Origin of the sequence: Nitratireductor sp. L15S-10 (assembly GCF_045011005.1) — a bacterium.
Lineage (GTDB): Bacteria > Pseudomonadota > Alphaproteobacteria > Rhizobiales > Rhizobiaceae > Nitratireductor.
The window spans coordinates 1332177-1388456 of the sequence record NZ_CP120674.1 but is presented as its reverse complement, the minus strand read 5'-3'; the positions used below and the strand labels follow the sequence as shown (position 1 = coordinate 1388456).

General features: G+C 60.4%; 54 protein-coding genes and 1 tRNA gene (2 of these 55 running past the window's edge). 27 read left to right on the top strand and 28 right to left on the bottom strand.

The window, feature by feature from the left end; all coding sequences use genetic code 11:
- A protein-coding gene (gene leuA / locus P2W41_RS06660) for a 2-isopropylmalate synthase (RefSeq protein ID WP_404934933.1) crosses the window boundary here: on the bottom strand, positions 1–1245 show its 5' portion. It extends 420 nt beyond the left edge of the window; the window shows 1245 of its 1665 coding nt (coding positions 1–1245); the start codon lies at positions 1243–1245; the stop codon falls past the left edge of the window.
- 441 nt (positions 1246–1686) lie between these two features.
- Here leuA and P2W41_RS06655 point away from each other — a divergent pair, with 441 nt between their 5' ends.
- From P2W41_RS06655 to P2W41_RS06645, 3 genes are read left to right on the top strand one after another with little or no spacing between them, the layout of a single operon-like run.
- On the top strand, positions 1687–2022 hold the full coding sequence (locus P2W41_RS06655) for an ArsR/SmtB family transcription factor (RefSeq protein ID WP_404934643.1): 336 nt from the start codon (positions 1687–1689) through the stop codon (positions 2020–2022).
- Complete coding sequence (locus P2W41_RS06650) at positions 2019–2474, top strand: SRPBCC domain-containing protein (RefSeq protein ID WP_404934642.1); 456 nt, start codon at positions 2019–2021, stop codon at positions 2472–2474. Before P2W41_RS06655 ends, P2W41_RS06650 begins: the two co-directional genes overlap by 4 nt.
- A 41-nt stretch (positions 2475–2515) precedes the next feature.
- Positions 2516–3166 (top strand): DUF899 domain-containing protein, encoded by a 651-nt coding sequence (locus P2W41_RS06645; protein ID WP_404934641.1) that lies wholly within the window; start codon positions 2516–2518, stop codon positions 3164–3166.
- Positions 3167–3171: 5 nt separating this feature from the next.
- Here the strand turns inward: P2W41_RS06645 and P2W41_RS06640 are convergent, their stop codons facing one another.
- Positions 3172–3690 (bottom strand): winged helix-turn-helix transcriptional regulator, encoded by a 519-nt coding sequence (locus P2W41_RS06640; RefSeq protein WP_404934640.1) that lies wholly within the window; start codon positions 3688–3690, stop codon positions 3172–3174.
- On the opposite strand from P2W41_RS06640, the gene P2W41_RS06635 reads away from it, so the two are divergent.
- From P2W41_RS06635 to P2W41_RS06625, 3 genes are all read left to right on the top strand, one after another.
- Entirely contained in the window at positions 3676–4413 is a 738-nt protein-coding gene (locus P2W41_RS06635) for a dihydrofolate reductase family protein (RefSeq protein WP_404934639.1), read from the top strand. The genes P2W41_RS06640 and P2W41_RS06635 overlap by 15 nt on opposite strands.
- A gap of 122 nt (positions 4414–4535) precedes the next feature.
- Complete coding sequence (locus P2W41_RS06630; protein ID WP_404934932.1) at positions 4536–5372, top strand: alpha/beta fold hydrolase; 837 nt, start codon at positions 4536–4538, stop codon at positions 5370–5372.
- A gap of 39 nt (positions 5373–5411) precedes the next feature.
- Positions 5412–6725 (top strand): serine hydrolase domain-containing protein, encoded by a 1314-nt coding sequence (locus tag P2W41_RS06625; protein WP_404934638.1) that lies wholly within the window; start codon positions 5412–5414, stop codon positions 6723–6725.
- Between the two features lie 10 nt (positions 6726–6735).
- Here P2W41_RS06625 and P2W41_RS06620 read toward each other — a convergent pair whose 3' ends face one another.
- Entirely contained in the window at positions 6736–7827 is a 1092-nt protein-coding gene (locus P2W41_RS06620; RefSeq protein WP_404934637.1) for an AbrB family transcriptional regulator, read from the bottom strand.
- Between the two features lie 150 nt (positions 7828–7977).
- On the opposite strand from P2W41_RS06620, the gene P2W41_RS06615 reads away from it, so the two are divergent.
- The 4 genes from P2W41_RS06615 (at position 7978) to P2W41_RS06600 (ending at position 9867) form a co-directional block, all read left to right on the top strand.
- On the top strand, positions 7978–8328 hold the full coding sequence (locus P2W41_RS06615) for an ArsR/SmtB family transcription factor (protein WP_404934636.1): 351 nt from the start codon (positions 7978–7980) through the stop codon (positions 8326–8328).
- A 59-nt stretch (positions 8329–8387) separates the two neighbouring features.
- A complete protein-coding gene (locus P2W41_RS06610; RefSeq protein WP_292896871.1) occupies positions 8388–8882 on the top strand; it encodes an SRPBCC domain-containing protein in 495 nt (164 codons plus the stop codon).
- 34 nt (positions 8883–8916) lie between these two features.
- Positions 8917–9345, top strand: coding sequence for a hypothetical protein (locus P2W41_RS06605; protein WP_404934635.1), 429 nt, complete (start codon positions 8917–8919; stop codon positions 9343–9345).
- Between the two features lie 99 nt (positions 9346–9444).
- Positions 9445–9867 (top strand): YciI family protein, encoded by a 423-nt coding sequence (locus P2W41_RS06600; protein WP_404934634.1) that lies wholly within the window; start codon positions 9445–9447, stop codon positions 9865–9867.
- Here the strand turns inward: P2W41_RS06600 and P2W41_RS06595 are convergent, their stop codons facing one another.
- The 3 genes from P2W41_RS06595 to P2W41_RS06585 all read right to left on the bottom strand — a co-directional run bounded on the left by P2W41_RS06595 (position 9868) and on the right by P2W41_RS06585 (position 13914).
- Positions 9868–10749, bottom strand: coding sequence for a cation diffusion facilitator family transporter (locus P2W41_RS06595; protein WP_404934633.1), 882 nt, complete (start codon positions 10747–10749; stop codon positions 9868–9870). It lies immediately after the preceding gene.
- Positions 10750–10805: 56 nt separating this feature from the next.
- Entirely contained in the window at positions 10806–12995 is a 2190-nt protein-coding gene (locus P2W41_RS06590) for an anthranilate synthase (protein ID WP_404934632.1), read from the bottom strand.
- Positions 12996–13146: 151 nt separating this feature from the next.
- Positions 13147–13914 carry a phosphatase PAP2 family protein gene (locus P2W41_RS06585; protein ID WP_292896881.1) on the bottom strand — a complete coding sequence of 256 codons (768 nt, stop codon included), beginning with the start codon at positions 13912–13914 and terminating at the stop codon, positions 13147–13149.
- A gap of 454 nt (positions 13915–14368) precedes the next feature.
- On the opposite strand from P2W41_RS06585, the gene rnk reads away from it, so the two are divergent.
- The 3 genes from rnk (at position 14369) to P2W41_RS06570 (ending at position 16324) form a co-directional block, all read left to right on the top strand.
- On the top strand, positions 14369–14773 hold the full coding sequence (rnk, locus tag P2W41_RS06580; RefSeq protein ID WP_292896883.1) for a nucleoside diphosphate kinase regulator: 405 nt from the start codon (positions 14369–14371) through the stop codon (positions 14771–14773).
- A gap of 172 nt (positions 14774–14945) precedes the next feature.
- The gene (locus tag P2W41_RS06575) at positions 14946–15494 is read left to right on the top strand and encodes a nucleoside-diphosphate kinase (protein ID WP_404934631.1); all 549 of its coding nucleotides are present in this window, start codon (positions 14946–14948) and stop codon (positions 15492–15494) included.
- Positions 15495–15544: 50 nt separating this feature from the next.
- Positions 15545–16324, top strand: coding sequence for a MerR family transcriptional regulator (locus tag P2W41_RS06570; protein ID WP_404934630.1), 780 nt, complete (start codon positions 15545–15547; stop codon positions 16322–16324).
- A gap of 10 nt (positions 16325–16334) precedes the next feature.
- On the opposite strand, the gene soxR is transcribed toward P2W41_RS06570, so the two are convergent.
- Positions 16335–16769, bottom strand: a complete 435-nt coding sequence (gene soxR, locus P2W41_RS06565; protein WP_404934629.1) for a redox-sensitive transcriptional activator SoxR — start codon at positions 16767–16769, stop codon at positions 16335–16337.
- A 148-nt stretch (positions 16770–16917) separates the two neighbouring features.
- On the opposite strand from soxR, the gene P2W41_RS06560 reads away from it, so the two are divergent.
- The gene (locus tag P2W41_RS06560; protein WP_404934628.1) at positions 16918–18465 is read left to right on the top strand and encodes an MFS transporter; all 1548 of its coding nucleotides are present in this window, start codon (positions 16918–16920) and stop codon (positions 18463–18465) included.
- Between the two features lie 35 nt (positions 18466–18500).
- On the opposite strand, the gene P2W41_RS06555 is transcribed toward P2W41_RS06560, so the two are convergent.
- From P2W41_RS06555 to P2W41_RS06525, 7 genes are all read right to left on the bottom strand, one after another.
- A complete protein-coding gene (locus P2W41_RS06555; RefSeq protein WP_292896892.1) occupies positions 18501–20180 on the bottom strand; it encodes a formate--tetrahydrofolate ligase in 1680 nt (559 codons plus the stop codon).
- Positions 20181–20362: 182 nt separating this feature from the next.
- Positions 20363–21487, bottom strand: a complete 1125-nt coding sequence (locus tag P2W41_RS06550; protein WP_404934627.1) for a DUF2333 family protein — start codon at positions 21485–21487, stop codon at positions 20363–20365.
- A 33-nt stretch (positions 21488–21520) separates the two neighbouring features.
- Positions 21521–22807, bottom strand: coding sequence for a DUF6638 family protein (locus P2W41_RS06545; RefSeq protein WP_404934626.1), 1287 nt, complete (start codon positions 22805–22807; stop codon positions 21521–21523).
- A complete protein-coding gene (locus P2W41_RS06540) occupies positions 22804–24708 on the bottom strand; it encodes an AAA family ATPase (RefSeq protein WP_404934625.1) in 1905 nt (634 codons plus the stop codon). The genes P2W41_RS06545 and P2W41_RS06540 overlap by 4 nt, the downstream gene beginning before the upstream one ends.
- Before the next feature lie 8 nt (positions 24709–24716).
- Entirely contained in the window at positions 24717–25865 is a 1149-nt protein-coding gene (locus P2W41_RS06535; protein WP_404934624.1) for a hypothetical protein, read from the bottom strand.
- Between the two features lie 39 nt (positions 25866–25904).
- Complete coding sequence (locus P2W41_RS06530; protein WP_292896904.1) at positions 25905–26993, bottom strand: hypothetical protein; 1089 nt, start codon at positions 26991–26993, stop codon at positions 25905–25907.
- A 20-nt stretch (positions 26994–27013) separates the two neighbouring features.
- Positions 27014–27946: a LysR family transcriptional regulator gene (locus tag P2W41_RS06525; RefSeq protein ID WP_404934623.1), complete on the bottom strand. Its 933-nt coding sequence runs from the start codon at positions 27944–27946 to the stop codon at positions 27014–27016.
- A 102-nt stretch (positions 27947–28048) separates the two neighbouring features.
- On the opposite strand from P2W41_RS06525, the gene P2W41_RS06520 reads away from it, so the two are divergent.
- Positions 28049–29059: a YeiH family protein gene (locus tag P2W41_RS06520; RefSeq protein WP_404934622.1), complete on the top strand. Its 1011-nt coding sequence runs from the start codon at positions 28049–28051 to the stop codon at positions 29057–29059.
- Positions 29060–29068: 9 nt separating this feature from the next.
- Here the strand turns inward: P2W41_RS06520 and P2W41_RS06515 are convergent, their stop codons facing one another.
- The gene (locus tag P2W41_RS06515; protein ID WP_404934621.1) at positions 29069–29689 is read right to left on the bottom strand and encodes a thymidine kinase; all 621 of its coding nucleotides are present in this window, start codon (positions 29687–29689) and stop codon (positions 29069–29071) included.
- 227 nt (positions 29690–29916) lie between these two features.
- Between P2W41_RS06515 and P2W41_RS06510 the strand changes: the two genes are divergently transcribed.
- From P2W41_RS06510 to P2W41_RS06485, 6 genes are all read left to right on the top strand, one after another.
- Positions 29917–30864: a choline ABC transporter substrate-binding protein gene (locus tag P2W41_RS06510; protein WP_404934620.1), complete on the top strand. Its 948-nt coding sequence runs from the start codon at positions 29917–29919 to the stop codon at positions 30862–30864.
- Between the two features lie 133 nt (positions 30865–30997).
- Positions 30998–31852 (top strand): choline ABC transporter permease subunit, encoded by an 855-nt coding sequence (gene choW / locus P2W41_RS06505; RefSeq protein WP_292896913.1) that lies wholly within the window; start codon positions 30998–31000, stop codon positions 31850–31852.
- A complete protein-coding gene (choV, locus tag P2W41_RS06500; protein ID WP_292896915.1) occupies positions 31849–33036 on the top strand; it encodes a choline ABC transporter ATP-binding protein in 1188 nt (395 codons plus the stop codon). The genes choW and choV overlap by 4 nt, the downstream gene beginning before the upstream one ends.
- Before the next feature lie 94 nt (positions 33037–33130).
- Complete coding sequence (locus P2W41_RS06495; RefSeq protein ID WP_292896917.1) at positions 33131–33892, top strand: 3-hydroxyacyl-CoA dehydrogenase; 762 nt, start codon at positions 33131–33133, stop codon at positions 33890–33892.
- An 83-nt stretch (positions 33893–33975) separates the two neighbouring features.
- Positions 33976–34746, top strand: coding sequence for a HugZ family protein (locus tag P2W41_RS06490; protein WP_404934619.1), 771 nt, complete (start codon positions 33976–33978; stop codon positions 34744–34746).
- Positions 34743–35546: a TrmH family RNA methyltransferase gene (locus P2W41_RS06485; RefSeq protein WP_404934618.1), complete on the top strand. Its 804-nt coding sequence runs from the start codon at positions 34743–34745 to the stop codon at positions 35544–35546. The genes P2W41_RS06490 and P2W41_RS06485 overlap by 4 nt, the downstream gene beginning before the upstream one ends.
- 2 nt (positions 35547–35548) lie before the next feature.
- Here P2W41_RS06485 and P2W41_RS06480 read toward each other — a convergent pair whose 3' ends face one another.
- Together P2W41_RS06480 and P2W41_RS06475 are read right to left on the bottom strand one after the other, a co-directional pair.
- Complete coding sequence (locus P2W41_RS06480) at positions 35549–36787, bottom strand: hypothetical protein (RefSeq protein WP_404934617.1); 1239 nt, start codon at positions 36785–36787, stop codon at positions 35549–35551.
- Positions 36788–36946: 159 nt separating this feature from the next.
- The gene (locus tag P2W41_RS06475; protein ID WP_292896925.1) at positions 36947–37537 is read right to left on the bottom strand and encodes a DUF1134 domain-containing protein; all 591 of its coding nucleotides are present in this window, start codon (positions 37535–37537) and stop codon (positions 36947–36949) included.
- Between the two features lie 356 nt (positions 37538–37893).
- On the opposite strand from P2W41_RS06475, the gene chpT reads away from it, so the two are divergent.
- Together chpT and P2W41_RS06465 are read left to right on the top strand one after the other, a co-directional pair.
- Positions 37894–38526: a histidine phosphotransferase ChpT gene (gene chpT / locus P2W41_RS06470; RefSeq protein WP_292896927.1), complete on the top strand. Its 633-nt coding sequence runs from the start codon at positions 37894–37896 to the stop codon at positions 38524–38526.
- 102 nt (positions 38527–38628) lie between these two features.
- Positions 38629–38997 carry a PleD family two-component system response regulator gene (locus tag P2W41_RS06465; protein ID WP_292896929.1) on the top strand — a complete coding sequence of 123 codons (369 nt, stop codon included), beginning with the start codon at positions 38629–38631 and terminating at the stop codon, positions 38995–38997.
- A 94-nt stretch (positions 38998–39091) separates the two neighbouring features.
- On the opposite strand, the gene ctrA is transcribed toward P2W41_RS06465, so the two are convergent.
- Entirely contained in the window at positions 39092–39787 is a 696-nt protein-coding gene (gene ctrA / locus P2W41_RS06460) for a response regulator transcription factor CtrA (RefSeq protein WP_223021304.1), read from the bottom strand.
- Between the two features lie 443 nt (positions 39788–40230).
- Between ctrA and P2W41_RS06455 the strand changes: the two genes are divergently transcribed.
- Positions 40231–40605: a flagellar export protein FliJ gene (locus P2W41_RS06455; protein WP_229448609.1), complete on the top strand. Its 375-nt coding sequence runs from the start codon at positions 40231–40233 to the stop codon at positions 40603–40605.
- Between the two features lie 278 nt (positions 40606–40883).
- On the opposite strand, the gene P2W41_RS06450 is transcribed toward P2W41_RS06455, so the two are convergent.
- The gene (locus P2W41_RS06450; RefSeq protein ID WP_007009631.1) at positions 40884–41159 is read right to left on the bottom strand and encodes a DUF1153 domain-containing protein; all 276 of its coding nucleotides are present in this window, start codon (positions 41157–41159) and stop codon (positions 40884–40886) included.
- A 288-nt stretch (positions 41160–41447) separates the two neighbouring features.
- Between P2W41_RS06450 and mnmA the strand changes: the two genes are divergently transcribed.
- Entirely contained in the window at positions 41448–42629 is a 1182-nt protein-coding gene (mnmA, locus tag P2W41_RS06445; protein ID WP_292896934.1) for a tRNA 2-thiouridine(34) synthase MnmA, read from the top strand.
- Positions 42630–42736: 107 nt separating this feature from the next.
- Here the strand turns inward: mnmA and P2W41_RS06440 are convergent, their stop codons facing one another.
- Positions 42737–43690 carry a Gfo/Idh/MocA family protein gene (locus tag P2W41_RS06440; protein ID WP_292896936.1) on the bottom strand — a complete coding sequence of 318 codons (954 nt, stop codon included), beginning with the start codon at positions 43688–43690 and terminating at the stop codon, positions 42737–42739.
- A gap of 229 nt (positions 43691–43919) precedes the next feature.
- Between P2W41_RS06440 and P2W41_RS06435 the strand changes: the two genes are divergently transcribed.
- Positions 43920–43996: transfer RNA gene (locus tag P2W41_RS06435), tRNA-Met, on the top strand.
- A gap of 55 nt (positions 43997–44051) precedes the next feature.
- On the opposite strand, the gene P2W41_RS06430 is transcribed toward P2W41_RS06435, so the two are convergent.
- Complete coding sequence (locus tag P2W41_RS06430) at positions 44052–45224, bottom strand: IS481 family transposase (protein ID WP_404934616.1); 1173 nt, start codon at positions 45222–45224, stop codon at positions 44052–44054.
- A 97-nt stretch (positions 45225–45321) separates the two neighbouring features.
- Here P2W41_RS06430 and P2W41_RS06425 point away from each other — a divergent pair, with 97 nt between their 5' ends.
- The gene (locus P2W41_RS06425; RefSeq protein WP_404934615.1) at positions 45322–45735 is read left to right on the top strand and encodes an SEC-C domain-containing protein; all 414 of its coding nucleotides are present in this window, start codon (positions 45322–45324) and stop codon (positions 45733–45735) included.
- 156 nt (positions 45736–45891) lie between these two features.
- Here the strand turns inward: P2W41_RS06425 and P2W41_RS06420 are convergent, their stop codons facing one another.
- The 7 genes from P2W41_RS06420 to P2W41_RS06390 all read right to left on the bottom strand — a co-directional run.
- Positions 45892–48015, bottom strand: a complete 2124-nt coding sequence (locus P2W41_RS06420; protein WP_404934614.1) for a ParB/RepB/Spo0J family partition protein — start codon at positions 48013–48015, stop codon at positions 45892–45894.
- A 119-nt stretch (positions 48016–48134) separates the two neighbouring features.
- Positions 48135–48623 (bottom strand): DNA repair protein RadC, encoded by a 489-nt coding sequence (radC, locus tag P2W41_RS06415; protein WP_404934613.1) that lies wholly within the window; start codon positions 48621–48623, stop codon positions 48135–48137.
- A gap of 120 nt (positions 48624–48743) precedes the next feature.
- The gene (locus P2W41_RS06410) at positions 48744–49148 is read right to left on the bottom strand and encodes a DUF2958 domain-containing protein (RefSeq protein ID WP_404934612.1); all 405 of its coding nucleotides are present in this window, start codon (positions 49146–49148) and stop codon (positions 48744–48746) included.
- A complete protein-coding gene (locus P2W41_RS06405; protein WP_404934611.1) occupies positions 49145–50104 on the bottom strand; it encodes an ArdC family protein in 960 nt (319 codons plus the stop codon). Before P2W41_RS06405 ends, P2W41_RS06410 begins: the two co-directional genes overlap by 4 nt.
- 603 nt (positions 50105–50707) lie before the next feature.
- The gene (locus tag P2W41_RS06400; protein ID WP_404934610.1) at positions 50708–52762 is read right to left on the bottom strand and encodes an AIPR family protein; all 2055 of its coding nucleotides are present in this window, start codon (positions 52760–52762) and stop codon (positions 50708–50710) included.
- Positions 52762–53727: a PD-(D/E)XK motif protein gene (locus P2W41_RS06395; RefSeq protein ID WP_404934609.1), complete on the bottom strand. Its 966-nt coding sequence runs from the start codon at positions 53725–53727 to the stop codon at positions 52762–52764. Before P2W41_RS06395 ends, P2W41_RS06400 begins: the two co-directional genes overlap by 1 nt.
- On the bottom strand, positions 53720–56280 hold the 3' portion of the coding sequence (locus P2W41_RS06390) for a Z1 domain-containing protein (RefSeq protein WP_404934608.1). It continues 100 nt past the right edge of the window; 2561 of the gene's 2661 nt are visible here — the last part of the coding sequence; its start codon lies beyond the right edge, outside the window — the gene reads right to left on this strand; the stop codon is at positions 53720–53722. The genes P2W41_RS06395 and P2W41_RS06390 overlap by 8 nt, the downstream gene beginning before the upstream one ends.

Here is a 56280-nt window from a genome sequence, read left to right as displayed (position 1 = left end):
GTCGGTGATCTCCTGTATGTCCTCACGGAATTCCACCTGCAGATTGCGTGGCAGGTTGAGGCCGTAATCGGCCTGCATGACATAGGCGATACCGCCCTTGCCCGACTGGGAATTGATGCGAATGATCGCCTCGTAGGAGCGGCCCACATCCTGCGGGTCAATGGGCAGATAAGGCACTTCCCAGAGCGGCTTGTTGGCCGTCTTGATGGCCTTCATGCCCTTGTTGATCGCATCCTGGTGGGAGCCGGAGAAAGCGGTATAGACCAGTTCGCCCACATAGGGGTGCCGCTCCGGGATGACGAGCTGGTTGCAGTATTCGTAGACATCCTTCATGCGGTTGATGTCGGTGCAGTCCAGTTCCGGATCGAGCCCCTGCGTGTACATGTTGAGCGCCAGAGTGACCACATCGACATTGCCGGTGCGCTCGCCATTGCCGAACAGCGTGCCCTCGACACGGTCGGCGCCGGCCAGCAGGCCAAGCTCGGTAGCGGCGATGCCGGTTCCACGGTCATTATGCGGATGCAGTGAGATGATCAGGTTTTCGCGCTGATCGAGGTTGCGGCACATCCATTCGATCTGATCGGCATAGATGTTGGGCGTGGACATCTCGACAGTGGACGGCAGATTGATGATCAGCTTGTTGTCCGGCGTGGGCCTGATGATCTCGATGACCGCATTGCAGATATCGAGCGCAACATCGAGCTCGGTGCCGGTGAAGCTCTCGGGAGAATATTCGAACCGATAGCCGCCGCCGGCCTTCGCGGCCATGTCCATGACCATCTTGGCGGCATCGGTGGCAATCTGTTTGATGCCGGCGACATCCTTGCCGAACACAACGCGGCGCTGCAACTCGCTGGTGGAATTGTAGAAGTGGACGATCGGACGGTTCGCACCGTCCAGCGCCTCGAAGGTGCGGGTGATCAGTTCCGGACGGCACTGAACCAGAACCTGCAGCGACACATCGTCAGGCACCCCGCCCTCTTCGATGCACCAGCGGGCGAAATCGAAATCCGTCTGCGAAGCGGAGGGGAACCCGATCTCGATCTCCTTGAAACCCATATCCAGAAGGAGTTTGAACATGCGCGCCTTGCGCTCGTGTCCCATCGGGTCAATCAACGCCTGATTGCCGTCACGCAGGTCGACCGAGCACCAGATCGGCGCCTTCTCGATACGCTTTGAGGGCCATGTGCGATCCGCGATATCGATCTGTGGATAGGGCTGATACTTGATCGAGGCGTCCGGCATGCCTTTACGGCCCTGCGCGGTGTTTTCTCGCTGTACTCGGTTCTCTGCCATGTCAGTCATCGTGTTCTGCGCGTCCATTCCATTTTCTCCCGGCACCGGTTGCGTGCGCTTCGCACGGCGGGCCTGTCAACAGTAAATTCCAGTTTTGGAGAAAGAGCTTCTGCCAGTCGGCGACATCGATCGCCGGGCGCTCCTTCAACGGACCCGGCGATCGCCGATAAGGCCGAGAAGAAGAAGGCTGGATGCTAGCGCGCGCACAGTCGCGCCGGAAAAGGCGGCACGAGCGGAGCTGGAAACTGTCTGACGCGTCATCATGGAACTTTCCTTAAACGACGCCGGCGTGGCTGGCAAGTGGATCGTCATGCAGGTGGAACGGAGAGCTTGACAAGGCATGCCTCATCTATATTTTACCAATTAGATAATTAACCGATTGGTGAAGCAATGCAGACCGACGCACTAAGCGCCACCTTCTCCGCCCTCGCCGACCCCACCCGCCGGGCAATGCTCGCCCGGCTGGCCGAAGGTGAGGCCACCGTCAACGAACTCGCGGAGCCATTCGAAATGACACTTCCGGCGATCTCGAAGCACCTGAAGGTTCTGGAGAAAGCCGGCCTCGTCTCGCGCGGAAAGCATGCCCAGTTTCGCCCCTGCCGCCTCGAAGCCGGTCCGCTTAAGGACATCGCCGGCTGGGTGGAAACCTACCGCCGCTATTGGGAAGCAAGCTTTGACCGCCTCGACAACTATCTGGAAGAAATACAGAAGGAGCAACCACGATGAGCGTGCAAACAACGCAGAAAGCCGATGCCGAACTCGTCATCCAGCGCGTGTTCAATGCTCCCCGCGACCTCGTTTTCGAGATGTGGACCCGCAAGGAACATCTGGATCGCTGGGGCTGCCCGGAGGGCATGACCATACCGGTTTCGGAAGGGGACATCCGCACGGGCGGCTGGTTTCGCACCTGCATGCGCGGCAGTGATGGTTCGGAACACTGGGTCAGCGGGCAGTATCGCGAAATCTCACCAGCCGAGCGGATCGTTTTCACCCATGCCTGGGATGACGAAACGGGAGGCCGCGGGCACGAAACCGTGGTCACCATCGCGTTCAGCGACACCGGAGACGGCAGGACGCGCATGCATTTTCACCAGGCGTTCTTTGCCTCGCAGGCATCGCGCGATGGCCATGCGGAAGGCTGGAACTCCTGCTTCGACAAACTTGCAACACTCCTTTGACGACCAGCCTGATGTGAAATCCTATCGAGCCGGAGAACACTATGGGACAACAGACCGTATCCCGCGGGGAATGGCAAAAGGCCCGCGAAAAGCTACTCGCAAAGGAGAAAGCCCACACGCGGGCCAGTGACTCGCTGGCTGCCGAACGGCGCCGGCTTCCCCGTGTCCGGATCGAGAGGGACTACTTCTTCGAGAATGTCGACGGCCGTCACTCATTCGAGGAGGTTTTCGGGGGCCGCAGACAATTGATCGTCTATCACCACATGCTGAAACCGGCCGACCCTGCCCCCTGCTCCGGCTGCTCCATGTTTGTCGACAATCTGGGCCACCCGGTGCATCTCAACGCACGCGACACTACCATCGTGCTCGTCTCGCGCGCACCGGTGGAAGACATTGAAGCGTTCAAGACGCGGATGGGCTGGACCCTGCCCTGGTACTCGGTGATGCAGTCAACGTTCAACGAAGATCACAGCGTGGGTGGTGGCTTCGGTCTGAATGTCTTCCTGCGCGAGGGCGGCTCGATCTACCACACCTACCACACCAGCGGCCGCGGCGTGGAAGCGCTAGGAACGAGCTGGACCCTGCTTGACCTGACACCCTATGGACGACAGGAGACATGGGAAGCGTCACCCGAGGGCACTCCGCAGACCGAGCCCTATCAATGGTGGCGGCTCCATGACGAATACGCCTGAGGCGGTCAGTTTCGACCGCCTCCCGCCTGGCGGGCCACCACCGCCTCATAGGCCGCCTGAAGCCGCTCGCGCACATCGGGCCCGCTCCTGTCCGGGTCCGGCGGTGCTCCGAGATGCGTTACCCGCAGATCTTCCATGAACTCTTCCCAGAGCGGCGGCCCGCCCTCCGCAAGGATCTTGGCCCGGATCGACAGTTCCTCGGTGACCGGAAGCCATTTGCTGCCCCAGGCACCGATCATGGCAAAGACAGGCACCAGCTCGATGCCTTTTTCCGTCAGACTGTAGATCGCCTTCTGCTTGTGGCTGGGGTCGTCCGCCTTCGAGATCACACCTTCTGACGTAAGCCGTCGCAGACGATCGGCCAGAATGTTGGAGGCAATGCCCTCCATGGAACCGTTCAGCAGTTCGCGGAAATGGCGCCTGTTGCCGAACATCATGTCGCGCAAGACGACGAGGCTCCATTTGTCGCCGACCACCTCGACGGTGAGATTGATCGGGCAGCCCGAACGATGCTGATCCTGCAATATAGCCTCCAGAAAATTCTGATTGCATATTGCCATCAGTTTGCATATGGTGCAACCAGTTTGAAAATGAAACCAGTTTTAAAACCGAACCACAACTACACTGCTGAGGAGGACGGAATGAGCAGGGTCATTGTCTGGGTACTCGTAACGCTGGACGGCTATTTCGAGGGGGAGAAGAAATGGGACCTCGACCATCACGGCGAGGCCTGGGGCGAGGAATTGCAGGCGCTAAGCATGAGTTTTGGCCAGAGCGCCGCCGCGCTCGTATTCGGTCGTGTCACCTATGAAGGCATGAAGGCGCACTGGACCAGCGCCGATGCCGCCGACGAACCCGAAGTGACGGCCTTCATGAACGCTCTTCCCAAACTGGTCGCCTCACGAACCCTCACCAGTTCGGACTGGAACAACACCACTGTGACCGCCAACATCGCCGGCGCGATACGGGAACTGAAGGCGAATGCCGAGCCCGGCAAGAATATCTACATCTTCGGCAGCGCCGACCTCAGCGCCTCCCTGATGAAAGAAGGGCTGATCGACGAGCTCATGCTGGGGGTGGTGCCGATACAGCTTGAAAAGGGCACGCCATTCTTCAAGCCGGGCAGCGGGCGGCGCAAGTTCACCCTCATCGAGAGCAGGCCGCTGAGCAATGGCACGCTGATCCTGCGTTATACGCCCGACCAAAATCCCGCGGATACGCCAGAGCAAATAAACGCACACTCATGACCACCTTCCAACCGACCCGCCGCATCATTCTACAGTCGGCAGCCGCGCTGACGATCTGCAACATCGCAGTGCCCCTTCAAGCCGCCGAACTCACGGCAAGAGACGGAGACGAAAGAATGCGCATGATCAAGACCGACACCGGCGTGGAACTCGCCACCGAGAGCTTTGGCGATCCGGTCGATCCAGCCATTCTGCTCATCATGGGAGCGATGGCATCCATGCTCTGGTGGCCGGAGGAGTTTTGCCAGGACCTTGCGGCGCGCGGCCACTATGTGATCCGCTACGACAATCGCGACACCGGGCTTTCCACCAGCTACCAGCCCGGAAGCCCGCCCTATACCATGGACGATATGGCCGAGGACGCGATCCGTATCCTCGACGGCTACGGCATCGAAAAGGCTCATCTGGCGGGCATGTCGCTTGGCGGGATGATCGCCCAGATCGCAGCGCTCACACACCCGCAGCGCGTACGGGCCTTGACCCTGATCTCCACAACGCCCGTCGGGATCGACACATCCGGGCTGCCGCAGACCAGCGCCGCCTATATGGAACATGCTTCCACAGGCGAAAACGTAGACTGGACCGACGACCAACAGGTGATCGACTTCATCGTCAGGGACACCAAGATGATTGCCGGCACCGCACATCCCTATGACGAAGTGCGCGCCCGTAACCTTGTGGAAAGCGACGTAAAACGCGCGAGAAACTTTGTCAGCGCGACCAATCATTTCATGCTGAAGGGTGGCGAGGGGCTTGATGGCCGCCTCCCCGGGCTGGAAGCGCCCCTTCTTGTAATCCACGGCACAGCGGATCCGATCTTCTCCTTGGACCACGGCACCTTGCTGGCCGACACCGTTGCCGGCGCGCGGCTCCTGAAAATCGAGGGTGGCGGCCATGAACTCCACCCCGGCGACTGGCCGGAAATCATCGCGGCGATCGCAGAGCACTCAAACCGTTGAACCGGCTGACAGCGCAGGAACTGCCGGGAGCGCCAAACAATGCGACACAACAAAAGGGCAGCGCCTGATCGCACTCGCCGCGCGCTCGTCACCGGTACCTCGGTCATTCTTGCCTGTTCCGCTTTCCCCAGGGGGTCCAGCGCCATGCAGACTGCATTCAACCAAGCGGCACTCGACGCACTGCGCCGCTCCATCCGCGCCCGTGTGGATGCGGGTGAGCTCGCCGGGGCCACATGGCTCATCCACCATGCCGGAGAGACGCATGTGCACAGTACCGGCACCTTCGAGATGAACGGCGCTGGCGCGCCAATGGCGCGCGATACGATCTTTCGCGTGGCGTCCATCACCAAACCGGTGACAGCAGCCCTGGCGATGATACTGGTGGAAGAAGGCTTGCTGACGCTGGATGGTCCCGTGGAGGATCTTCTGCCGGAATTGGCAAACCGCAGGGTTCTGAAACGGATCGACGGACCGCTCGATGACACAGTGCCAGCCAACGGACCTGTCACACTCCGCCAACTCCTGACCATGACCTTCGGCCTCGGCGCCATCATGGTCTTTCCAGATGCCTACCCAATTCAAATGGCGATGCGCGAAGCCGACATTGCACCAAGCTGGATTCTGCCGAAAATGTCGTCGAATGCCTATATGAAGAAGCTCGGCGAATTGCCCCTAGCCGCGCATCCGGGAGAAAAGTTCCTCTACAATAATGGCCTCGACGTGGCCGGTATCCTGATCGAGCGGGCGACGGGGGAGCGGCTGGGCGCATTGATGAAGGCGCGGCTGTTTGAGCCGCTGGGAATGACGGACACGGATTTCTTCGTGCCCCCCGAAAAGCAGCATCGCCTCCCGCCTCTCCATGGTCCCGATTTCACAGGCGGCACCATGGAAGTCAAAGCCTACGGCCCGGAAGACGGTGTCGATTTCAGCGCTCCGCCGCCGCTCGATTCCGGAGCCGGTGGCCTGGTTACCACGGTGGATGATTATCTCGCATTCTGCCGGATGATGATGAATGGCGGCGAACTGAATGGCAGGCGCTATCTGAAGGCTGAATCCGTCGCGGAGATGACGCGCGATCAACTCACACTGCAACAGAAGACCGGTCCTCATGCCGATATGTTCATGGAGGATGGAGGAGCAGGCTGGGGCCTTGGAGTCTCGGTGAGTGTGAAAAGGACGCGACCCTGGCTTGCGCCCGGCAGCTTTGGCTGGAACGGCGGCTACGGCACAACTGCATATACCGACCCCGCCAATGGGATCATCGGCATTTTCCTTAGTCAGCAGATGATGACATCCCCCGAACCGCCAAAGACTTATGTGGACTTCTGGACTCAGGTGTATAGCGGCGCCTGACGCAGGGGACCTAGGGGCCCGCCCAGCGCGCCACCATGCGGCTTATGGGCGGGCCGGCCAGAAGCACAAAGAGAAACCGCGCCATCTGCACCGCCATGATGAAGGAGAGGTTCACGTCCTGCGACGCAGCGGCGGCGATGATCGCCACCGAATCCATGCCTCCGGGGCTCGTGGCCAGATAGGCCGTGAGCGGATCGACATCCCACTCCACATGCAGGAACCAGGCCAGCAAGCCACAGAGTGCCATCAGGGCGAGAATGGAAACGATGACCTGCGGGAGCGCCTTGAAAGCCGTCCGCAGGAGAGCCCGGTCGAATTTCAGACCGATGGTCCATCCCACCACCATATACGCCACACCCATCAGCCACGGCGGAAGTTCCAGCGCAAGACCGCCTCCCAAATGCACCAGCGCCCCTGCAAGCATGCCACCCAGAAAAAACGGGGCCGGAAGGCGCATCAGCCTGCCGAGAAATCCGCCCCCTAGCGCCGTGACCAGCGTGACTGTGAAGGCTGCATGGTCGAGTGGAGGAAACCAGACTGTGGCAGGCACCTCGACACCGGACGTATCTACCCACAGACGTGCAATGAGCGCGGCCGCGAGGGTAACGAATATCACGCGCAGATACTGCATGAAGGCCACGAGTCTCGCATCCGCGCCGAACGCTCCCGCCATGAGAACCATGGCCGTGGCCGCCCCTGGCGCCGAGCCCCAGACGGCTGTCGTGCCCGGCAGAATCCTCCAGCGGCTGACGAAGTAGCCGAGGAAACTGCTGGCTGCGACAGTGACCAGCACCGAAAGCAGGAGAATGGGCCAGATATCGGCGAAAGAGGCGATGATCGCCGGCTCCAGTGAAGCGCCGATCAACAGGCCGACCAGGGCCTGCGCCCCGGAAAAGCCAAGTCCCGGCACGCGAATGCCTGCCCCCGACGCTCCAGTAGCAACGGCCGCCAGCATGGGGCCAATAAGAAGCGCTGCCGGAACGGCTCCAAGAATCATGACACCGGCAAAAACCGCGGTGAGAGCAACAAGAACCAGCCATTGGGCAACCGGGGTGAGACGCGTGAGCGGGCCTTCGAAGGAGGTTTGCGGCGTGGTGTCCATCAACGAGCGTCCTGACTTTGTGCCGTCACGACATACAGGATGAGGCGATTCATGGGAATGTCCGCATCAGGTGTGGCAAAACGTTTCGCCGGAAGTTGACATAATATTCCTACCTAGTTATATAGCTAACAAGAAATGTATGTGAGCGCCATGCAGACAGAACAATTGGATGCAACATTTGCAGCCCTTGCCGACCCCACACGACGCGCCATCCTCGCCCGGTTGGCAGAAGGCGAAGCAACCGTGATGCAGCTCGCCGAACCCTTCGAGCTCAGTCAGCCAGCCATCTCCAAGCATATCAAAGTGCTGGAAAAGGCGGGGCTCGTGTCGCGCAGCCGCGATGCTCAGAAACGCCCGTGCAAGCTTGAAGCCGAACCCCTGGGCGAAGCCATCGACTGGCTGGAGCAATATCGACAGTTCCTGGAACAGCGCTACGCGAAGCTCGACGCGCTCCTGGACACCCTGAAATCCGTGAACGACCCGCCGGCCGGCACGAATTGACAGGCTTCCAAGCCTGTACTCCGGAAGTTTCCGTCCATCAGTTTGCGAAAGGCACCGGAATGTCACACATCAACACTCTCGCAGTCACCACCCGCGGCGATACCGAACTGGTCATCACCCGCCACTTCAAAGCTCCGCTGCAAATGGTCTTTGATGCCCATACGCGACCCGAGCTTATCAAGCGCTGGATGACCGGTCCGGAAAACTGGACCCTGCCTGTTTGCGAAATCGATCTGAAGGAAGGCGGAAAGGGCCGCTATGTCTGGCACAATACCGAAAATGGCGCAGACATGGGCATGACTGCCACCTATCGCGAGATCGACGCCCCTCACCGCATCGTTCATGAGGAGATGTTCGATGAGGACTGGACCGGTGGCGGAACCGAAATAACCACCACCTTCAAGGAGGATGGCGAGACCACGCGCATGGAAATGGTGATCCGCTGCAAATCGAAGGAAGCGCGCGACATGATCCTGAAGTCGCCCATGTCTGACGGGATGGAACAGGGTTATGCCCGTCTCGATCGCCAGCTTGCAGAGCGCAGGGCCGCTTAGGCACCTTTCAAGCTCCAGAAAGAGGCAATGCGCCATGGCGCACGAAACACCCAATCCCGCCGGCGGTCCGCGCCGCGTTTCTGGCAGCATCGGCGCCGTGTTCCTTGGGCTGGTGGTAATCTTCATCCTTTCTCTTGGGATAGATCAGCTCATGCACAACCTTGAAATCTATCCGCCATGGGGCGAGTCTATGGTGGACCCAGAGGATGGGCTTCTTGCGCTTGGCTATCGGATCCCCATCGCCATTCTGGGCTGCTACCTCACCGCCCGCTTCGCTCCTTACGCGCCCATGGCTCATGCGCTCGTGCTGGGCGGTATCGGCGTGGTTCTCTCCACGCTCGGTGCCATCGCCATGTGGGAAATGGGCATGCACTGGTATCCGATCAGTCTCATTCTCATCAGTCTTCCCTGCGCCTGGATCGGCGGCAGGCTTCATCTGGCAGCCGCCTCTAACCTGCGGTAGCGTGGGCTGGCCGGGCGGCCCACGAATTCAGGCGAGCCTGTCGGATCGCCCCTTCCTCATACGTCCTGGATGGGAACAGAGGCGAGAAAGGAACCCGCTATGCGCTACATGATGCTGATGATCCCCAAGGGATATGAGACCGCCGGACCTGAGCTTGATCTGCCGGCCGATGCGGTGGCCAAGATGATGGCCTACAACGAAGAATTGCGTGCCGCGGGAGTGCTTGAAGCTCTGGAAGGCCTGCACCCACCGTCAGCGGGCGCACGGGTCTCGTTCGCCAGCGGCGAACCGGTGGTGATCGACGGTCCCTTTATCGAGGCCAAGGAAGTGCTCGGCGGCTTCTGGATCATCAATGTTCCAACAATGGCTGATGCCATTGAGTGGGCAAAACGCTGCCCTGCCTCGCCCAACGAGACGATCGAGGTGCGTAAAATCCAGCAAATGGACGACTATAGCGAGGAGATTCAGGAGATCGTGAAGACTTATCCCGATGTGCTGGAAAAAGGCATCAAACGTTCCTGATCAGCAGAATTTCGCCTTGTGTTCCGGCTCCACATGAATTGTGACTTCCGCGCCGGGCTGGGCCTTGGCGAGCGCTCCCTCGATACGGTCACAGATGCGATGTGCACTCTCGACCGTCATTTGCGAGGGAACCACCAGATGAAACTCGATGAAGCGGGCCCTGCCCGCTTCACGCGTTTTGAGATCATGAAATTCTAAGGCGCCTTCATCATTGTCGGCGATCACACGCTCGATTCTGGCCAGTTCCTCCGGCTCCACGGACACGTCCATCAGCCCCTGAACGGAATCGCCCACCAGATGCCAGCCGTGCCACAGGATGTTCACTGCAACCACCAGAGCCATAACCGGATCGAGCCAGTACCAGCCGGTGGCAACCGCGAGAACGAGGCCCAGAATCACCCCGGCCGAGGTAACCACATCGGTCCATAGATGCTTGCCGTCCGCCACCATGGCCGGCGAGCGCGCCTTGCGCCCCGTCGAGATGAGCAGCCACGCCCACAGGCCGTTTCCGACCGCGGCCAGCCCGTTTACCAGCAATCCGAGAAGCGGAGCATCGAGCAGGCGCGGGTCGAAAAGAACCGTCCATGCCTCATGGATGATTAGCAGCGCAGCAACAACGATCAGGACGCCTTCCAGAACGGCGGAGAAATACTCTGCCTTATGATGACCGAAAGGGTGGTTGTCGTCCGCCGGTGTGTGGGCGATGCGCAGCGCATACCACGCCACGCATGAGGCGACGACGTTGACCACCGATTCCATCGCATCGGAAAACAACGCCACAGAATCGGTAAGCCACCACGCGGCAAGCTTGAGTGCAAAAATGCCCAGCGCAACAACAATGGACCACATCGCGATGCGTTGAAGCTTGCCGTTGGATGGCATGACGGTTCCTCTCACGGCTCCCGGCCAACCCCTCGGGAACACAAAAGCTCAATGTATCAGGCCGCTTTCACACGTGCCTTGCGCGGCAGATGCGCCACCACATTTTCGATCATGCGCATCCCTGCATTCTGCCCAAGCGTCATGATCGATTCGGGATGGAATTGCACGGCTGCAATCGGCTCTTCCTCATGTTCTATCCCCATCACGACACCATCCTCCGTTTCGGCGGTCACCACGAAGGCGGACGGCATGCGCACCGGATCGGCAAAAATAGAGTGATAGCGCCCGACCGTCACTTCCGAAGGCAGGCCCGAGAACACAAGGCTGTTTCCACTGGCACGAATGCGCGAGGGCTTGCCATGCATGGGCTCGGCGAGCTGGCGCAGTTCACCGCCATAGGCTTCGACAAGCGCCTGAAGACCAAGGCAAACACCGAACATCGGCAGATTGCGCGCGCGAGATTTGGCGATGGTGGCGTTGCAGTCGAAATCCTCCGGCCGGCCAGGTCCGGGTGAGAGAACGACCAGATCCGGGGCAACGCGGTCAAACACCTCATCGGCGACCGGCGAGCGCACCGTCACCACCTCCGCGCCCGTCTGGCGAAAATAGTTGGCAAGCGTATGCACGAAGGAATCCTCGTGATCCACGAGCAATATCTTCACCCCCTCGCCGACACGGGCACCGGCGCGCGTTTCGTTGTCCATGTTTACCTTCCCGGCATCGCGGATCGCCGACAGCATCGCCGACGCCTTGAGTTCCGTCTCGGCCTCTTCCTCCTGCGGATCGGAATCGAACAGAAGCGTCGCACCCGCCCGCACCTCCGCCACACCGTCCTTGATGCGGATGGTGCGCAGTGTCAGACCGGTGTTCATGTCACCGTTGAAATGCACCATCCCGATGGCGCCGCCATACCAGGCCCGCGGGCTCTTCTCGTTCTCTTCGATAAAACGCATGGCCCAAAGCTTCGGCGCACCGGTGACCGTCACCGCCCAGGCGTGGCTCAGAAACGCATCGAATGCATCCATGCCCTCCCGCAACCGCCCCTCGATGTGATCGACCGTGTGAATGAGACGCGAATACATCTCGATCTGGCGGCGGCCGATTACCCGCACAGACCCCGGCTCGCACACCCGGCTCTTGTCGTTGCGGTCGACATCCGAACACATTGTCAGTTCGGACTCGTCCTTCTTGGAGTTCAGAAGCTTGATGATCTGCTCGGCATCGGCAATGGCATCATCGCCTCGTCTGATCGTGCCCGAAATAGGACAGGTCTCGACGCGCCTTCCATTGACCCGCACGAACATCTCCGGCGAGGCGCCGACAAGATATTCCTGTTCGCCCAGATTGATGAAGAAGGAGTAGGGTGAGGGATTGATCTCCTTCAAGCGCCGCGAAATCTGCGAGGGCCGACGCTCGGCGCGTTCCATAAACATCTGCCCGGGCACCACTTCGAACAGGTCGCCGCGATGGAAACTCTCCTTCGCTTTTTCCACCAGACGGGCATATTCGCCGGGCTCGTGATCACCACGCGGCGGCACATGATCGGCTGCATTGAAGGCCTCCCGCGCGCCACCCCGCGGCAGATCTGCCGTCGAAAACCCGTCGCCCGAATAGTCATAGCGATCGTGCCAGGCCCTGGCCGCATGGTGGTCGACCACCAGGATCTCATCCGGAAGATAGAGGACCAGATCGCGCTGACTTTCGGGACGTTTGAGGCTCTGCGTGATCGGGTCGAACTGAAAGGCGAGATCGTAGCCGAACGCTCCATAGAGCCCCAGATTGGCATCGTGATCGGTGTGAAAAAGATCGGTGATGGCGCGCAGCACGGTAAAAACGGTGGGTACCCGGGAGCGTTCTTCCTCGGAAAAGACCCGTTCTGGTTCAGCCACCGAAAGCTTCAGATGCGTATCATCGCGTTGTTTCACCGTTACGGGATCAAGCACAGCAACCCGGTCCGCCAGGATGGGCAAAAGCGCCTTGCCACGGGTGTTCAACGCTTCGATCTTCATGTCACGGCCATGCGCCGAGATCACCAGCGGCGGATCGATGATCGCCGTGTCCCAGCGGGTGTAGCGGCCCGGATACTCGTAATTGGAGGAGAAAACTGCGCCGCGACGCTCATCCAGTGCATCGATATATGCGTCGATGGCACCTTCATAGGCTGTCTCCACGCGGCTTCGCGTGATGGTCACACCGCCAACAGTTGTGAAACGCTCAGCGCCGTTGTCCAGAACTTCCAGGCTCATTTCATGCTCCCTGTTTCAGGCATCGCCGGGAAGCGCAGACAAAAAAGGCCGCCCGGTTTTCACCTGCGGCCATGGTCTTTTCTGCGCGCACACTGCACGGCCGGCCGCTGTTAGCGAACCCACCACCAGAGTTTTGCGCAAGAAATCATCGTCATGGCTTCTCCATAGCCTCGACAGGGCTCTCGCGCAACCGCTTTCCCGAGCTATCCGCCAACCGCTTGCCGCGATAGAGAGCAATGAGGCTAAGGCAGAGCCATGTAAAGCTCGCCCAGGCAGCGCCCAACGCCCAGCCTGCAGCAACATCGCTCGGCCAGTGAACCCCGAGGTAAACGCGGCTTGCTCCAACGATAAAGGAAATGAACACCGCGACAGCAACGACATAAAGCCTGACCCTCCAGTCAGGAAAAAAGCGCACGACAAGTGCAGCCAGCGTCAGGTAGGCGACTGTGGTGACAGTGGCGTGACCGCTTGGAAAGCTGGCCGTGTGGATCACGTCGAGATGTTCGACAAGATCGGGTCGCGGACGCTCGTAGTGGTTCTTCAGAAGATAAGAGACTAGTGCGCCGGATCCGACGGACAAAAGCGCATAGAAGGCTGCACCGAAGCGGCGCGTCACGATAAGCAAGCCTGTCAACACAAGAAGCGAAAGAACGATGACCGGATAACCGCCGATGGCGGTGATCTCAAGCGCGGTTTCCTCCAGCCAGGGCGGGCCGAGCGGATCAGACGCATCCAGGGGATTGCGCAGGGAAAGGAGCAGATATTCATCCAGCGCCTTGATCTCCCCTTCCGCAACCTCGTCAGCAATGGCGAAGAAGGCGAAAGAGCCAAGTGTCAGAACAAGGAGAAGGAGCACCGGCGCAAGTGCCCCACGCTGGCGCGCAACCTGTCGAAAGAATCCGTCCTGCTCCGCCATCATCTTCTAATCGCCCCTCCTGATTGACCGGTTTTGCAACACGCTGAATGCGAACACCATGATTGTTGCGTAATTAAGATTGATTTCGAGAAGGTTCGAAAGCGTTCAGCCGTGTGAAGTGAACCTTCAATTCGCGGAATCAAATGGTGCTGCACCATGCTCCTGCATTTACTGCAACCGCCTTGACATCGCCTCATCCACACACCACGTTTAAACAATGAGCACGAACCGAAAACACATGTCCGTTCTTTTCCGGGTATGTCCCATTGCGGGATACTGACCCCCGGTTCGGTGCTGTGCGCCTCCGGACCGAGGGGCGCTCCTCCGCCTGTTGATCGACACGATCAGGTCAAGCGGCGGAAACGGTTCTAAGGCGCATCACCAGAAACTCGTACGACAACCGAAGCCTCGTGGCGTGCAATGGTTGCACGCCCGGATGACACGCATGGACAAGCCAATGCAGCAGAAGACAGGGCGCAAGCCGAGCATCACGATTTCCGAAACCGACTACGAACGCCTGACCGGTCTGGCCGAGGCTCTGGAAGATCGCAATCCAGACGTGTCGGAAACCATGATGGCCGAACTGGACCGGGCCCGCGTCGTCCGCGACGGTTCGCTTGCCGCTACCATTGTGCGTATGGGTTCGACCGTCGTCTACACCGCGGACGGCGGACCGGAGAAGACCGTTACCTTGGTTTATCCCGGTGAAGCGGATATTGAAAAAGGCCGCATCTCAATCACCACCCCCGTGGGCACGGCGCTTATCGGCCTTAAAGAGGGCCAGTCGATCGACTGGACCGCACGCACGGGTCAGACTCACAAACTGACCGTGGTCCGCGTGACCCAGGAAGAAAACGCCTGAGTTCGAAAGCATGACCAGTCCTCATCTCCGCTTTTTCACGGGACATCTCCTGACGGGAGTTTGACCCCTGCGCCATCCCTTGGGCGCAGGGGAAACGACCCAAATGCAGACTGCACGGCCGCGCAAGTGGCGTGCGGATTTGTTTGTTCACGGCCCTTTCGTCCAACCAAGCGTGGGCCGTACTGGAGATCAGCAGGAGATCGTCGTGTGGACCGGGCAGGGATGTATTCTCACCACCAAGGACTTCACCATTCTCGAGTTTTTGCAGGAGCGCAGGCACCGCTTCAGCGAACCCTATGCCGCGCTTCTGCGGGCCAAGCTTGATGGAGCACGTGTCGTGCTTCGTGAAGACGCGCCGGCGCATGTCGCCACGTTGAACAGCCGTGTGCGCTTCCGCACGGGCGACGAACAACCGCAGACACGCATTCTCAGTCACGACGAACTACAGGGTTTCGTGGGACTGACATTGCCCCTTACGACCTTGCGTGGGCTGGCGCTTCTCGGACTCTCGGCTGGCGAAACCATCATTCTCCCCAAAAACGCCGCTTCGGAGCCGGAGCGTCTCGTGCTCGAAGCGGTGCTCTACCAGCCGGAAGCCGCGCGCAGAAAAATGCGCAACATGCCGCGCCCGTCACTGCGGCTTGTGCACGACGCGGATGCGGCCAAGCTGCAAACCCCTGAATACTCCGGAGACGACGATCCAGGTCCAAGCGCTGCTTGACCCTCACGAAACGTGAGGGATTACTCCCATGGTCCTGCGGAGGCGCGCGTATGAAAGAATGGACGGTCACGGATCTGGCAAAGCTTTCCGGCGTTTCGGTCCGGACGCTCCACCATTATGACGATATCGGACTTCTCTCACCTGCGCGCGTCGGCGAAAACCGCTATCGCTACTACGGAGAGGCGGAATTGCTGCGTCTGCAGCAGATCCTCCTTTACCGCGAGCTTGGAATGCCGCTCAAGACGATCAGCTCCATTCTCGACGATCCGCGCTTCGACAGCCTGGCAGCGCTCATGGCGCAGCGCGGCCAGCTTGCAGCCGAAGCCAAGCGCTATCGCCAGCTCATCAGGACGATCGACCGCACGATCGCCCATCTGAAAGGAGAACGTGCGATGCAACATGAAGATTTGTACAAGGGCTTCGTGGCACCCGAAAAGCAGGCCGAATACGAGGCATGGCTGAAAGACCGCTTTGGTGATTCAATACGCGAGGAAATCACCTCAAGCGATTCTACAGAAAGGGGGATCAGCGATCAGGACATGAAAGAGCGCATGAAAGCGCTTGCACGAATCGAGGCCGATCTCGTAGAGGCAATGGAGAACGGCACCGTACCCGAAGCAAGGTCGCTCGACCCGTTGATCGAACGACACCATGCCTGGGTTGCTCAGATGTGGGGCAGAGACTGCTCACACGACGCCTATGCCGGACTTGCCGATATTTATGAGAGCCACGGCGACTTCAGGCAGCGATACGAAACGCTATCGCCCGGCTTTTCCAAATGGCTACCGATTGCGATGCGCGCCTGGGCAAGACGCCTGAAGAAAGATTGAGAATGGTGGCTCACGCCCTCACACCCACCCAATAACGTGGACCCGGCCCTGCCCGGCTCGCCCGGTCGGCCGGGTTCGTCAGAGCGCAGGTCTCCAAAGAGAGGCATCCACAGGAGATGCATTCGGTGAGGCCGCGCTTCAATCGCTCCATCTCGGCGATCCGCTCGTCGATGCGCTTCGTCCAGTTTTCAGAAAGCCGCGCCCAGTCATCACCCTTCGGCACATGGTCGGTCGGCAGCTTGTCCAGCTCCCCCTTGATCTCATCCAGCGAAAGCCCCACGCGTTGGGCAAAGACAATGAACGCCACCCGCCGGAGCACTGCGCGTTCATAGCGGCGATGGCCGGACCCCGCGCGTTCGGACGAGATCAACCCCCGTTCCTCATAGTAACGGAGCGCCGACGCGGCAACGCCGCTCCGTTTCGAAACCTGATTGATGGTGAGCATCTGTGCCTCCGTGAACCATGGAAGAATCTCATGCCACGGCCTTTACTTCAAGTGAACTTAAACTTTTAGAGCAGTGAGGCACATGCCGTATTTGCCCAGCATGGGCGAATGTCGGCCGGAACCCGATCAGCAATCTCAGGGAGCTCGCATGGCAGCCTCGACACAAAGCACCTCCGCCACGACACCGCATTCGCGCGCCTCCATCCGAGATTGGCTCGGACTTGCCATCCTTGCGCTGCCGACATTTCTCGTTGCCATCGACATGACGGTGCTGCACCTGGCCGTACCGCATCTCACGGCGGCGCTGCGTCCAAGCAGTGCTCAACTACTCTGGATCATCGATATCTACGGTTTCATGATCGCCGGCTGTCTGGTGATAATGGGCACACTGGGCGACCGGATCGGACGCCGCCGTCTGCTTCTGGCAGGCGCAGTGTTCTTCGGTGTAGCGTCCACCTTTGCGGCTTTCGCCGGCAGCGCCGCGACACTGCTCACCGCACGCGCGCTTCTTGGCGTGTCCGCCGCCGCACTCATGCCGTCCACGCTCGCTCTTCTGACCGATATGTTCCGCGACAGCCGGCAGCGCGGTATTGCAATCGCCATATGGTCCAGCTTGTTCATGGCGGGAACGACAATCGGGCCGATCATAGGCGGGGCACTGCTTGAGTACTTCTGGTGGGGCTCCGTGTTTCTTTTGAATGTGCCTCTCATGCTGATACTTCTGGCCGCGGGTCCTTTCGTTTTGCCTGAAAATGTGCGCTCCGGCGGCGGACGGCTCGACCTGGCAAGCGCGGCCCTGTTCCTGTCAGCGGTCCTGACCGCAGTTTATGGAATTAAACACATCGCAACCAACGCGCTGGACCTGAAAGCCCTGTTGGCGCTCGCTGTCGGACTGGGTATCGGAACCATGTTTCTAAATCGCCAAACAAAGCTCGCCGACCCGATGCTGGATCTTTCCCTTTTTCGCAACACGCGGTTCAGTGCCGGGCTCGCCACCCAGTTCCTGACCATCTTTGCCGTGGCGACACCCTATTTCCTCTCGACCCAGTATCTGCAACTCGTTGCCGGCCTGTCCCCGCTTGAGGCCGGTCTTGCAATGCTGCCGCCCATGCTGGCCGGAATGGCAGCCTCACTCCTTGCACCGGTAGCGACCCGCATTCTGCACCCTGGAAGCGTGACGGGGTTGATGATGCTGATTGCGGCAGTGGGGTTTGCGCTGCTTGCCCTTACGTCTGCCGATGGCACACTCAACGCGGTGCTTGGCGGGCTCGCCCTCATCACCATTGGCAGCAGCGCGACCATGGCGGTCATCGTCAACATCATCATCAGCGCGGCACCTGAAGAACGTGCCGGAGAAGCTTCCGGCCTTTCGGAAATGAGCGGCGAGTTCGGCATGGCTCTGGGTCTCGCCGTAATCGGCAGCGTCGCCAGCGCAGCCTATCGCCTCTCTCTCGCCAAAGCGCATGGGAGCGACGGCAACGCCGGTGCAACAGGTGCAATGGATGCGCTCGGAACCGCAATCGCCGAAGCCGAAAAGCTCGACACCGCTTCCGGCAACGCACTTTTGACCGCCAGCCGGGAGGCCTTCGTGACGAGCCTTGCTCTAAGCGCAGTCATCGGCCTCACGCTGGTTCTGGGACTGGCGGTTCTGGCATTCCGCGTTCTGCGCCGCGTGCCCCGGCAGAACAGTGGATAAAGGTAGAGAGCCGCTGCCGCGCCGGACTCAACTTATCAGGAAAGCCCTTCGATCAGACCGTTTTCATTGAGGAAAATGTGTTCGGAAGACGGGACTTTCGGCAGACCGGGCATGGTCATGATCTCCCCGCAGATCGCCACAACAAAACCGGCGCCGGCAGACAGGCGCACTTCGCGGATCGGCACCACATGACCGGTCGGCGCGCCGCGCAGATTGGGATCAGTGGAGAAGGAATACTGCGTCTTTGCCATACAAACCGGAAGGTGCCCATAGCCCTGCTCCTCCCACTGCTTTAACTGGCTGCGCACGGCCTTGTCGGCAATCGCCTCAGAACCGCGATAGATGCGTTTGACCACAGTGTCGATCTTGTCGAAGAGCGGCATATCATCGGGATAAAGCGGCGCGAATTGTGAAACGCCGCTCTCGGCCAGCGCTACCACCTTATGCGCCAGTTCCTCAATGCCGGCAGAACCTTCTGCCCAGTGACGGCACAGCACCGCCTCCTCGCCCTGCTCGGCCACATAGGCTTTCACCGCGTCGATCTCGGCATCCGTGTCCGTGTGGAAATGATTGATCGCAACGATTGCCGGAACACCGAACTGCTTCACGTTCTCGATGTGGCGACCGAGATTGACACAACCGGCCTTCACCGCCGCGACATCTTCACCACCCAGATCCTCCTTCTTCACACCCCCATTCATCTTGAGCGCGCGAACAGTCGCCACGATGACCGCGGCAGCCGGCCTGAGAGCGGCCTTGCGACACTTGATGTCAAAGAACTTTTCTGCCCCGAGGTCCGCGCCGAACCCGGCCTCCGTCACCACGTAATCGGCGATTTTCAGCGCAGTTGTCGTCGCCATCACCGAATTGCAGCCATGGGCAATGTTTGCAAAAGGGCCACCGTGTACGAAGGCAGGATTGTTCTCGAGCGTTTGCACCAGATTGGGCTGAAGCGCATCCTTCAGGAGAACGGTCATCGCGCCGTCGGCCTTGATGTCCCGGGCATAGACAGGGCTCTTGTCACGGCGGTATCCGATGATGATGTCGCCAAGCCGCTTTTCGAGATCCTTGAGGTCCGTCGCAAGGCACAGAATGGCCATGACCTCAGAGGCAACGGTGATGTCAAATCCTGACTCCCGTGGGAAACCGTTGGCCACACCGCCAAGCGAGCATACGATCTCGCGCAACGCCCGGTCGTTCATGTCCATCACACGCCGCCATGCCACTCGCCGCGTATCGATCTCCTGGGCGTTGCCCCAATAGATATGATTGTCGATCAACGCCGAAAGCAGGTTGTGAGCCGAGGTTATCGCATGAAAATCCCCCGTGAAATGGAGGTTCATATCCTCCATTGGCACCACCTGTGCGTAGCCGCCGCCCGCCGCCCCGCCCTTCACTCCGAAACAGGGCCCAAGTGAAGCCTCGCGAATGCAGATTGCCGCCCGTTTGCCGATGCGATTGAGCCCGTCACCCAGGCCTACGGTCGTCGTGGTCTTGCCTTCGCCCGCCGGCGTTGGATTAATCGCCGTGACGAGGATCAGCTTGCCGTTTTCCCTTTTGCGCGCTTCTGCGATGAACGCAGCGGAAACCTTCGCCTTGTCGTGACCGTAGGGAAGAAGATGTTCGCTCGGAATGTCGAGCCGCGCACCGATTTCCTGAATGGGTTTCTTTTTCGCCGCGCGGGCAATTTCGATGTCGGACTTCACTTCGGCCATGACAGTGTTTCCCTCTCCCGGTGGCGTGCAAAGTTCGCCGATAGGAATAAAGCCGCGAATTGAAAACATCCACCGTCGCAAAAGAGGCGCGGAATGCGTGAAATGCGACAGGGTATCTTCGAGGCTGGTGGTGAAGCGGCAGGCGAAGTCTGCAGACGCGCCCACCACATGAGTGGATTGGACTACCGATCCAGAACGAGGCGCAGTTCCACGAGATTGGAACGAACCCGCAAAATATAGAACCCCATCGTGGCGAGGTGGGTCGGCATGATCCAGCCATCCTCACGCCCATTGGAAATGATGAAGGGCTGCACGTTGAGCGCGGCGCGGAACTGTTCCTCAGTCGTATCCCAGAGCGAACCGAGAGACCGCTGCTTGATGACATCCTCAAAATCGGCACCCGCCGCCTTGAGCAGTCCGTAATAGGCGTAGAGCTGACCATAGGCGAACCAGAACCGGTCATCCGCGCGTGTGTCGAACCAGCCGGAATTGTAATTCTCCGAACGCTGGCGCAACAGATCGGACGTGGACCCCAGATCACTCGCGATACGGTCGAGATACTGGATCAGATTGTCGGCGCGCGCGTCGAACACCGTCTCACAGGTCTCAAGCCGGTCGTTGAAACTGCGCAGGTCGCGGATGGCGGAGCGATAGAAGCTCGGCGTCGGCGTTTTCGGGCCAAATGGGCTCAGGCCGAAATACCAGGTCTCCTCATCAAAGGTAAGCGCGCCGCGTGCATTTTGCAGGTCCCGGTCGATCTGCGAAGTGCCGCGCACACGGCCAAGCGCATCGACAAGCTCTATCGCGCTACGGCGGGTCGCCTGATTGATCCCGCGCTGGAAGGACGCCTTGTTGTCGAAAAATGGCGTATCGTCCCAGTCGAGCACGAAGAAGAAGCCGAGCTTGTAGAGAAGCATGGAGGATATCCACGCGTTCTCATTCACATTGAAGTCGGTCAGGTCCGCGGTCAGATCAACAATGGCTGAACGTCCGCAGGTGCGTGTCTCACCCCCCTGCGTGGCGGCCGTCTGCTCGCCGGCAGAGACGCCTCTGGCATCAAGCTTGTACTCTTCGACATAATCGGGATCGAAGCCGCTCCAGACCTGCGTCTGCCAGAAAAAATAACCGTAGAACCCGACGATGGCGAGCAAGATGAGACCGATGGAGCCGCGCAAAATCCAGCCGCGACGTGTGTACCATCGCCCCAGAGCCATGAACGGCCAGAGGATCCAGGCGATCACAAGCCCGATGCCCCGGCCGATCCAGTGAAACACGCGGGTGAAGAAATCAACGATCGGATCGAGCACGAAACGCCTCCCTCAGGCGATTGGGGTCCAGGATCAGGTTTCCAGACCATAGAGGCGCTTCCGCAGCGCCGGTTTGTCCATGAGATATGCGGTTTTGAGCCGCGCCACAACATATTCGCGCCAGGCTTGCGGCCAGGTTTCGTAATCGCGGTAAAAACCCTGCTTGTTGAAAACGTAACGGGCGATGAAATCGGACGGCACGAAATCGGAAATCAGCCGGTTGGTGAGCCAGGCATCCTTGTGCGCCGGATCTGCGCGGGTGACAAGAAAGCGTTCACGCGCCGGAATTTCTTCGATCTTGAGCGTGCCCGTCTGGGTGATTTCGCGCACGGCGGCGTTGAGAAGCGGAACACTCCCCTCACCGGCAACCAGTTTCGCGTTGCGGTGCGTCCAGGTCTGCAGCCACACCGGATCGATGCGAGCGAAATCCGTATCCGGCTCCTCGCGCCGGATCAGATCAAGCAGTACCATCTCGCCGCGATGGGCGAGATAGTTCGAGCGTTCGATCCATGAGGCGCGGGGGAGCTGGATGCGGCCCGTTTCTGCCAGGAATCGGAAGATGCGCGCCGGATCGTCCTTCGACAGATAGCTCACCTGCCAGGGCCGCGAGCGGCGGAAGCCCGGCGTCGCAGGATCTGCGATCACCGTTGTGGTGTTTGGATCGGTGAATATATAGACACCGCCGAAATGGCTCGTCCAATAGGCATCGTGCCGGAACACGACCTGTTCGGGCACAAGACTGTTTTCGCGGATGTCGCCGGTTTCACGCGCCAAAGCAACCATGCGGTTGAGCAGTTCGTCGTCACGCCAGGCGTCGGGCTCATGCTTCACACGGTCGGCAAGCCGGCCAAGCTCCGCGGCCTTGCCGAGCAGGTCTTCGGCGGAGAGAACCTTGAACTCCACCTGCGCGATGGAGAGCAGATCCTCTATATCGCGCACCTGATTTACCTGCTCCTCGATCTCACCATACACCACATCCTTGATTGTGATGGCATTGATGGCGCGCGCATTGGCCATCATGAATTCGTAGACAAGCTGCGAGGTGTTGGAGAAGGCCGTGTGCACCACGGGCAATTCGATCTGCGCCGGGGTGAGGATGATAAAGCGGCGATTGACACCATTGGGGTCGAGATACTGCGCGTCGTCCAGCTCCTCGGCAATCTGCGGCGAGAAGCCGGTGCGGTCGATCTCGAAGGAAGCGAGTTTCGTCTGCGGCACGCCGAAGGCATCGAGCGCCTTGTTGTAGCGTGCGATCAGATGCGGTTCTTCTATCTTCAGGAGGCGGCCGAAGATGAGATCGTTTTCGCGGAGGAGGTTCACCAAACGCCCCTCGCCTTCATGTCCTCGATCTCGCGCAGGGCGCGTTCGCGCAGGCGCTGGTCGCGGACGATGGTGGAAACGACCGCATCGTCGGAACGGTCCGAATAGCGGAACTCCGAATCCGCGTAGCGATTGATCTCCTGCATCACCATGTCCATCGTGAATGGCCGGCGCAGTTCGGCGATCATCGCTTTCTTCTCATCATAGCTTTTGCGCATGAAAGCGTCTGGCGTCTCGAACCATTCGTCCGGAAGCTCAATGTCCATGGCGCGCATCTTGATAGCGTCGGTGATGTTCTTGATGGCACGGCCGGTAAAGCGTGGCTCTGCCAGCTTGATCTCGTGCAGATAGGCGCCGATATCCGTCAGCGTCTTCGGCTCCCCGCGCTCGTTCAGGAAGCGCTCGTAGACCTTCGCAAGCCCTTCTTCCTGCGGCCTGGAATGCGCCTTATAGGCGGTTTCGACCGCGCGCTTGATTTCCTGCGTGGCGAAAGGCTCGTGCTCGCCAAGCGGGATCGAATGGTTCTTCCCGGCCAGAAGCACAAAAATGTCGACATAGTCCTCAAAAGTCTGCGGCCCGTCGACAAGCCAGCGCGCACCCGCCCGCTGCCGCAGCGCATCGTCCACATTCTCCGGATAGTTGGAGAACATGCCGAAGGAGCAGTTGCCGCGCACCACTGTGCCTGCGCCCGCAAAGCTCTCCATCAGAACGCCCGTCACCTCCTGCTGGCCGGCAGACGCCCGGTCGTCGGAGCGCTTGGCCGCCACCTGATCGATGTCGTCGATCGTGCCGAAACCGATGGCGCGCGGGCTCAGCACATTTTCCACGAACTGCTTGCAGTTTTGGCCCGACTTGCCCTGATAGGAGGAAATCTGGTCGACACCGAAATTCTCGTAGTGGAAGGGCACGCCCGCGACCTGGCAGTAATCGTTCAGAAGCCCGGCGGTCATCTGGATGAGGATGGTCTTGCCGGTGCCCGGCGCGCCATCGCCGATGAAGGTGAAAAGAAAGCCCCCCAGTTCCACGAAAGGGTTGAGCTGGCGGTCGAAATCATAGGCCATCAGCATCTTGGCGAGCTTCATGGCCTGATACTTGGCGATGTGATTGCCGATGATTTCGTTGGGCTTCTTGAACGTCATGACGAGCGGCTTGCGCCGGCTGCCCGGCGCAACGTCGAAGCCGTCCATCGTGAAATCGTCGGCCTCAAGCCGCATATGCGTGTCTTCAAACGCACCTAGACCGGTGAAACGGCTGCGCCGCTGCAAAAGCCCCTCGATTGCGACGCGGGCAAGCGCGCGGGCGCGCGCCGTCATCGCCGTATCATCGGCAGCGCCCGAGATCGCACCATCGAGCGCGGCAAGAACGCTTTTGAGCGCATCCTGCGGTGTATCGAACTGGAAATCCGCCTCATCCGTGTCGTTTACCGGCTCGCTGTCGGCGTCGAGCATCTGCAGGAGATAGGATGAGAGCGTGAAGGCTGCGACATAGGCTGACGCCTGCAGAAGCGCATGATAGGACTGCGCCGCCGCGCCTTCGAGCGGGCTGCGGGCGTTCCGCTCCTGAAGGCTTTCAAGTTCGGTTGATCGCGCAAAGACATCGGCAACGGCCAGCGCCACCGCCACCGCGCGCCGGGCGCGGAAAAGGAGCGTGTGCTGGGGGATGGAAAGCATCGGATCGCCCTGACGGATGGCGGCGATGGTTTTCGCCAGCTCCACCTCGCGCGTTCGGCGCAGCGCGCCGGTGGAGACGGTCGACACGAAACGCCGCCCGGTGCCGGCAAGCTCGGTGCCGGAGCGGCCGCCATCGGCCTGAAGCACCACAAAGCGCGTCACAAGGCTCTGCGCCGTCGCCCGGTGCTTCTCGATGTCCTTCTCGCCGATGGTCGTCAGGCCCGTGTCCATGGAATGTCCTATACGTCGGTGATGACCCGCCCGCCCGAAATGACGTGCACGTCGTAGCCTTCAAAAATCTTTTGCGCCTCGCCGGCTGCATAGAGCGCCTGATAGGCTTCGTGCGGCACGAGCGCGTGCTGCTCATAGGCGCTCACGCCCATGCGGGCAGCGTCCAGATCATCCGTGTCGATGAAGAACTCCTCGCGCGCCGGCTGGCTGGACCACAGCCCCTTGCGCGCCGGGCGCTCGGTCTTTGAATAGACCTCCTGCACCGTCCAGGTGAGAAGCCACGCATTCTCCTGCCGGCGCACCTTGCCCAGCACCTCCGCAACGGTCGAATTGTTCTCCGTGATGCCGGCCGTATAAAACGGTCCCAGCACCACCCGGCGCAGTTGCTTGGGGTGGAGGTGGTCGAAATCCTTGTCGAGATTTCCGGCAATCGTGGCGGGCGACAGGGAATAGGCGGAGTTTTTCTCCGCAAAATCATCGAAGCGATGGGCCAGCTCCGGATTGAGCAGACCGCCCACCGGCAGACCGATCTCGACATCCTCCTTTAGCTTGCCATCTTCGGAAACAAGCGCCTTGACCATGGAAGGCGAGGAATCCTCTACCGCTGCCATATAGACCACGGGAAGGCTCGAATTTCCGTCAAAAGCACCCCAATGCACCAGATAATAAGGCCGTTTTGTCTTGGGATTCACCGAAACACGCACCGTTTCCGGCAAAATGAAGGGCGAGAACACATTGCCCGCCTTCAACTGCTCCAGATAAAGCCGCTCGGCCATGGAGCGCTGGAGGTCAGCCGGAAATTCGCGATGGCGCAAAATGAAATCGACCATCTCGGCCCGCAGCTCGTCTGGCGCCGATACACCGGCAAGACGCTTCTCGGCCTGACGCCGGTCGTTCTCGAGTTCCAGCACGCTCTGGAAAACCGGATAACCGCTTTCAGCGCGCTGAATACGGAATTTTTCCATGAACCCGAGGCGGTTCTGCCAGCACTCGAACGAGCGTTCCAGCCTGCCGATATAAGGAGACACGACCTCCGCCACGAGACCGTGCGACTGGAAGGGTGAGGCCGACCGGTCGCCGAAGTAGACGCCAAGCCCTTCAAGCGCGGACGCAATGGCATCGAAATAGCGCGCGGCGGCGTCAGGAGCGGCGTTCATGCAGATCGCCCCGACTGTCTGTTTTCCCCCATACCGTCATCAGCTGCGAACGTAGTTGGCGGCGTCGTGCTTTTTCATCACGTCTTCGAAACGGCGGGCGAAGGCATCGTCGGCAAGCTTCTTGCGGCGCTGGATATCGGCGGTGGTGACCATGTTTTTCTCGTGTAGCTCAAGCAGGTCGCCAATGTGCCGCTGCGCGGCTGCGCCGATGCCGGCCATCGTCTCCTCGGCGGTGTTGTCGACCTTCGAGCCGAGAGTGTTGATGCGGTGGGCCACATCCTGCTGGGCTGCGGTCTTCAGAGAATCTTCGAGCGCCTTGTAGAGAACGATGCGCTGTTCGGTGTCGATGGTGAGCTTGTTGATCAGCGTCGACTGGGCGGCGATCTGGTTGTTGAGCGAATCCACGAAGGTCTGGAACATGGAGGTGTAGCGCTCAAGCGTCTGGCTTTCGGCGAGAAGCTCCTGCTCCTTCGCCTGTGCCTCATTGTATTCGGTGGCAAGCTTCGAGCGTTCCCCCTCGAGCGCCGCGCGATCCTTCTGGCTCGTGGAGGCGGCGATGCGGTTTTCGATGTCGAGCAGCATCGGGTTCAGTTCCTCGATGCGCTTCTGAGTAGCCTCCAGGGTCTCCATCGTGATTTTGCGCCGCTCGATAACCTTGGCAAGACTTGCCTCGGAGGTCTGATAGCGTTCTTCGAGAACCTGCTTCTGATCCTTCAGAATACCGGTGATGGTATCCGACTTTGAAAGCAGTTCCTGCAGATTGCCGGCCAGAGACATGTTGCGGACGCGCTCTGTGCGCATGCGCTGCTTCTTCTGCTTGGAGAAGATGCCGATGAAGTTTTCCCAACCGGTGTAACTCTTCATGCTCTCGAATTCGGAACCGAAGACATTGGTGGCATCCTCAAGGCCGATGATCAGGTCGGCGATGTTGGTCTCCATCACCTTTTGCTGCGTGAGAACGTCCTGAATGCGTGCATTCTCTATGTCGAAATCGGCCTGGCCGATCTTCTCGTCGGTGCGGGCGAGCTTATCGAGCACGGTGCCCGACTGCTCGATCTTCGAGCGCATCTCGTCGACCACCTCACGGGTCTTCGCGATCTCCGTGTCGAAATTCTGCAAGGTGGCCATAATAATACGCTCCGCAAAGGTCAGGGTTGCGAAAATATATGTGGGTCCATTGACGATTGAAAGACGTTACCGGCCTCGACGCACAATTCCTCAAGCGCGGTGGCCGCGCCACTCTGCCTGCGCTCCCTGTGGCGAAGCAGACTGAAATCGCGTGCACCAAGATCAATGCTCGCGACTTTCAGCAGTCCACGTTCCACCAGCGGGCCGGCAGCTGACATGGAAATGGCGGCGGCACAACCACTCTCCCGCACGGCGGAAAGCACCGCCTCATTGGAGGGAAACTCCATGACGAGATTGAGCCCGGCTGGGTCGACACCCATCTCGGTTAACGTGCTTTCGAAGGCGGCACGCGTGCCTGATCCCTCCTCCCGCATGATCCATGACGCTCCCGAGATGAGGTCTTGCGGCGTAAGAGGCGGGCCCTCGGCCCACGGATGCGTGGGTGCGACCACGACTGCCATGACGTCCCGATCCACCCGGCGCACGGTGAGCGCCGGTTCATCCACCCTGCCCTCGACCAGCCCCACCTCGGCCACGCCTTCCAGCATTGCGTCTGCCACCATACGTGTGTTTCCCACTTTGAGCTTTACGGAGATGCCGGGATAGAGCTTGTGAAACCGCATGAGCACCGGCGGCAACCAGTAGCTGGCTACTGTCTGGCTCGCATGGACATTGAGCGTGCCGCGCTGCAATCCACCGAGCTCGGATAGCATGGTTTCCGCAGAGCGCACCCGCGCGAGCGTCGCCTGCGCCTCGCCAAGAAATACCTTGCCGACACGTGTCAGCTCGATGCGGCGGCCAACGCGGTGAAAAAGCTCGACACCATAATAGCTCTCAAGCGCCTTGATCGATGCACTGACGGCAGAGGGCGTGCGCCCGACAGCGGCGGCAGCCTGAGTCAGGTGTTCCCGCTCGGCGACGGCCACAAAGATCAGCAATTGTTCAAAAGTCATGGGATCATTCGATTTTCACGAATGAAACATGACATACTATTCGATAGAAGTCGATAAACGCTCATGCGACCAAGGATGCATTCATCGCATCAGGTCGCATTCATGTCCGCACTTCGCCACCCGCTTCAGCTTCTTCCCGGCGTTTTTCTCTCCCTCCTTGTCGCGGGGGTGGCGCTGGTGGCTGCATGGGCGGAACAGGTGTATTTCGGCGAGGCATGGCTTGAAGGACTGGTTCTCGCCATTCTGTTCGGCGCCGCGGTAAGCTCCATCGCCCGGATCACCCCTGCCTTCCGCCCCGGCATCGATTTCTGTGCCAAGGCGGTGCTGGAGGTCGCAATCGTATTGCTCGGTGCCTCCATCAGTCTCGCAGCCCTTGGCGATGCGGGCCTCGGGCTGGTGGGCGGGATTGTGGGCGTGGTGGTTCTGTCGCTCGTTGCAGGCTACGCGATCAGCCGGGCGCTTGGACTTTCGCGCAGCCTTGCAACGCTGGTCGCATGCGGCAACTCCATCTGCGGAAATTCGGCGATTGCAGCCGCAGCGCCCGTGATCCGTGCCGAAGCATCAGAAGTGGCGGCCTCCCTCTCCTTCACCGCGTTCCTGAGCATTCTCGTCGTGCTGCTTCTGCCCGTCCTCTATACGGCCATCGGCATGAGCCCGGTCCAGTCGGGCGTCCTTGCCGGCCTCACGGTCTATGCGGTGCCGCAGGTGCTGGCCGCCGCCGCCCCTGCCGGCCCGATCGGCATTCAGGTGGGAACGCTGGTCAAACTGGTTCGTGTGCTCATGCTCGGCCCGGTGATCTTCCTTCTGGGCCTGACCCATGGGCGCATGGCAGGCGTCAGGCTTGGTTTCTTCGAGATGGTGCCATGGTTCATCATCGGCTTTCTCGCGATGATGGGACTGCGTTCGGCAAACCTCATCCCCGCCCCGGCGCTTCCCGTCATGCATGAGACATCCGGCTTTCTGACGATCATCGCCATGGCAGCGCTCGGCCTGACGGTGGACATCAGAAGCGTGATGAAGAGTGGGGGCCGTGTTATCGCAGCCGCCCTTCTGTCCCTGACCGTACTGGGTGTGGTCAGCTATGCGCTGATCCGCATTCTGGATGTTGCCTGAACGAGAGCGCTACTCAGCAGCACTTCCAGCAAAGCCCACAAGGTCCTCCGCCTTCCAGCGGCCCATTTCCTCTTCCCAGTGTCTGCGGCAGAGCGAGACATACACATCCTTGCCGATGGCGACCTGTGCGCCCTTCTTTGCCACTTTACCATCAGCCCCGAGCCGAACCACCATGGTGGCCTTGCGCCCGCAGCGGCAGATCGTGCGCACCTCACGCAGTTCGTCGGCCAACGCCAGAAGCGCTTGCGATCCGGTGAAGAGATTGCCCTGAAAATCGGTTCGCAACCCGTAGCACATGACGGGAATGCCAAGCCTGTCTGCCACGCGGGCAAGCTGCCAGACCTGCTCTTCCTCCAGAAACTGCGCCTCGTCGACAAACACGCAGTGAACTGTCGTGTGGTCGTGATGTTCGGCGATGCGTGCAAAAAGGTCATCCCCGTCGCGGAACATTTCCGCGTCGCTGTCGAGACCGATGCGCGATGAGATGTAGCCGCCATCGTCCTTGCGGTAATGGCCTGCGACGAACAGCATCGTGTTCATGCCGCGCTCGCGGTAATTGTAGGATGCCTGCAGGAGCATGGTCGACTTGCCCGCATTCATCGTCGCATAGTGGAAATAGAGCTTTGCCATCGCGCTACCTGCATCGTTCGCGCTCTTAAACACCACCAGAAGCCTTTAGAAAACGCCACATCGGCCTTCTTCCACCGGAATACCGTCGCAGACGGTGCCTTGTATGGCGCAAACAGACACCTGTTTGTGCTTGCAGCGCCCCTGAATTGGTGCTTGCCTTTGAAATAAAGCACAAAGCCGGTTAAGACCCGCGCTCTGCCAAACACAACCACAGAGGAGAGCCGTCAATGTTACCGAGCCGAAAATCGTCCCTGGTCCTTGCGCTCGCCGCAGGTCTCGCATCAGGCACCGCATGGGCCGCGGAGCCCGAAGCCTGCCAGTCCGTTACCTTCTCGGATGTCGGCTGGACCGACATCACCGCGACCACCGCCACCGCCTCGGTGGTGCTTGAGGGCCTTGGCTATGAGCCCGAAACACAGGTGCTTTCGGTGCCGGTGACCTATGCATCGCTCAAGAACAATGACGTGGATGTCTTCCTCGGCAACTGGATGCCGACCATGGAGGCCGACATCGCGCCTTACCGCGAGGATGGCACGGTTGAAACCGTGGTTACAAATCTGGAAGGCGCGAAATACACGCTGGCCGTTCCGCAATACACTTATGATGCGGGTCTCAAGAGCTTTGCGGATATCGCCAAATTTGCTGACGAGCTGGACGGCAAGATCTACGGCATCGAGCCTGGCAATGATGGCAACCGCCTGATCCTCGACATGATCGAGAACGACACGTTCGGCCTGAAAGACTTCGAAGTGGTGGAAAGCTCGGAAGCCGGCATGCTCTCGCAGGTGCGCCGCGCTGTGGGATCGAAGGAGCACGTAGTGTTCCTCGGTTGGGAACCGCACCCGATGAACGCCAATATCGACATGGCCTATCTTGAAGGCGGTGACGATGTATTCGGCCCCAACTATGGCGGCGCGACGGTGCACACCAACACCCGCGCAGGCCTTTCCGAAGAATGTCCGAACCTCGGAAAACTCCTGAAGAACATGGTTTTCTCACTTCAGATGGAGAACGAGATCATGGGCAAGATCCTTGACGACGGTGCCGAGCCGCAAAAGGCCGCAGCAGAATGGCTCAAGGCCAATCCGGACGCACTCGGCCCATGGCTGGAAGGCGTGACCACGTTTGGAGGCGAGCCTGGCCTCGACGCCGTGAAGGCGCATCTGGGCATGTAAACATCATGACGAAGCGGGGTGCCCGGGCTGGCACTCCGCGACGTCTTTTTTCGGCCCGCAGGCCGAAAGATCGCCGCATAGTCGGCGAGCACACGCATAAGAAGAAATCCGAGAAAAGGAACTCCCCGGGCTCATGGACCCTCTTTCAGAATGGATTGCTGACTGGAAAATTCCCATCGGTCGGTGGGGCCGAGACTTCTTCGACTTTCTGACCACCAATTTTGCCTGGTTGTTCGACACGCTGGCAGACGTTCTGGCCGACGTGCTCGACGGCATGGTGGACATTCTGCTGGCCGTTCCTGCCATTGTTCTGGTGCTTGCCATTGCAGCACTCGCCTATCTGCTGCAACGCTCCTGGAAGCTTTCTGTCGCGGTAGCGCTCGGCCTTCTCTTCATCATCAATCAGGGTTTATGGGAAGAAACGGTCGAGACGCTTGTGCTCGTCGTGGCCGCGGCAGCCGTGTCCATGGCGATTGGCGTCCCCGTTGGCATCTGGGCAGCACACAATCCACGCGTCTACAAGGTTTTGCGCCCCATACTCGACCTGATGCAGACGCTACCCACCTTCGTTTATCTGATCCCGGTTCTCATCCTGTTCGGTCTCGGCGCTGCTCCCGGCCTGATCGTGACGGTCATCTTCGCTTCGCCCGCGCCAATTCGGCTCACCTATCTCGGCATAACCTCCGTTCCCCGGCCCATGATCGAGGCCGGGCACGCCTTCGGCGCCACCAAGCGCCAGCTTTTGTGGAAGGTGGAACTGCCGGCCGCCCTGCCCTCCATCATGGCCGGGCTCACCCAGTGCATCATGCTCTCGCTCTCCATGGTGGTGATTGCGGCACTGATCGGCGCCGACGGCCTCGGAAAACCGGTCGTCCGGGCGTTGAACTCGGTCAACATCCCGCTCGGGCTTGAAGCAGGCCTCGCTATCGTCGTTCTGGCCATCATTCTCGACCGTATCGCGCGCATTGAGCGGGGGAGCGACAAATGAACGTGGCCATCGACTTCAACAAGGTTGACATCCTCTTTGGCACGGAGCGGCAGAAGGCAGAGGCGCTTCCACTGGTGGATGCGGGCAGGAACCGCGAGGAAATCCTCGCTGAAACCGGCGCGGTGCTCGGCTGTGCCAACTGCGACCTGACCGTGGAACGCGGTGAGATTTCCGTATTGATGGGGCTTTCGGGCTCTGGAAAGTCGACGCTGCTGCGTGCAGTGAACCGGCTGAACATCGTGGCCCGCGGCAATGTCGTGGTCCACGATGGCGACTGGCAGGCCGATGTGGTGAACTGCTCGCAAGCCGAATTGCGCAAAATCCGCCGCGAATGCGTGGCGATGGTCTTTCAGCAATTCGCCCTTCTGCCCTGGCGCACGGTGGCGGAGAATGTGGGTTTCGGGCTGGAGCTTGCAGGCATATCGGCAAAAGAGCGCAAGGAGCGCGTGATGGCGCAGCTCGAGCTGGTGCATCTGACCGACTGGGCCGACAAATATGCCCATGAGCTTTCAGGCGGAATGCAGCAGCGTGTGGGCCTTGCCCGCGCCTTTGCCACTGAGGCGCCGATCCTGCTCATGGACGAGCCATTCTCCGCGCTCGATCCGCTCATCCGCACCAAGCTGCAGGACGAACTGCTTGAACTCCAGGAGCGCCTGAAAAAGACCATCCTGTTTGTGAGCCACGATCTTGAGGAAGCCCTCAAGATCGGCAACCGCATATCGATCATGGAAGGCGGACGCATCGTGCAGACCGGCACGCCGGAAGACATCGTTCTTGCACCCGAGAACGACTATGTGCGGGACTTCATTTCCAATGTGAACCCGCTCTCTGTGCTGACCGCCTGGAACGTGATGCGCGATGTTCGCGACCTTGAGGCGGCCGGCGAAGGCTGGCTGTGGCTCGACCGGCGCAAGACCACGCGGTTCAAGTTCGATGAAAACATGCTGGTCATCGATGCCGAGCGGAACGGCAAGCCCGCCATCTGGGTCTCCTGCGACAATATCGAGGACCTCCCCGAGGACAGGCCAAAGGTCTTCTGGGCAACAGCGGGCACACCGCTGCGCACGGTGATGCGCGCCATGCAGCAATCCCAGACGGCGCCGGTGGCGCTCTTCGACGAGGCCTCGCGTTTTGTCGGGGCGATTGGTATCCGCGACGTGCTGGGCGCCATCATTCGGCGCTGAGCATCTCCACACACAGCGGCATTGCGCAGATGCCGCTTTTCCAGTTGCGCCTCCACCGCTACTGTCTCGATCACACATTGAGGGAGGCTGATACATGAATCCATCCGGTATGGTTGCGCTTGTTACGGGCGGCGGTTCGGGGCTTGGCGAAGCGACGGCGCGTGCACTGGCGGACAAAGGCGCAAAAATTGCCATTGCGGATGTCGGCATGGAGAGGGCCGAAGCGGTGGCCGCGGATATCGGCGGCATTGCCGTGCGCTGCGATGTCACCAGCGAAGCCGATGGTCTGGCGGCTCTGGAGGAAGCGACGGAAAAGCTCGGCACGCCGCGCATTCTCGTGAATTGTGCCGGCATTGTCACGGCTACCAAAACCGTCGGCCGGGATGGGCCCCACCCGCTCGATCTTTATCGCAAGGTCATCGAGATCAATCTTCTCGGAACGTTCAACATGATCCGGCTTTTTGCGGCCCAGGCACAGGATCTTGAACCGCTGGAGGGTGGAGAGCGCGGCGTGATCGTGAGCACCGCATCTGTTGCAGCCTTTGACGGGCAGATCGGTCAGGTGGCCTACTCCGCTTCCAAGGGCGGCGTGGTCGGCATGACGCTTCCCATCGCCCGCGATCTCTCACGGTCTGGCATCCGCGTATGCACGATTGCGCCCGGCATCTTCAAGACACCCATGATGGCGAGCCTGCCGGAAGAGGCGCAGGCTTCGCTTGGCCAGCAGGTGCCCTTCCCGCCGCGCCTCGGCGAGCCTTCCGAATATGCAGCGCTTGCCTGCCATATCGTCGAAAACCAGATGCTGAACGGCGAGACCATCCGCCTTGACGGCGCGATCCGCATGGCACCGAAATAGCCCGATGATGGAAAATCCCCATCCACAGCTTGCAGCCGAAAGCATGATCGGCGAAGGAGATGCTTCAACGGATTGAGGCATCGATGAGCGAAGGAAAATCAAAGGACGTCATTCTCGAAACGGATGCGGACGCCATTCGCCTTGCGAAGACACTGTTGCGCGCTGCACGCTTTGGTGCGTTGGCAACGATCGATCCAGATGACGGCGCACCCTTCGCCACCCGCGTCGCGACCGCGACCGACCTCGACGGCGCGCCACTCATACTGGTCTCGGGCCTGTCTGCCCATACCAGGGGGCTGGAAGCCGATCCGCGCTGCTCGCTGCTGATAGGTGAGCCCGGCAAGGGCGACCCGCTGGCGCATCCGCGCCTTTCCATCAAAACTTCCGCCTCCAGGGTGGAACGCGAAAGCAAAGCGCACGAACGCGTCAGACGTCGCTATCTGTCACGTCATCCCAAGGCAAAGCTGTATGTCGACTTTCCAGACTTCTCCATTTACCGGCTTGAACCGCAGCAGGCGCTTCTCAATGGTGGATTCGCCCGCGCCTACAGGCTTTTTCGGTCTGAACTCCTGACGAACAGCGCCGCTCTGGACAGTCTTGCAGGCTCCGAGGCCAGTGCCATCGCACACATGAACAAAGACCACGCGGACGCGTTGGAAAACTATGCCCGCCATTTTGCCAGGGCTCCCTCGGGAAAATGGCAACTGACCGGCATCGACCCGGACGGGATCGATCTGGCGCTTGGCGACGAAACGTGCCGCATTTTCTTCAAATCCCCGCTGAGCGACGCCTCCCAGATACGCCCCACTCTTGTGGCGATGGCAAAGGAAGCGCGCATGGGGATCGCCAGTTGAAACGGAAGCTCTTACCCATCGCAAGCGCCGAAGATCCTCGCATCGCTGCCTATCGCGATATTCGCGAACGCGATCTCGTGGGAAGGCAAGGCCGTTTCGTGGCCGAAGGACGCGTGGTGCTCAACGTGCTCTTCTCCACAGGCCGGTTCACAGCCGAGAGCGTGTTTCTGCGGGAAAACCGTGTGGCCGGGCTCGGCGACCTCATCGACCGCATTCCCGAAGACGTTCCGATCTACACAGCCAGCGCTGCGGTGATGGATGAGGTCGCCGGTTTCGAGATCCATCGGGGCATTCTGGCGATCGGTCGCAAGCGCGAAACGAGCGGCGAAGCGCTGCTCGATACGCTGCCCGACGCGGCGCTGGTGGTCGCACTATCGGGCATATCCAATCACGACAATATGGGCTCGATCTTCCGCAACGCCGCATCTTTCGGCGCTGCCGCCGTGCTGCTCACGAACGATTGCTGTGATCCGCTCTACCGCAAGGCTATCCGTGTCTCGGTAGGTGCCACGCTGAAAATCCCCTTCGCGCGTTTCAGCGATACAGCCACCCTTGCGGCGGCACTTGAGGATCAGGGCTACTCGATTCTAGCGCTGAGCCCACAAGGAAAGATCGACATCGCGGGGATAAAGCGCGACCCGCGCCACGCATTGCTTCTTGGCAGCGAAGGGCATGGACTTTCGGAAGAGGACATGAGGCAGTTTCCCACCGCACGCATTGCCATGGCCCCGGATTTCGACAGTCTCAACGTGGCTGCAGCCTCCGCCATTGCATTGCACCGGCTCTGGCGCCCGGCCTGAGACTAGGAAGCACGTTCGCGCAGAATGCGCACTCTTTCAGCAAGGCTCATTGGGCGACCGTCGCCTCCAGTCTCCGGAGACTGAAGCGCTTCGGCGATTGGTGAACTTTCCCCTTCGAGAGACGCTGTCAGACCGATCACTTCTGCCGCCAGGCTATGGATCTGCTCACGCAGGGCTTCATCTGCCGGTGCGTCATAAGCTGTCTTCGAAACCGAAGCCTTTCCGTTTTTCTTTTTCTCAGAAAGCTCGGCACGCAGTTTCTTGTTTTCCTGAAGCAACCTGGAAATCCGTGTCTTGAGTTTCTCCTGGTCACTTTCAGATATTTTTTGAGGGCCCGTCGTCTTTGCCCCACCCTCGGAAAGAAGTGTGCGAACTTGCAGGGACTTGTCTGCAAGTTCACGCGACAGGCGATCGCATTCGGCCTCCACCTCGTTCAACCGGCGAGCGGCCTGTTCAGACAGGCTGGCCTCGCTCACCGCGTTCATCTCCTTGCGGAGACGGGCAATCTCGGCTTCACGGCGTTCAAGCTTTTCTTCGTGCTCGTACAGCGCCCTCATCTGCGCCTCCAGCTTTTTCTGAAGGTCGGCATTGCGCTTCTCGGCTACTTTCAACCCGGCTTCAGCCTCTTTACGTCCGGTTTCGGCTTCACGCGCTGCGCGAATTGCATCCTTGCGATCACGACGAAGTTCGGCCAGATCATCCTCCACCTTACGCAATTCCGTCTCGCGGGCGACCATTTCGATCTGCCGGCTGCTCGCCAGCAAACGCTCTTCCTCGTAGCGGTCATTGAGCTCCGTCAACGCGGTACCGCGAACCTCAAGCTCGGAAAGTGCTTCCTCCAGCTTCGCTTCCAGCATGGAAATGACTTCGGCGTTCTCCGCCAGCGCCGTGCGCTGCTTCTCGGTTTCGTCTCGCAGTTCGGCAATTACCCTGTCCTGTGCGTCTCGAGCCTCGGCGAGCTGCCGGGCCTCGTCGCTCAGTCGGGAGATCTCGACAAGTTGTGAAGACGTCTTCCTGTTCAGGGACTCGATATTCATCTCGAGCCGGCGGGCGGCCATGGCGTGGCTGGCGCGCAGCCGATCTTTCTCCGCCTCAAGTTCATTGGCAGAAAGCGGCAGGCTGGCTTCTATACGCTTTGTCGTGAGCCGCACCGCCCTGCGCCATACAAGCGGGGCCAAAGCAAGCGCGAGAAACCCCGCAATAAAAAACCCCAGAAGAATAAGCAGTATCGTCGTGATCACCGCATGAAACCCATCTCGTCAAGGAAACCCTGCATGTGCAGTTGTCGCCTCATTGGGTCACGCAAAACGACCCGCACGTCAAGCTGATACACTCAGGAAGCCGTTGCAACCATCGGGGCAGCGCGCAATCAGTTGGCCCGCCACCGTGATGAACCTGCCTCAGAAGGGATTCCATGTCGGCTGCGGGGTCATCTTCAGGTAACCCAGATTGATGCCAAGGCGCGCGCCCACCCCCGTACGGATCGGGACCAGGATCATATTGTCGTTGGTCAGCGCGTTGAAGCCAAGACCCGCCACCAGGTAAGCAGAGCCCGCAACACCGCCGAAGCGCCGGTAAAGATCGTTCACGGAGTTGAGGTTGTAGACGAGGATCATGACGCGGGATCCCTGACCGCCATAGTCCCAGCCGATGGATGGTCCCTGCCAGAAGACCTTATGGTCACCGGCATTCTTGGTGTAAAGCATGCCTTCGCCGTAGGTCAGGCCTCCGATAAACGCCCCGGAGCCTTCCTCGCCAAGAACATATCCGTTCGGCAAGCCGTAATTGGAGAATATCTTCTCCACCACGGTTGCCAGACCACCTGTCGTGGCACCGAAAAATCCGTGTCCGGCGTCAACGATCTCCTGAGCCGTATAGCCATTATTGGCCCGTGCCGTATTGGTGGCCACGGAGATGGCGCCCAGGCCGACCGCGAAAACCACCAGACAGACCTGGATAAACCGCGTCCAATAAAAAAGCCGTGCAGGCATTGTTCATTCTCCATCCATGAGTGGCAGTCATAGACTGCCCACCGTTACCCCGCCTCGAGCCACGATTGCTTCAAAATAGGCCGTGAATCTTTTCCAACTGTTAACCTCAACCTGAAACATGGCCGGCGCATGGCCCTTCACCAGGACGTACGGCTGCGGCCTGCGCCATTTCAGGCCAAACTGTTGCCGGTTTTCGCGCGCCTGTGTAACCAGAAGCAGCGCGTTCCATGATCTGATTCGGTCGGAGACTGGGACCTGTTCGAAGTCGGAACCACAAGAGCAAAGACCGGCCGGCGCCGCGGCATCCACAGGCAGCGATGGTCCGATCGGCAACAACGTCTGGAGGACAGATGCCCATGTCCGAATTTTTCTCGCTGAGCGCAACCGATCTTGCCGCTCTTCTGTGCAGCCGCGTTTGCCACGACATCATTTCGCCGGTGGGTGCCATCAACAACGGCCTCGAACTGTTAGATGAGGGCGGCGCTGACGAAGATGCCATGGCCCTGATCCGCGCCAGCGCGGTCAATGCCTCGGCACGCCTGCAGTTTGCGCGCATCGCCTTTGGCGCCGCCGGTTCGGCGGGTATGCAGATCGACACAGGAGACGCACAGGCGGTAGCCACGGCCTTCATCGCCAACGAAAAGCCCGAACTCGAATGGAATGGTGCCCGCGCGCTCTTGCCCAAAAACCAGGTAAAGCTTTTGCTAAACCTGTTGCTCGTTGCCAATTCCGCTATTCCGCGCGGCGGCAAGCTGCGCGTTTATCTCGAAGAGCTCGAAACCTCCCCCGCTTTCAAGATCAAGGCCGAAGGCCCGATGCTGCGCGTACCACCGAAGTTTCTTGAGCTTCACTCAGGAAGCAAACCGGAAGAGCCCATCGATGCCCACAGCGTTCAGTTTTACTACACCCTGCTTCTGGCACGCGATACAGGCATGACGGTCAATATCCGCGCCACGGCCGATGAGATCATCCTGTCTGCAGGGAAATAGTCCGTTAACCATAAGTCTTTGCGGCAGCTTTACCAGCCTTGCTCCATACTCCTTCCTGCTTGCCTGACAGCGGCAACTGCATTGCACGAAAGGATGTGGAAAATGGCTCGCTGCCTGATCGTCGACGATTCCAGCGTCATCCGGAAGGTCGCCAAACGGATACTCGCCAGCGCGGAAATGATGGTCACCGAGGCCGCCAGTGGGCAGGAGGCCCTTGATCTGTCTGCCCATGACATGGCTGACATCATCATTATCGACAGCTCCCTGCCGGATATGGATTCAAGCGACCTCGTTCGCCGGTTGATGGTTCTGCCTGCAGAGTTCAAGCCGTATATTCTTCTGTGTCTTGCTGAGCTCGATCTCGGCGCGATCATGCGTGCGAAACGGGCTGGAGCGCAGGGCTATATGCTGAAACCCTTTACCCGCGCGCAATTGCTCGAGCAGTTCCGGGAGTTTCAGACAGCAGCGTAACGCCTGACTGGACAAAACAACACACCCAGACAACGCAAAAAACCCGGCCTCGCGGCCGGGTTTGCGCGTTCTTGAAGGGGAGGCGAAACGGGGGTCAGGCGCTTTCGCGAATTTCCTCGGGCTCGCGCAGCACGTAACCGCGACCCCAAACCGTCTCGATGAAATTCTGACCGCCGGACGCGGCATCCAGCTTCTTGCGAAGCTTGCAGATGAAGACGTCGATGATCTTCAATTCCGGTTCGTCCATTCCACCATAAAGATGGTTCAGGAACATTTCCTTGGTCAGCGTCGTACCCTTGCGGAGCGAAAGTAGCTCCAGCATCTGGTATTCCTTGCCCGTCAGGTGGACGCGCTGCCCAGCGACCTCGACCGTCTTGGCATCCAGGTTCACAATCAGATCACCGGTGGTGATAACCGACTGTGCGTGCCCCTTGGAGCGTCGCACGATGGCGTGAATACGCGCCACAAGCTCGTCCTTGTGGAACGGCTTCGTCATATAGTCGTCTGCGCCGAACCCGAGGCCACGCACCTTGTCCTCAATGCCGGCCATACCGGAGAGGATAAGGATGGGCGTCTTCACCTTCGAAAGGCGCAGTGTCCGCAGGACCTCGTAACCCGACATATCCGGCAGGTTGAGATCAAGCAGTATGATATCATAATCGTAGAGCTTACCGAGATCGACGCCCTCTTCTCCGAGGTCCGTCGTATAAACATTGAAGCTCTCGGATTTGAGCATCAATTCGATGCTCTGTGCCGTAGCACTGTCGTCTTCAATCAGCAAAACGCGCATCTTTATCCCCTTCTCGCCGCCGACCCGGCCTGGCAGGCATCCGGCACCGAAGCAATGATTGCCTGAATCGGAGGCTGCCAGTTAATGGTTAACAAAATCTAATTCGGTCTGGCAAGCACCAGATTCCCTTTTCAGCTTTTGAAGGCACTTCTTTGATTCCACTAGTGAAATATCCGCCTCTGAATAGAGCGAATCACATTAGCAATTCACGCTAACCGACTCTCTCAACAATCAAATTACGTCTTTCTCACGCACAATCTTTACCGTGCCTTAAGCCATCGTCCTTATGATTAACAATGCCCGTAAACGAATGGTTACCGAAGGGGCCGAATCTTAGGAATTTGTTTCCTAAGTGCGCTTACCCTGCGAGGACTGACCCGGCGTAAACGGGACGGACAGCCGCCGAGGGGCGCTGGTGTGTGCGTATTGTGGGAGTATCGAGTATGAAGCCGCGTGAAAACCTCGTTCGACTGAAGCAGTTTCAGGTTAATGAGAAGCGCCGCCGCATGGCACAGCTGGATTCGATGATTGCCGAGTTCGACCGCATGGCCGCGGAACTGGATGCGCAGATTATTTCTGAGGAAACGAAGGCCGGCATCACCGATCTCAATCACTTCGCCTACCCGACTTTTGCCAAGGCCGCGCGCCTGCGCCGCGACAACCTGCGCACCTCGCAGGCAGAACTCGTCGAACAGCGCAAATCCGCCGAGGCCGAACTTTCCGAGGCGGAAGCAGAACTGGCCAAGGCCGAAGCTCTGGAAAACCGCGACGGGCGCGGGCGACAGGACGCAGCAGCCTCCCGCGCGATGACCGGCTGACCTTCGTCCCCGCAGACACCATCTATCGCTGAATCACTTTCAACGGCAGGGTTCTCCCTGCCGTTTTGCGTTTCTACCTGCTGCGCTGGATAAACCCCGGACTGCCAGAGTCTGTTTAAATAGATCGCGGCGTCATGCAGCCTGGCAGAACGGAAATGCAGAACTGAATTCGACCTCGCGCCGGAAAAGAAAAGGGCCGACGCAGAACGCCGGCCCTTTTCGGGTTTGAACGGCAGTCGACGCATTTTTCCGTTTCGCGAAAATGCGTCGAAACCTGGTCAATGTCGATATTGCTGGATACGTGTTGTCCGCAGCCCCGCCAGGCCATGATCATCGATAGAAGCCTGCCACGAGAGGAATTCCTCCACCGTCAGACGATAGCGCTGACAGGCTTCCTCAAGACTCAAAAGCCCACCGCGCACTGCGGCCACCACTTCCGCCTTGCGACGGATTACCCACCTGCGCGTATTGCTCGGTGGCAGATCCGCAATTGTCAGCGGGCTGCCATCCGGGCCGATGACATATTTTACGCGCGGTCGAACCATTTCGGTCATAGTACTCTCTACCTGAACTCAAGACCCGTCACACAAGCTACTGCGCCGGCTTTAAAATTTGCCTAAACACATGGTAAGCATACGGTAACGGACATGAATCCCGCGTTAGGAATTTGTCGCCGATTTGTTTCAAATTGCGTCGTCCCCAGTGGCAAAACTCTGGAAAACCGCGGCCTGGCTTCCATCGGCGACCGTTAACCTTCGGGCTGGCAGCATGCCGATCCTTGACCTATATTCGCCGCATTGGCATGTAATCGGCCACGCTCAGAGACAAAGAAGATCAAGCAAATGAACAGCCTCGACCTGCCCGGACGCCCGCAGGACTGCCGAATCGTGGTGGCGATGTCAGGCGGTGTGGACTCCTCCGTCGTTGCCGGCATCCTCGCCAAACAGGGCTATGACGTCGTTGGCGTCACGCTACAGCTCTATGATCATGGCGAGGCCGCGCACCGCCCAGGCTCCTGTTGCGCCGGTCAGGACATTGACGACGCACGTCGTGTGGCCGAGACGCTGGGCATTCCTCACTATGTGCTGAATTACGAGCAGCGCTTTCGCGAGGCCGTGATCGACCCCTTCGCTCAAAGCTATGTCGCCGGTGAAACGCCAATCCCCTGCGTTTCGTGCAATCAGACCGTGAAATTCGCCGACCTTCTGGAAACGGCACGGGACCTTGGCGCCGACGCGCTCGCTACCGGGCACTATATCCGCAGCCGCGCGAATGGTGCCCACCGCGCGCTCACGCGGCCGGTGGATGCTGATCGCGACCAGAGCTATTTCCTTTTCGCCACCACTCAGGAGCAGATCGACTATCTGCGTTTCCCGCTGGGCGGACTCTCCAAGCCTGATGTGCGTGCCATCGCCGAAGAAATGGGCCTGAGCGTCGCCGCCAAGCAGGACAGCCAGGACATCTGCTTCGTACCACGCGGCAAATATTCGGACATTATCAGCAAGCTGAAGCCCGAGGCCGCGACGCCGGGTGAGATCGTGCATCTGGACGGGCGCAAACTCGGCCGCCACGACGGCGTGATGCATTACACCATCGGCCAGAGGCGCGGTATCGGCGTCGCCACGGGAGAACCGCTCTACGTCGTGCACCTGGATGCCGAGAATGCGCGTGTCATTGTTGGCCCGCGAGAGGCGCTGGAAACGCACAAGGTGTTCTTGCGCCAGGTGAACTGGCTCGGCGATGGTCCGCTCGACGAATTGCCCGCAGATGGGATGGAGGTCTTTGCCAAGGTTCGTTCGACGCGCCCGCCGCGCCCTGCCGTGCTGCATCACGCAGACGGCAAGACCTGGGTTGAACTCACCGAGGGCGAAGCCGGCGTCGCTCCCGGACAGGCCTGCGTGCTTTACTCCGATGACGGCAATGAGGCCCGCGTCTTTGGTGGTGGCTTCATTGAGCGTTCGGAGAGAGGGCAGGAAGCGGAAGCACAGCTCACGCGTCTGGCAGCAGCCGCACCCAGCGCGTAAAGGTCGCCCTGCTCACCCGCGGCAGTCTCAGCCTTCAAAGAGCGGGCGCTTTTGCTGGAAAATCGATGGTCAAGCGGCAGGAAACTCAGGCTGGCTGACCAGACGCGTCAGCCATGCATTACAGAACCGGCCGTCAGAATGCGCAGAACCTCAATGGCCTCTTCGCCCGTTGTGCGCGGCTCGCTTCTTGTTTCGATACAGTCGAGAAAATGCTGCAGCTCACGCGTCAGCGGCATCCCCTCTTCCACATCCACATAGGTTGGCTCATTGGTGGTGAACGCCCAATGGCCGCTGTCCTGCCAGACTGCATGGCGATAGACGGCGAGCTTGCGCCCCCATGGCTCCACATCATCGAACACCGCCATCGCCTTGTCGCCGACAACCGTCAGGCGGCGCTCACGATAGGGGTTGAGCCGCGAGGTGAAGAGGTGGCTGCGCAGACCGCCAGGAAAGCGCATGTGGAGATGCGCGAAATCGCTCAGGTGATCGAGAAGCGCCGCGCCCTCGCCGCGCACTTCTTCGGGAGCCGCTCCCGTCAGCGCCAGGATCATCGACAGATCGTGTGGGGCAAGATCCCACAGGGCGTCGTTCTCGGTGTGAAACTTGCCAAGCCCCAGCCGGTGGGAATGGATATAGCGGATCTCACCAAGGTCGCCCTGGTCGATCAGCGACTTCAGTTTCTCGAAAGCCGGATGAAAGCGCAGCACATGGCCAACCATGATGATGCGCCCTGTTTCACGCGCCACGGAAACCGAGCGCTCGGCATCCTCGACAGTCAGTGCTATGGGTTTTTCAACCAGAACATCCTTGCCCGAACGCATGGCACGGATGGCGTATTCGGCGTGAAACTGCGGCGGCAGAGCCAGCACGATCGCATCGATCTCGGCATGCTCGAAGAGTGCGTCGGGTGAGATCGCCACGCATTCATGTTCACTGGCAAAGCCTTCAGCCCGCGCCTCATTGGCATCAGACACGGCAGCCAGCACTCCCAGAGACTTAAGCGTGCGAATGTGGTTCGAGCCCCAATAGCCACATCCGAGTACGGCAATACGCGGTTTCATAAAATCCTTCGCCCAAGATTTTGGCGCAGAAAACACATACAGACGCGGCCCTCGCGACTCAACCCTGCCCGTGAAATCCCGCCAATTTCTTCAGGGAAATCGTAAGCCTGGACAAATTCCCCCAAGAAACGGTGAAGCCCGCTTGACACGACAGACACCGCCCCCTTATATCCGCGCGTCTTCGTGAGGCACCGAACCGGTTTTGAAACGGTTTCCCCAGCCTCCAGGCGGCGGAGTAGCTCAGTCGGTTAGAGCAGAGGAATCATAATCCTTGTGTCGGGGGTTCGAATCCCTCCTCCGCTACCATCGCTCCACGGTCCATTCTTGTCACATGGTTTACATTTGATACCGGAGAGATGGTTTACACTTTCTCCGGAGCGAATGGGTTTGATGCCGGTTCGACACGATCCTCCTTATTGTCGAAGAAACCCAGATCATAGTCGAGGAATGAGACGAGCCAAATACCGTCCTCGACTTCGCGCAGTCCCAGGATTTGGCCTGCGAAGACCTGGCTGAGATTGATTTTTCGTTTTCCGATGCAGATTCTACCGCATCGTGTGACACGCACGGTGCGGTCATGAAGCGGGTAGTCCGGTTCGTCGGGCGGCCGATAGGCGCGGGGTGACGGTGTATAGAGTTCGCCCGGATAGGCACCGCCCAGCCCCTGATGGGGCCTTTCATTGTTGTAAACCTCGATGAAGCGATCGAAGCGCTCCTGCTGCTCCAGGAAGTTGAAGGCGGCCGGCTTTGCGGCTTCCTTCTTGAGGGTGAGATGCATGCGCTCGTGGCGCCCGTTCTCTTGCGGATGACCGGGTTTGATGCGTTCGATTGTGATACCCAGACGCAACCACCACACAGACAGCCTGCTCAATCCGAACAGCGCATGCGGGCTGGCGAAGGGCGCGCCGTTATCGGTACGGATTGCGCCTGGCACTCCGAAATCCCTGAAAACCCGCTCGAAAACGGAGAAGGCGAAGTCCGACTTCGTCGAGGTCAAGCCTTCGCAGGCCAGCAGATAGCGCGAATGATAATCGGTGATGGTCAGGGGGTAACAATATTGCCGGTTGCCGAGCCTGAACTCTCCCTTGTAGTCGGCGCACCAAAGGCCGTTCGCCTGAACTGCGCTGCGGAGAGCAGTCCCCCGGGCCTTGTAACGGCGCCGTCTGCGGCGCGTGACCAGGCCGTGCCGGTCGAGCACCGCATGCACCGTGCTGATGGCGGGGGGCTTGATCATCGGATATTGCCGGATCAGCTTGTCGCGGATCTTTGGCGCCCCCCAGGATGAATGTTCGCGCTTCAGACCCAGGATGCAGCGCTCGATCTGGACGGGAAGCCTGTTGGCCTGGCGATAGGGTCGCCGTGAGCGGTCGTTCAACCCGTCAAGGCCACACTCCTTGTAGCGCTCGAAAATCTTGTAGCCGGTGACCCGTGATATGCCGAACTCCCGGCAAAGAGGCGCCATCTGCTCTCCTTCAAGCAGACGAGCGATGAATCTGAGACGTTCGTCCATTGGCTTACACTCTTTCCAGGGCATTCGGGTTCCCCCAAACGCGAGATGTGTAAACCATGTGTCCGGTATGAAGTGTCACCTATCTCTCGATAAGCTCATCTGGGTGTGGCCGCGTGTCTTCGTGGAAGCCGAACACCACGCGATTTGGGAGAAAGACGGCACGCTGGTCGACATAACGCCACCCATAAACGGAAAGCAGCGGATTCTCTTTCTTCCGGATCCGACGCAGACTTATGACTTCGCCTCGCAGAAGCGCCGGATCAACATCAAGCGAAATTCTGGAGTGTTTTCCAGTGTCGACGGTTGGATAGCTGCCGCAGACAGGTTGCAGCAGGCAATCGAGGACAACTCGACAGGCAACCAAGTTACGCTTCAGCGATCTTATCTTTCCGCCTTGGGGCGCGACATACAGAACAGCTTGGCCGCCGTGTTCGTGGACCTTGCCCGGGCGACGCGGCCGAATGACCCCTGTTTTTGTACAAGCGGCAAGAAATTCAAAAAGTGCTGCGGTCCCCTGGTTCAGCTCTATCCATGATGCCCCGCTTTCGCCGGGCATGATTGCGCTGTCGAAGCATGCCTTTGGCCCGTCTGCTGGAGCGACAGCCCTGCCTGTCTGGCGTGAAGAGTAGACGCGCGGCCGTAGACGGACGAGAGATAGTGCGGGGCGGTCGGAACCGCCCCGCCAAAACGGTCACTCGGCAGCGACGAGGTGTTCTTCTTCGTCACCGTCGGCGGCACTTTCCGCGTCATCGCCGGCGAGGAATTCCGGCAAGTCCTCATTGCCAGCCTCGGCATCGGCTTCGGCCGGCTCGTCGTCGAGATCGGCCACGCGCAACGGTTCGGGCAGCCAGCCTGTATCGGCTAGGAGGCGCTCGGCCTCGGTCGCCATGTCGCCCTTCTTCATGTGGTCGATAAGCTGGGCGGCCCGCTCGCCCGCGCCTTCGCGGACGGCTTCGAGAATGCGCGCCTTAGTGACGCGGCCGAGATAGTTGCCGACGGTGGGCTTCCAGCCTGCCGCCACCATGTCGAGGCCCGTGGCGCGCTGGAGGCGGTCGGCCTGCGCCAGACGCACATCCAGCCCGTGCTGGCTGACACCGGTTCCGCCATAGGGGTTCGGCCGCTCGAACAGCGCGTTGACCCCGAAGCTGACGCAATGGGCGAGCAGATCGAGCCGCGAGGCGTCGTCGAGATCGGTCAGCCAGTCCCAGAGCGCCTGATCGTCGGCCGGGACGTGATCGCCCCAGCGTTCATGCCGCTCGGCAACCTCGCGGGCAGATGCGCTGTCCTTCAACTCCTCCGGCTGCGCAGCGAAGAAGACATGGCGCACGCTGGCCTCCAGGCACCCGGTCGGCGCGGTGCGCAGGAAAGTGTCGCTGACCAGCTTGTGCAGCAACATGGTCATGGCGACTTCCGGGTGCTCGGCGACGGCGTTGCGCAGCGCCAGGGTACGATGCGCGGTCAGCTCGATGACGAGACGTTCGGGCAGCGGCTTGCCCCCGTCGTCCTCATCCTCCGGCTCGGCCGGCTGGCCGCCGATCGTGATGACGGCGCGCTGGCCTGCGGGTCCGCCCACCTGTCCGGCATCGTCACCAGGCTCCGATGCGTCAGCGCCATCGGGTTCGACCGCGCGTTCATCGTCGGGGCGCACATAGCCGCGATCCACCGACAGGGATCCATCGGCATCGATGCTGACGAAGACCCCGGCGAGGGCGATATCGGCCGGATCGTATATCGCCGGGCGCTGCTCGAAGGCGTCGAGCGCCTGTTCGATCTCCCCCAGCCGCTCGTCGATTTCATCGGGAAGCTCATCGGCCTCACCATATCCGGATTCGAGCCGGTCGAACTCGTCGCGCAACGCCTCGCTGGTCGCGCGCTCCTCCTCGGTCAGATCGACCGTGGTGCCGACTAGCTGCCGCAGCCCATGCTGGTGGCCATAGGGAAAGCTCACAGCGACCTCGACCCACTTCCAGCCCTCGGCGGCAATGGCCTCCGCTTCGGCCTTCAGCTTTTCGGCCACCAGCTGATCGAGCAGCACCGGGTCCTGCAACCAGCCGCCATCGTCGGACTGGAAGAGATCGCGCAGCACGATGCCGCCCGCCGCTTCATAGGCCTCCACGCCCACGAAAACGGCCCGCTTGTCGGAGGCCCGCACGGCGGTTTCGGTCAGCATCCGGCGGATGGTGTAGGGCTCTTTCTGCCAGCCATCCTTGATCGCCGCCCAGACCTGTTCCTGACGATCATGGTCCTCCGAGACGGTGAAGGCCATGAGCTGTTCGAGCGTCATGCCGTCCTCGGCGTAGGTTTCGAGCAGCGTCGGCGAGACGGATGCGAGACGCATGCGCTGCTTGACGACCTTGACGTCGACGAAGAAAGCGGCCGCGATTTCCTCTTCGGTCATGCCCTTCTCACGGAGGCCCAAGAAGGCGCGGAACTGGTCGAGCGGATGGAGCGGGGCGCGCTCGATATTCTCGGCGAGCGACACCTCGTCGATCAGGATATCGCCACCGGCCTCCGAGACGACACAGGGCACCGGCGCGGTCTTGTTGAGGCGCTTCTGCTTCACCAGCAGTTCGAGCGCGCAATAGCGGCGCCCGCCGGCCGGCACCTCGAACATACCGGTCTCCTGACCGTCGGCATCGACCACCGGCCGGACGTGCAGGCTCTGGATGAGGCCGCGCCGGACGATGGATTCGGCGAGTTCCTCGATCGAGACGCCGGCCTTGACGCGCCGGACATTGGACTGGGACAGCACCAGCTTGTTGAAGGGAATGTCGCGCGAGGACGACAGGGTGATCTTCTGGGTGGCAGTTGCCATGTTCTCAACTCCATGACGGACGCCGGGGAGCCTCTCTCTCCGGCAACCAGCCCGTCACGAAATTCCTCTCCCTCCTTTCACTCTCCCGGCCGCGCGCCGGCCGCGATTCTCCATGACCATCAGATATCGCCTCTGGCGCGCAGGCTGGTCTCCCGGCCGGCGCCGGTGATGATGTGGTCATGCAGCGTCACGCCCAGAGCCGCGCAGGCCTTCTGGATCTCCTTTGTCATCGCGAGGTCGGCGGCTGACGGCTCGGGATCGCCGGCCGGGTGATTGTGGACGATGATCAGGGCGGGGGCGTTGAGCGCCAGACTGCGTCGCAGCACTTCCCGGGGATAGACCGGGACATGATCGACCGTGCCGATGGCGAGGCATTCGTCAGAGATGAGCCGGTTCTTCCGGTCGAGATAGAGGACATGGAAGCGCTCCACCTCGCCGCGGATGGTAAGGGCGCAATAGTCCAGAACGGCCTGCCAGGAGGACAGGACCGGGTTCTGGTTGAGGTGGCGCAGCAGGATCTGGCGGGCCTCATAGACGACGGCCTGCTCCTGGGCCGAGAACCGGCGAGGCTGCGGGTCGATGGCAGGTTTCCTCAGATGTCGCGTCATGTTCGTATTCCCCGACGGGCAGCCGGCCGGGTGCCGGGACTTTCACCGCGTCACGGCGGGAAGCGCCGCCCTCTGCCTCGGAGAGAGCGGCGCGGGATCGCAAAACCTGAGAGCCGGACCTCAGGCTTGCCGGGTTTCCGTATCGGCGGGTTTCAGGGTCGATCCGGCATCATCGCGAGCGCGGCTGTAGAGACTGCGCTCGGCCTCGCGAATGCTGCCGGCGGCCCCGGCCGCCTCGGCCCAGACCGAGATCGGGAAATCGCCGGTGAAGAGCAGATCGCGTTCGATCCCCATGCCGAAGGGCAGCCGGATCGATTCCAGATCGCTGAAGCTCCAGCTTCCGAGTTCGGGGCAGCCGATATCGGCCAGGCCGAACATGACGTCGCCGTCCTCATCGAGTTCGGTTGCGAGCCAAACGTCCTCGCCGAAGGGATTGAAGAATTTGACGACGGGGATGTGATCGATACCGCGCTGCCGACCATTGGCGAGAAGCTGCGCGCGCTGTGTACGGGTCAGGAGGATCATGCCGCCACCCTCCGCTCGGTCGAGGCCGCAACCGTTTCATCGCCTTCCTCGTCGGGCAGATGCGCGAGCAGCCAGTCGGCGGCCTTGCTCGCCTGCGAGGCGGCGCGGACGATGGCGCGGTTGTCCTCGGGCAGCACCTCCAGCCAGGAGCCGATGTAGTCGGCGTGGCGCACGGTCGGCACGATGCCAAGCGATGCGCAGCAGAAGGCCGCGTTCATCTCGGCGACCAGTTCCTCGAAGGCGTATTTCTTCGTGCCGAAGCTGCCCGAGAAATCCCGCCCTAGGCGCGAGGCATGGCCCGTGGCGTGCCCCATCTCGTGGAGCGCCGTCCTGTGCCAGTTGATCGGCTCGAAATAGGTGGCCGGCGGCGGCACCTGGATGTAGTCGAGCGCCGGAACATAGAAGGCGCGATCCCCACCGATGCGGAAATCGATCCCGGTGGCGCGGATCAGCGCCTCGACCCGCGGCTCGATCATGCCGGGCGGCGGTGGCGGGGCCTCGACGGCGATGTCCTCGGGCAGGCCCTCGCATTGCGCGGCATTGAAGACGGTGAATCGCTTCAGGAACGGAATGCTGCTGGCTTCGTCACCCGCCTCCCGGGCGCGGCGCTTCTCGTCCTCCGGCGTGAAGCGGTCGGCATAGACGACGGTGGTCCCACGCTCGCCCTTGCGGACATTGCCGCCGAGCGAGAGCGCCTGCCGGAAGGTGAGCCAATGCTGGGTCGGATAGCCGTGCTGGACCACGGCGCCCCAGAGGATCAGGACATTGATGCCGGAATATTGCCGCGCGGTTGCGGCGTTTCTCGGCATGGCGAGCGGCGCTTTCGCCGCCGCCGTCCCCCAGGGCTGGACCCAGGGCAGCCGGCCTTCCTCCAGCTCGGCGATGATCTTGTCGGTGATGTCGTCATAGAGATTGCTGCGGGCGCCGCCTTGGCGGGCTCGGTCCTGTCTGGCCATCGGGATGATCTCCGCGACGGGCGCCGGAGGCCTCTCCTCCAGCCCTCAACCCGTCACGGACAACCCGTCCGCACTCTCACTCGTGTAGGCCGGAGGTCCGCAAAAAGGCGCAGAACCGCAAAGACGCAAAGCCACCTTCCGGACATCCGCCGACGGCAGCATCACCTCCACCATGCGTCAGGGATCGACGCCCGCAGGGTGAAGACCCGCGCAAGCGAGGGCTTCAGCGTCAGCCAAGAGCCCGGCCCGAAGGGCGACGCCACGCCTGATCCGGTCAGCAACGCATGCATTCGCAGGTCCCCATCTCGGGAAAGGGGAGAGTTCTATAACATCCGGGACCAGATCATCTCATGAGGCAAATCATGTCGAAATGTCCGCGGATTGCGCGGATTTCTGAAGTCGAATCGCGCACCACTGCGACGGTGGAAGCGTTTCGGCCCGTGTTCACGACCCTTGTCGGTCAACCGTCCGGTGAGCCTCGGGCGAAGACACCCGCCGTGAAGGAAATGCTCGGGATCTTGTGGTGAGAATTCAGGGTCTGAGCAGAGGGCTTTCCTCGTCCAAGTTCAGATTGAAGACTGTCGGCACCATGCCAGGTCGACCTCAGATGATCCCTTCCTGCTGGGCCTTGTCAAAGATTTCCATGAGGACGGCACTCTGCTTTTCCGTAGGGATCTTTGCAGGTATCTGCTCTGCGATTTTGAGTATTCCCATCTCCTTCGGTGTCAGAAGTCGACGGCTTGTGCCTTCCTTGAGAATGAGGGACCAATGCGCCGCTGGCACTTCGAACACCTGCTTCTGCACCTCGATCCCGTTGTCGATTTTCTGGGTCTGCCGTGCCGTCTTCGCTTCGTGCCGGTTATCCTCGGCGGACGCAAGCGCGGCCCAGAACTCCTCAGGTAGGAGTCCGGCGATGTTGTCGGCCTGTTCAAGCAATCGTGCCCAGCATCCTTCTTTTTTACACCATTCGGAGATATTGGAGATGCCCTGCGGCGGGTGGATGATGTCCTCATTGATCGCTGCGGCGATGGTGGCGAGAGCCTGTGAAAGCACATCGTCAATCGCCTGTGTCGCCCAGATGCGCTGGTAATCCACGCTTGCCTTTCGGCGTTTTGTGACTTCTCCGAGCATGGACAGGGTGTAGGCGACAATATTGGCCCGATAGCCGCCGTTGTACCAGGGCTGCGACGACACCAGCTTCTCGGTTGCGCGGAACAGGATGCCGCGGGCAATGGCGCGCTTGAAATAGAACTCGTTGAAGCCGTCGGACGACTTCTCCCATTCTTTCCCTATCCGCAGTGCGTAGCGGGCGAAATTCTTCTGGCTGCCGAGGTTCACCCACCGGGGATGGTCGTCGAGAACATTCTCGAACTTGGCGAGGTCCGTTTTGGTGAACATCTGGGTCTTCGGGTACTCCGCGCGGAACCGCTTCTGCTCACCGGGGGTGAGCTTCGACTGCGCGTCCGCATACTGGCCGCGCGCCCGCTCGTAGAACCATTTGGTCTCGCGCTGCGCGCCCTGCTGCGCCGGCGCCCAGATCCGGCGCGAGAATTCCGCCATACGGACATGAAAGGGGTGGTTGGAGAAAAAGTCTGCCGCGTTCACCCGGTTCTGGGTGTTCGCATATTCCGAGATGCGGGGGACAACCGTCTCGCTCTGCTCGCTATCGATGACCGACAGCTTCATCTGGACGAAAATATCCGACAGGTCGGCCTTGTCGCGGCGCTGGGTATGGAAAAGCGAGGCGGTCGTCTGACCGCCGTTCACGATCTGAAGGTCGGTCATGCGGACGATCTGGAGACCGCTGTCTGTCATCCGCGTCTCGATCTCCTGCGCGGTCGCGGTGATGCCGTTGTTGTAGGCGAAAAACATCTGCGGTTCATTGATAATGGTCGCGCGGATGCCCTTGTTCACCTGTGCACGGGCCTGGAGGAAGGTCCGCACGTTCTGTTCCAGGAGCCGCGCGCTGTACCGGTCGTAGAGCGCCGCGAGGATCGGCGCCGGCATGACGATCAGGTAGGACTGATAGGAGCCCGAGCCGAGGTTGGCCGGCAGGCAGGCGATGCCATTTCCGAACAGCTCGACGAAATCGATGTTGAGCGGTTCCTTGTGCCCCCGCGAGCTGCGCTGACGCTGGAAGCGCGCCATGTCCCAGATGTGATAGGTTGCACGGATGCCGCCCACCTCTCCCTCGGGAAAGGCCTGGAAGCGGTCGCTCAGCACCCGTTCCGAGGTCAGATAGAAATTGACCTGGCGCAGCATCGCCCGGCGGTCGGCTATCTGCCGGACAAGCCCGTATTCGGGTGTTGTCACGTCGGGTTCGAGCATTCCCTGCAGGCTCGCCTCGAAGAAGTTGACGACGCGCTTGAAGGCAGCGTCCACATCGGTGCGCGTAAGCGTCTCCAACTCGCGGCGGCAGTCGAAGTCGGCCACGAAGATGTCGAGAGCGCCCTCATCGTTGAACCAGTAGCCATCGACGCGCATACCGCGCGGAGCACGATAGTGGCAGTGCTCGAACCCTTCGATGAAGCCGGTTTCGATCAGCTCGGTGGAGACCGCCTCCATGAAGGCTTCAAGCTGGTAGGTGCTGTTGGCCTCGGCGTCGGCCAGCGTTTCCTGGCGGAAGTCGTGGAAGAATTCCTCTACGGTCTGTTCCATCAGTCCCCCCCGAAGACTTCCCCGTCGTCGCATTCGTAGGACGCAATGGTTTCCAGCCTGATTTCATATGCGACTTTGTCGATGCCGGTCGGCAGTTGCGACCGTATGAGCCGCGGAAACCCGTCACTGACACGATAGCTGTATACATCGCTGACGACGAAGCGCGGCGCGTCGTAGTCGGGCAAAGGCGCATAGCCGTGCGCCACGAGCTTGCGATCGAACGCCTCGATGGCGTCCGCCTCGGCGAGCCGCGCCTGGACGGCGGCGACGATCTCGTTGAGCGTCCGCGCACCCGCAGCGTCAGGCAGGCTGCTCAGCCGGTAGATGCGCAGGAACAGCGCGTCGTTTAGCGACTCCAGCTGGTCCTCGGAGGAAATGCGGACCATGCTGCGTTCGGTGCCGGAGAGCGATTTGATCTCCACCGCCGTATTGCCGAAGATGAAATCCTGATGGGACTTTTCCGGGCCGAGCCAGGCCTCGACGGCAACGGCGGACGATGGCGCCATGTCGATCAGCTCCAACAGGAAGGTGACTTCGGCGAAAAGGCCCCGGATCTCCTCGGCCGACAGGTGCTGGCTGCGACCGGACAGAAAGGTCTTCCACCGCCGGATATGCGCCAGCGCGACGGCGAGCGAGCTGGCGGAGTCGGTGGCGTGCTCCAGCGCGGATGCAAGCGTGCGGCAGAGGCCCTCGAAAAGGTCGCGGTCGACCTGTTTTTCAAGCGTGAGGACAAGGCGCTGCCACCCCGGCTCGCCCCCGCGAAGATCGACATCAATGCCATGCACCGTGACCACATTCTTCCGGAACTGATCGGTGTGGTCGCCCTGAAGCTCAGCAATGAACAGGCAGGCGCCCGTCGTGTCCCGTCCCCAGAAGCAGGGCACGGCGGTTTCGCCGGGAACCTGACGGACGTTGAAATCCGCACCGGGGACCGCGATGTTATCCCACGGGGAGGACTCAGGCATCGTAGTCCTCCTCCTCGTCCGGATCGTCGCCGTAGCCCTGCATCTGCTGGAGCCAGACCTTGTTTACGACCACATTGATGGTGGTTGAGTAGTCCCCGTAGGGAAAGCTGACGCCGAAGGCGGCGATCGGCCCCGGCACAGCGCCGTCCCGAGGTTCAAGGCTATGGATCATGAGGAGCGGTCGGTCGCGAACCATCCTGTAGTGTGTGTCCGACACCGATCCTATTCCGTCCTCACCGGAGGCCAGCGCCTCTGCCTCCTTCCGCTGCGTGTCGTCGAGCCCGAGCTTCTCATCGCCACGTGAGGCGACACGGTCCTTGTTCAGGCGCCACGCAGTCCCGTTCGGCTGATCCTTACCAACGACGCGCACCTGGTTCCTCAGCGTGAACGGCCCTCCAACGCCCGGAGCGCCTCCAGGAGAGATCAGCAGGACATCGGCGAGCGGACGCTTTTCCGCGATACGTTCGAGATAGTTCACCACGTCCGATTTGATGCCGGCGAAGGTGGAGTGACACTCAAATCGAGTCAGGAAATCTTCGACGACCGCGATCGGGATGTCGCGGAAGATGACGCCCTTTTCAGTAACCTCCTCCGGCCGACCGCCGAAGCCGCCGCGCCAGTGTTCGGCGATCAGGTCGAAATTGCGGGCATTCACGTCCGGATCGGTGGAGACGATGTAGGTCTCCCGCAACCGACCACTGAAGGTCTGTTCGACCGTGACTTCCTGACCCGACCGCATCTTGTTGGCGGCGGTGATCAGCAGGCTGTCCGGATGCGATCGGACATAGAGACCGAAATCAATGGGGCTCAGACCGTCGCGCCGCATCCGCTTGACCTGCTGGGTGAGTTCCTCGGCTGCTTCGGCGATATGGGAATACCAATTGATGGAGTCGCGCGAGAGATGGACGCGGCAGAGATCCTCGAACCCCGGCCTGTAGCCGAACCAGCGGCCCATCTGCATCAGCGTGTCGTACATCTTGGTGTTGCGATACATGTAGCTGACGGTCAGGCCCTCAATCGTCAGACCGCGCGACAGGCTGAGACCGCCGACGGCGATGGCGGTGAGCCCAACGCCCTCCTTCTCGTACCGGGTGTAGTCGAGCGCCTCATCGCTCTTGCTGTTGATGACGTAGAGATGGAGGTGATCGAACACGCCGTTGAGCGCTGCCTTGACCTCGGGCCAGGTGAAGCCCCTGTCGGCATATTCGGCGTCGAATGCGCGTTTCAGACCCTGCATGTAGACGTTCGCCGAGGAGACGGATTCCGGCATCAGATAGCTCGCTCGGACCGCCTCGCGGATCTTCTTCTCGCGCAGGCTGAGAAAATCGCGCACGGCCTGCTGCACCGGCACAAAACGCGACACGTTGATCATCATCGAGCAGTGCTTGCCGGTCTGCCCGCGCAGGTTGCGGATGGCACGCGCGACAATGAACTCATCGAGCGCGCGGTAGAGGCTGGGCGGCAGCTCCGGAACGGGATCGTCGCGCTTGTGCCTGTAGGGGAGGAAGTCCTCGCAGTCGTCGATCGGCTTCACGATCGACTGGCTGGTCTCGTCGTCGAGGAAGACCTTCTCCGCACCGAAATAGGTGGTCGGCGCATCCAGGCAGTAGATGAAGTCGCGCGGGAACAGCTCCTCGCGCACGTCATCATCATAGGCGTCGGGGTTGATGAAGATGTTGGCGAACGGCGTCGCCGTGTAGCCAACATAGCAGGACTTCGCGAACAACCCCAGGATGCGCCGGATCATGGCGTTCGTGCGGGTCGGATCCAGATCCTCCTTGTTGGTGTTGATCGAGGCGTTGTCGGCCTCATCGTCGATCAGCAGCATCGGCACGTCTGAGATCCGGTCGCCACCCTCCGCGTTCAGCGCCTTCAGCCATTTGTGCAGGGCCGTCAGCGTCGTGACATTCTTCTTGATGATGAGGATGATCGGCTTGCTGAAGTCGTTTATCTTCCAGCCGCTCTTGGCCGCCGTGTTCTTGTTGAAATCCTCGTTGATGTTGGTGAGCGTCGCCGGGTGCGGATAGCCGGGATCAAGACCGACGCCGATGGAGCGGCGGTCTTCGGGATCGCTTGACCGCCCGATGAAAGCTTCGTCAATGCGCTCCTGGGTCTGCTTGCGCAGATTGTTGTGAATGCCGGCGATGACAATGATGAACTTGTAACCGGCGTCGGCAGCGCGGGCGATCAGGCCGGTATAATTGGCGGTCTTGCCGGACTGAACATGACCGATGACCAGGCCGCGACGGTTCCAGGTCGTACCCTCGCTGAGCGGGTCCTGGAGATGTCCCAGGATACGGCTGGTCACATCGCTCAGCGACTGTACCATCCGGGGCGGCCAGCCGTCCTTCAGAAGGAAATTCTCGTAGGCGCCGGAATAGGTCCAGGTTATGTCCTCGCGCTTGCGGACCCATTGATCGTCATGCTTCGCGGTAACATCTACGAGCGAGACACCGGCGCCCATGCGCGTGTCGATCGAGATCATCGCCTCGGTGATGATGTTACGGAGGTCACCGGTATAGCCGAAGATGGCGCCAATCTGCTTGGCCTTCT

Coding starts and splice junctions, on each gene's coding strand:
- P2W41_RS06570 (WP_404934630.1), top strand. CDS start 15,545: ATGAAAGAATGGACGGTCACGGATCTGGCAAAGCTTTCCGGCGTTTCG.
- P2W41_RS06410 (WP_404934612.1), bottom strand. CDS start 49,148: ATGATCCTCCTGACCCGTACACAGCGCGCGCAGCTTCTCGCCAATGGT.
- P2W41_RS06510 (WP_404934620.1), top strand. CDS start 29,917: ATGTTACCGAGCCGAAAATCGTCCCTGGTCCTTGCGCTCGCCGCAGGT.
- P2W41_RS06615 (WP_404934636.1), top strand. CDS start 7,978: ATGCAGACAGAACAATTGGATGCAACATTTGCAGCCCTTGCCGACCCC.
- P2W41_RS06595 (WP_404934633.1), bottom strand. CDS start 10,749: ATGCCATCCAACGGCAAGCTTCAACGCATCGCGATGTGGTCCATTGTT.
- P2W41_RS06430 (WP_404934616.1), bottom strand. CDS start 45,224: ATGCCCTGGAAAGAGTGTAAGCCAATGGACGAACGTCTCAGATTCATC.
- P2W41_RS06560 (WP_404934628.1), top strand. CDS start 16,918: ATGGCAGCCTCGACACAAAGCACCTCCGCCACGACACCGCATTCGCGC.
- P2W41_RS06645 (WP_404934641.1), top strand. CDS start 2,516: ATGGGACAACAGACCGTATCCCGCGGGGAATGGCAAAAGGCCCGCGAA.
- P2W41_RS06635 (WP_404934639.1), top strand. CDS start 3,676: ATGCTGATCCTGCAATATAGCCTCCAGAAAATTCTGATTGCATATTGC.
- P2W41_RS06655 (WP_404934643.1), top strand. CDS start 1,687: ATGCAGACCGACGCACTAAGCGCCACCTTCTCCGCCCTCGCCGACCCC.
- P2W41_RS06420 (WP_404934614.1), bottom strand. CDS start 48,015: ATGGCAACTGCCACCCAGAAGATCACCCTGTCGTCCTCGCGCGACATT.
- rnk (WP_292896883.1), top strand. CDS start 14,369: ATGCAGCAGAAGACAGGGCGCAAGCCGAGCATCACGATTTCCGAAACC.
- P2W41_RS06620 (WP_404934637.1), bottom strand. CDS start 7,827: ATGGACACCACGCCGCAAACCTCCTTCGAAGGCCCGCTCACGCGTCTC.
- P2W41_RS06540 (WP_404934625.1), bottom strand. CDS start 24,708: ATGGACACGGGCCTGACGACCATCGGCGAGAAGGACATCGAGAAGCAC.
- choV (WP_292896915.1), top strand. CDS start 31,849: ATGAACGTGGCCATCGACTTCAACAAGGTTGACATCCTCTTTGGCACG.
- ctrA (WP_223021304.1), bottom strand. CDS start 39,787: ATGCGCGTTTTGCTGATTGAAGACGACAGTGCTACGGCACAGAGCATC.
- P2W41_RS06600 (WP_404934634.1), top strand. CDS start 9,445: ATGCGCTACATGATGCTGATGATCCCCAAGGGATATGAGACCGCCGGA.
- P2W41_RS06625 (WP_404934638.1), top strand. CDS start 5,412: ATGCGACACAACAAAAGGGCAGCGCCTGATCGCACTCGCCGCGCGCTC.
- P2W41_RS06535 (WP_404934624.1), bottom strand. CDS start 25,865: ATGAACGCCGCTCCTGACGCCGCCGCGCGCTATTTCGATGCCATTGCG.
- mnmA (WP_292896934.1), top strand. CDS start 41,448: ATGAACAGCCTCGACCTGCCCGGACGCCCGCAGGACTGCCGAATCGTG.
- P2W41_RS06400 (WP_404934610.1), bottom strand. CDS start 52,762: ATGGAACAGACCGTAGAGGAATTCTTCCACGACTTCCGCCAGGAAACG.
- P2W41_RS06395 (WP_404934609.1), bottom strand. CDS start 53,727: ATGCCTGAGTCCTCCCCGTGGGATAACATCGCGGTCCCCGGTGCGGAT.
- soxR (WP_404934629.1), bottom strand. CDS start 16,769: ATGCTCACCATCAATCAGGTTTCGAAACGGAGCGGCGTTGCCGCGTCG.
- P2W41_RS06440 (WP_292896936.1), bottom strand. CDS start 43,690: ATGAAACCGCGTATTGCCGTACTCGGATGTGGCTATTGGGGCTCGAAC.
- P2W41_RS06630 (WP_404934932.1), top strand. CDS start 4,536: ATGATCAAGACCGACACCGGCGTGGAACTCGCCACCGAGAGCTTTGGC.
- P2W41_RS06555 (WP_292896892.1), bottom strand. CDS start 20,180: ATGGCCGAAGTGAAGTCCGACATCGAAATTGCCCGCGCGGCGAAAAAG.
- P2W41_RS06605 (WP_404934635.1), top strand. CDS start 8,917: ATGGCGCACGAAACACCCAATCCCGCCGGCGGTCCGCGCCGCGTTTCT.
- P2W41_RS06475 (WP_292896925.1), bottom strand. CDS start 37,537: ATGCCTGCACGGCTTTTTTATTGGACGCGGTTTATCCAGGTCTGTCTG.
- P2W41_RS06520 (WP_404934622.1), top strand. CDS start 28,049: ATGTCCGCACTTCGCCACCCGCTTCAGCTTCTTCCCGGCGTTTTTCTC.
- P2W41_RS06515 (WP_404934621.1), bottom strand. CDS start 29,689: ATGGCAAAGCTCTATTTCCACTATGCGACGATGAATGCGGGCAAGTCG.
- P2W41_RS06495 (WP_292896917.1), top strand. CDS start 33,131: ATGAATCCATCCGGTATGGTTGCGCTTGTTACGGGCGGCGGTTCGGGG.
- P2W41_RS06610 (WP_292896871.1), top strand. CDS start 8,388: ATGTCACACATCAACACTCTCGCAGTCACCACCCGCGGCGATACCGAA.
- P2W41_RS06590 (WP_404934632.1), bottom strand. CDS start 12,995: ATGAGCCTGGAAGTTCTGGACAACGGCGCTGAGCGTTTCACAACTGTT.
- P2W41_RS06585 (WP_292896881.1), bottom strand. CDS start 13,914: ATGATGGCGGAGCAGGACGGATTCTTTCGACAGGTTGCGCGCCAGCGT.
- P2W41_RS06450 (WP_007009631.1), bottom strand. CDS start 41,159: ATGACCGAAATGGTTCGACCGCGCGTAAAATATGTCATCGGCCCGGAT.
- radC (WP_404934613.1), bottom strand. CDS start 48,623: ATGACGCGACATCTGAGGAAACCTGCCATCGACCCGCAGCCTCGCCGG.
- P2W41_RS06650 (WP_404934642.1), top strand. CDS start 2,019: ATGAGCGTGCAAACAACGCAGAAAGCCGATGCCGAACTCGTCATCCAG.
- P2W41_RS06525 (WP_404934623.1), bottom strand. CDS start 27,946: ATGACTTTTGAACAATTGCTGATCTTTGTGGCCGTCGCCGAGCGGGAA.
- choW (WP_292896913.1), top strand. CDS start 30,998: ATGGACCCTCTTTCAGAATGGATTGCTGACTGGAAAATTCCCATCGGT.
- P2W41_RS06465 (WP_292896929.1), top strand. CDS start 38,629: ATGGCTCGCTGCCTGATCGTCGACGATTCCAGCGTCATCCGGAAGGTC.
- P2W41_RS06530 (WP_292896904.1), bottom strand. CDS start 26,993: ATGGCCACCTTGCAGAATTTCGACACGGAGATCGCGAAGACCCGTGAG.
- P2W41_RS06490 (WP_404934619.1), top strand. CDS start 33,976: ATGAGCGAAGGAAAATCAAAGGACGTCATTCTCGAAACGGATGCGGAC.
- chpT (WP_292896927.1), top strand. CDS start 37,894: ATGTCCGAATTTTTCTCGCTGAGCGCAACCGATCTTGCCGCTCTTCTG.
- P2W41_RS06455 (WP_229448609.1), top strand. CDS start 40,231: ATGAAGCCGCGTGAAAACCTCGTTCGACTGAAGCAGTTTCAGGTTAAT.
- P2W41_RS06405 (WP_404934611.1), bottom strand. CDS start 50,104: ATGGCCAGACAGGACCGAGCCCGCCAAGGCGGCGCCCGCAGCAATCTC.